At 38.7% G+C, this 57,671-nt stretch carries 49 protein-coding genes (2 of these 49 only partly in view); 21 read left to right on the top strand and 28 right to left on the bottom strand.

The window, feature by feature from the left end:
* Together AC5NT5_RS12325 and AC5NT5_RS12320 are read right to left on the bottom strand one after the other, a co-directional pair.
* Positions 1-470, bottom strand: partial view of a rhomboid family intramembrane serine protease gene (locus AC5NT5_RS12325; RefSeq protein WP_010555361.1) — the 5' portion only. The gene continues 112 nt to the left of window position 1, outside the view; the window shows 470 of its 582 coding nt (coding positions 1-470); the start codon lies at positions 468-470; its stop codon lies off the left edge, out of view.
* 116 nt (positions 471-586) lie between these two features.
* Positions 587-1,270, bottom strand: a complete 684-nt coding sequence (locus AC5NT5_RS12320) for a type 1 glutamine amidotransferase domain-containing protein (RefSeq protein ID WP_024597040.1) — start codon at positions 1,268-1,270, stop codon at positions 587-589.
* Between the two features lie 157 nt (positions 1,271-1,427).
* Here AC5NT5_RS12320 and AC5NT5_RS12315 point away from each other — a divergent pair, with 157 nt between their 5' ends.
* Positions 1,428-2,351 (top strand): LysR family transcriptional regulator, encoded by a 924-nt coding sequence (locus tag AC5NT5_RS12315; RefSeq protein ID WP_024597041.1) that lies wholly within the window; start codon positions 1,428-1,430, stop codon positions 2,349-2,351.
* Between the two features lie 19 nt (positions 2,352-2,370).
* On the opposite strand, the gene AC5NT5_RS12310 is transcribed toward AC5NT5_RS12315, so the two are convergent.
* The 5 genes from AC5NT5_RS12310 to AC5NT5_RS12290 form a co-directional block, all read right to left on the bottom strand.
* Positions 2,371-3,105, bottom strand: a complete 735-nt coding sequence (locus tag AC5NT5_RS12310) for a dienelactone hydrolase family protein (protein WP_024597042.1) — start codon at positions 3,103-3,105, stop codon at positions 2,371-2,373.
* A 245-nt stretch (positions 3,106-3,350) separates the two neighbouring features.
* Entirely contained in the window at positions 3,351-4,676 is a 1,326-nt protein-coding gene (locus tag AC5NT5_RS12305) for a glycerophosphodiester phosphodiesterase family protein (RefSeq protein WP_494514015.1), read from the bottom strand.
* Positions 4,677-4,745: 69 nt separating this feature from the next.
* On the bottom strand, positions 4,746-5,597 hold the full coding sequence (locus AC5NT5_RS12300; RefSeq protein WP_494514016.1) for a carboxylate/amino acid/amine transporter: 852 nt from the start codon (positions 5,595-5,597) through the stop codon (positions 4,746-4,748).
* Positions 5,598-5,711: 114 nt separating this feature from the next.
* Positions 5,712-7,847 (bottom strand): M3 family metallopeptidase, encoded by a 2,136-nt coding sequence (locus AC5NT5_RS12295; protein WP_494514017.1) that lies wholly within the window; start codon positions 7,845-7,847, stop codon positions 5,712-5,714.
* Positions 7,848-8,060: 213 nt separating this feature from the next.
* Positions 8,061-8,267: a hypothetical protein gene (locus AC5NT5_RS12290; RefSeq protein WP_002958182.1), complete on the bottom strand. Its 207-nt coding sequence runs from the start codon at positions 8,265-8,267 to the stop codon at positions 8,061-8,063.
* A 196-nt stretch (positions 8,268-8,463) separates the two neighbouring features.
* Between AC5NT5_RS12290 and AC5NT5_RS12285 the strand changes: the two genes are divergently transcribed.
* The 6 genes from AC5NT5_RS12285 (at position 8,464) to yegD (ending at position 15,466) form a co-directional block, all read left to right on the top strand.
* Positions 8,464-9,324: a mechanosensitive ion channel family protein gene (locus AC5NT5_RS12285; RefSeq protein ID WP_002958183.1), complete on the top strand. Its 861-nt coding sequence runs from the start codon at positions 8,464-8,466 to the stop codon at positions 9,322-9,324.
* A 415-nt stretch (positions 9,325-9,739) separates the two neighbouring features.
* The gene (locus AC5NT5_RS12280) at positions 9,740-12,025 is read left to right on the top strand and encodes a TonB-dependent receptor (RefSeq protein ID WP_182670867.1); all 2,286 of its coding nucleotides are present in this window, start codon (positions 9,740-9,742) and stop codon (positions 12,023-12,025) included.
* Positions 12,026-12,130: 105 nt separating this feature from the next.
* On the top strand, positions 12,131-12,430 hold the full coding sequence (locus tag AC5NT5_RS12275) for a hypothetical protein (RefSeq protein WP_002958185.1): 300 nt from the start codon (positions 12,131-12,133) through the stop codon (positions 12,428-12,430).
* Between the two features lie 76 nt (positions 12,431-12,506).
* Positions 12,507-13,163, top strand: a complete 657-nt coding sequence (locus AC5NT5_RS12270; RefSeq protein ID WP_494514018.1) for an HAD family hydrolase — start codon at positions 12,507-12,509, stop codon at positions 13,161-13,163.
* A gap of 33 nt (positions 13,164-13,196) precedes the next feature.
* Complete coding sequence (locus AC5NT5_RS12265; protein WP_494514019.1) at positions 13,197-14,039, top strand: DNA ligase; 843 nt, start codon at positions 13,197-13,199, stop codon at positions 14,037-14,039.
* Between the two features lie 62 nt (positions 14,040-14,101).
* On the top strand, positions 14,102-15,466 hold the full coding sequence (gene yegD, locus AC5NT5_RS12260) for a molecular chaperone (RefSeq protein ID WP_494514020.1): 1,365 nt from the start codon (positions 14,102-14,104) through the stop codon (positions 15,464-15,466).
* 19 nt (positions 15,467-15,485) lie between these two features.
* On the opposite strand, the gene AC5NT5_RS12255 is transcribed toward yegD, so the two are convergent.
* From AC5NT5_RS12255 to AC5NT5_RS12245, 3 genes are all read right to left on the bottom strand, one after another.
* Positions 15,486-15,950, bottom strand: coding sequence for a methylglyoxal synthase (locus AC5NT5_RS12255; RefSeq protein ID WP_149594245.1), 465 nt, complete (start codon positions 15,948-15,950; stop codon positions 15,486-15,488).
* Positions 15,951-16,016: 66 nt separating this feature from the next.
* A complete protein-coding gene (locus tag AC5NT5_RS12250; protein ID WP_182682240.1) occupies positions 16,017-16,661 on the bottom strand; it encodes a LysE family translocator in 645 nt (214 codons plus the stop codon).
* A complete protein-coding gene (locus tag AC5NT5_RS12245; protein ID WP_494514021.1) occupies positions 16,658-17,935 on the bottom strand; it encodes a multidrug effflux MFS transporter in 1,278 nt (425 codons plus the stop codon). The genes AC5NT5_RS12250 and AC5NT5_RS12245 overlap by 4 nt, the downstream gene beginning before the upstream one ends.
* 105 nt (positions 17,936-18,040) lie before the next feature.
* Here AC5NT5_RS12245 and AC5NT5_RS12240 point away from each other — a divergent pair, with 105 nt between their 5' ends.
* Positions 18,041-18,514, top strand: coding sequence for a hotdog fold domain-containing protein (locus tag AC5NT5_RS12240; protein WP_024595671.1), 474 nt, complete (start codon positions 18,041-18,043; stop codon positions 18,512-18,514).
* A 21-nt stretch (positions 18,515-18,535) separates the two neighbouring features.
* Here the strand turns inward: AC5NT5_RS12240 and AC5NT5_RS12235 are convergent, their stop codons facing one another.
* The 12 genes from AC5NT5_RS12235 to bcsR all read right to left on the bottom strand — a co-directional run bounded on the left by AC5NT5_RS12235 (position 18,536) and on the right by bcsR (position 38,523).
* Positions 18,536-19,018 (bottom strand): bactofilin family protein, encoded by a 483-nt coding sequence (locus AC5NT5_RS12235; protein ID WP_002958196.1) that lies wholly within the window; start codon positions 19,016-19,018, stop codon positions 18,536-18,538.
* Complete coding sequence (locus AC5NT5_RS12230; RefSeq protein ID WP_182670874.1) at positions 19,008-20,171, bottom strand: M23 family metallopeptidase; 1,164 nt, start codon at positions 20,169-20,171, stop codon at positions 19,008-19,010. The genes AC5NT5_RS12235 and AC5NT5_RS12230 overlap by 11 nt, the downstream gene beginning before the upstream one ends.
* A gap of 143 nt (positions 20,172-20,314) precedes the next feature.
* The gene (gene fahA / locus AC5NT5_RS12225; protein ID WP_494514022.1) at positions 20,315-21,628 is read right to left on the bottom strand and encodes a fumarylacetoacetase; all 1,314 of its coding nucleotides are present in this window, start codon (positions 21,626-21,628) and stop codon (positions 20,315-20,317) included.
* 135 nt (positions 21,629-21,763) lie between these two features.
* Positions 21,764-22,810, bottom strand: a complete 1,047-nt coding sequence (gene hppD / locus AC5NT5_RS12220) for a 4-hydroxyphenylpyruvate dioxygenase (RefSeq protein WP_149594251.1) — start codon at positions 22,808-22,810, stop codon at positions 21,764-21,766.
* Between the two features lie 303 nt (positions 22,811-23,113).
* Positions 23,114-25,858, bottom strand: a complete 2,745-nt coding sequence (locus tag AC5NT5_RS12215; protein WP_494514023.1) for a metallophosphoesterase — start codon at positions 25,856-25,858, stop codon at positions 23,114-23,116.
* A 147-nt stretch (positions 25,859-26,005) separates the two neighbouring features.
* The gene (locus AC5NT5_RS12210) at positions 26,006-27,499 is read right to left on the bottom strand and encodes a peptide MFS transporter (protein WP_182673726.1); all 1,494 of its coding nucleotides are present in this window, start codon (positions 27,497-27,499) and stop codon (positions 26,006-26,008) included.
* Between the two features lie 246 nt (positions 27,500-27,745).
* Complete coding sequence (locus AC5NT5_RS12205; protein ID WP_494514024.1) at positions 27,746-31,564, bottom strand: cellulose synthase subunit BcsC-related outer membrane protein; 3,819 nt, start codon at positions 31,562-31,564, stop codon at positions 27,746-27,748.
* Entirely contained in the window at positions 31,555-32,685 is a 1,131-nt protein-coding gene (bcsZ, locus tag AC5NT5_RS12200) for a cellulose synthase complex periplasmic endoglucanase BcsZ (protein WP_494514025.1), read from the bottom strand. The genes AC5NT5_RS12205 and bcsZ overlap by 10 nt, the downstream gene beginning before the upstream one ends.
* Positions 32,685-34,931, bottom strand: coding sequence for a cellulose biosynthesis cyclic di-GMP-binding regulatory protein BcsB (gene bcsB / locus AC5NT5_RS12195; RefSeq protein WP_182673724.1), 2,247 nt, complete (start codon positions 34,929-34,931; stop codon positions 32,685-32,687). The genes bcsZ and bcsB overlap by 1 nt, the downstream gene beginning before the upstream one ends.
* Positions 34,924-37,593, bottom strand: coding sequence for a UDP-forming cellulose synthase catalytic subunit (gene bcsA / locus AC5NT5_RS12190; RefSeq protein ID WP_494514026.1), 2,670 nt, complete (start codon positions 37,591-37,593; stop codon positions 34,924-34,926). Before bcsA ends, bcsB begins: the two co-directional genes overlap by 8 nt.
* Position 37,594: 1 nt before the next feature.
* The gene (gene bcsQ / locus AC5NT5_RS12185) at positions 37,595-38,311 is read right to left on the bottom strand and encodes a cellulose biosynthesis protein BcsQ (protein ID WP_182673722.1); all 717 of its coding nucleotides are present in this window, start codon (positions 38,309-38,311) and stop codon (positions 37,595-37,597) included.
* Between the two features lie 32 nt (positions 38,312-38,343).
* Entirely contained in the window at positions 38,344-38,523 is a 180-nt protein-coding gene (gene bcsR, locus AC5NT5_RS12180; RefSeq protein ID WP_182670882.1) for a BcsR/BcsP family cellulose biosynthesis protein, read from the bottom strand.
* A 114-nt stretch (positions 38,524-38,637) separates the two neighbouring features.
* Here bcsR and bcsE point away from each other — a divergent pair, with 114 nt between their 5' ends.
* The 3 genes from bcsE (at position 38,638) to tyrR (ending at position 43,755) form a co-directional block, all read left to right on the top strand.
* On the top strand, positions 38,638-40,260 hold the full coding sequence (bcsE, locus tag AC5NT5_RS12175; RefSeq protein ID WP_182670883.1) for a cellulose biosynthesis protein BcsE: 1,623 nt from the start codon (positions 38,638-38,640) through the stop codon (positions 40,258-40,260).
* A 169-nt stretch (positions 40,261-40,429) separates the two neighbouring features.
* A complete protein-coding gene (gene bcsG, locus AC5NT5_RS12170) occupies positions 40,430-42,010 on the top strand; it encodes a cellulose biosynthesis protein BcsG (protein ID WP_494514027.1) in 1,581 nt (526 codons plus the stop codon).
* Positions 42,011-42,198: 188 nt separating this feature from the next.
* Positions 42,199-43,755, top strand: coding sequence for a transcriptional regulator TyrR (gene tyrR, locus AC5NT5_RS12165; protein WP_002958215.1), 1,557 nt, complete (start codon positions 42,199-42,201; stop codon positions 43,753-43,755).
* Positions 43,756-43,783: 28 nt separating this feature from the next.
* Here the strand turns inward: tyrR and AC5NT5_RS12160 are convergent, their stop codons facing one another.
* Entirely contained in the window at positions 43,784-44,278 is a 495-nt protein-coding gene (locus AC5NT5_RS12160) for a hypothetical protein (RefSeq protein ID WP_024596632.1), read from the bottom strand.
* A gap of 106 nt (positions 44,279-44,384) precedes the next feature.
* Between AC5NT5_RS12160 and AC5NT5_RS12155 the strand changes: the two genes are divergently transcribed.
* Positions 44,385-44,918, top strand: a complete 534-nt coding sequence (locus tag AC5NT5_RS12155; protein WP_002958217.1) for a thioesterase family protein — start codon at positions 44,385-44,387, stop codon at positions 44,916-44,918.
* An 80-nt stretch (positions 44,919-44,998) separates the two neighbouring features.
* Here AC5NT5_RS12155 and AC5NT5_RS12150 read toward each other — a convergent pair whose 3' ends face one another.
* Together AC5NT5_RS12150 and olsF are read right to left on the bottom strand one after the other, a co-directional pair.
* A complete protein-coding gene (locus AC5NT5_RS12150; RefSeq protein ID WP_002958218.1) occupies positions 44,999-45,652 on the bottom strand; it encodes an OmpW/AlkL family protein in 654 nt (217 codons plus the stop codon).
* Between the two features lie 410 nt (positions 45,653-46,062).
* On the bottom strand, positions 46,063-47,769 hold the full coding sequence (olsF, locus tag AC5NT5_RS12145) for a bifunctional ornithine lipid synthase OlsF (RefSeq protein WP_494514028.1): 1,707 nt from the start codon (positions 47,767-47,769) through the stop codon (positions 46,063-46,065).
* 129 nt (positions 47,770-47,898) lie between these two features.
* Here olsF and AC5NT5_RS12140 point away from each other — a divergent pair, with 129 nt between their 5' ends.
* Positions 47,899-48,819, top strand: coding sequence for a 2-hydroxyacid dehydrogenase (locus AC5NT5_RS12140; protein ID WP_494514029.1), 921 nt, complete (start codon positions 47,899-47,901; stop codon positions 48,817-48,819).
* 96 nt (positions 48,820-48,915) lie between these two features.
* Positions 48,916-49,062, top strand: a complete 147-nt coding sequence (locus AC5NT5_RS12135; protein WP_002958221.1) for a hypothetical protein — start codon at positions 48,916-48,918, stop codon at positions 49,060-49,062.
* Positions 49,063-49,256: 194 nt separating this feature from the next.
* On the opposite strand, the gene AC5NT5_RS12130 is transcribed toward AC5NT5_RS12135, so the two are convergent.
* On the bottom strand, positions 49,257-49,502 hold the full coding sequence (locus tag AC5NT5_RS12130) for a hypothetical protein (protein ID WP_002958222.1): 246 nt from the start codon (positions 49,500-49,502) through the stop codon (positions 49,257-49,259).
* 106 nt (positions 49,503-49,608) lie between these two features.
* Complete coding sequence (locus tag AC5NT5_RS12125) at positions 49,609-50,052, bottom strand: hypothetical protein (RefSeq protein ID WP_182670888.1); 444 nt, start codon at positions 50,050-50,052, stop codon at positions 49,609-49,611.
* Between the two features lie 113 nt (positions 50,053-50,165).
* Between AC5NT5_RS12125 and AC5NT5_RS12120 the strand changes: the two genes are divergently transcribed.
* Positions 50,166-50,549, top strand: coding sequence for a response regulator (locus AC5NT5_RS12120; protein WP_002958224.1), 384 nt, complete (start codon positions 50,166-50,168; stop codon positions 50,547-50,549).
* Between the two features lie 108 nt (positions 50,550-50,657).
* Here AC5NT5_RS12120 and rpsT read toward each other — a convergent pair whose 3' ends face one another.
* Positions 50,658-50,918: a 30S ribosomal protein S20 gene (gene rpsT / locus AC5NT5_RS12115; RefSeq protein ID WP_002958225.1), complete on the bottom strand. Its 261-nt coding sequence runs from the start codon at positions 50,916-50,918 to the stop codon at positions 50,658-50,660.
* Between the two features lie 295 nt (positions 50,919-51,213).
* On the opposite strand from rpsT, the gene murJ reads away from it, so the two are divergent.
* The 6 genes from murJ to ispH all read left to right on the top strand — a co-directional run.
* Positions 51,214-52,752, top strand: coding sequence for a murein biosynthesis integral membrane protein MurJ (murJ, locus tag AC5NT5_RS12110; protein WP_494514104.1), 1,539 nt, complete (start codon positions 51,214-51,216; stop codon positions 52,750-52,752).
* Between the two features lie 84 nt (positions 52,753-52,836).
* Positions 52,837-53,787, top strand: a complete 951-nt coding sequence (gene ribF / locus AC5NT5_RS12105) for a bifunctional riboflavin kinase/FAD synthetase (RefSeq protein ID WP_494514030.1) — start codon at positions 52,837-52,839, stop codon at positions 53,785-53,787.
* 5 nt (positions 53,788-53,792) lie between these two features.
* Entirely contained in the window at positions 53,793-56,621 is a 2,829-nt protein-coding gene (ileS, locus tag AC5NT5_RS12100; RefSeq protein ID WP_494514031.1) for an isoleucine--tRNA ligase, read from the top strand.
* A gap of 12 nt (positions 56,622-56,633) precedes the next feature.
* The gene (lspA, locus tag AC5NT5_RS12095) at positions 56,634-57,134 is read left to right on the top strand and encodes a signal peptidase II (RefSeq protein WP_002958230.1); all 501 of its coding nucleotides are present in this window, start codon (positions 56,634-56,636) and stop codon (positions 57,132-57,134) included.
* The gene (gene fkpB, locus AC5NT5_RS12090) at positions 57,131-57,571 is read left to right on the top strand and encodes an FKBP-type peptidyl-prolyl cis-trans isomerase (RefSeq protein ID WP_002958231.1); all 441 of its coding nucleotides are present in this window, start codon (positions 57,131-57,133) and stop codon (positions 57,569-57,571) included. Before lspA ends, fkpB begins: the two co-directional genes overlap by 4 nt.
* Positions 57,571-57,671, top strand: partial view of a 4-hydroxy-3-methylbut-2-enyl diphosphate reductase gene (gene ispH / locus AC5NT5_RS12085; RefSeq protein ID WP_494514032.1) — the start only. The gene runs 829 nt beyond the window's last position; 101 of the gene's 930 nt are visible here — the first part of the coding sequence; it begins with the start codon at positions 57,571-57,573; the stop codon falls past the right edge of the window. Before fkpB ends, ispH begins: the two co-directional genes overlap by 1 nt.

Genomic DNA, 57,671 nt, shown 5'->3' with positions numbered 1-57,671 from the left:
CCCCATATAAAACCGCTATAAAGTATAGCCACTACAACTGCAATTATAATTGATTTTAATGAGCGTCTTACTAAGCCGTAGCATAGAATAAAGCCCCATAAACCATATATAACACCGCTTAAACCAACATGTATGTTACTGCGCCCAAATGCCCAAACTAAAAGTCCACCGACTAGAGCGGTAAAAATAAATACGTTATAAAAACGTTTTACGCTGTACTGGCAAATTAGCCAACTTAATACTACAAATGGGATCATATTACTGGCAAAGTGCCACCAGCTACCATGTAAAAAAGGTGCGCATAGTATGCCAATTAATCCTTGGATACTGCGTGGATATATGCCTAAACCATTAAGATTTATGCCAGGTAGACTATTGATCACTTGTAGTACGAAGCAAATAACAACAATACTAAATATTGCGAAACGGGTACTAGTTAGTAATGACAGTGTGGTTGGCTTGGTTGCCATATAATCGCCCTAATTGACTTTAAGAGTTGCCAGTATAGGAATTGTATTTGCTAATGAAAAGCAATTAAAAAAGCACAGCATAAAATGCTGTGCTTAATTTTAATTATTACTCACTATTAACCTAATTTAGTTAATAGTTTTTTTGCAGCTAGTTCAGAGCTTGCTGGGTTTTGGCCGGTAATTACTAAACCGTCTTCTAGTGCTAATACACCCCAGTCGTCAGTTTTTTGATAATCGCCACCTTTTTTGATTAGCTCGTCTTCAACTAAAAATGGCACGATATCGGTAAGTTGCACTGCAGCTTCTTCAGAGTTAGTAAAACCAGTTACTTTTTTACCCGCTACTAGTGCATTGCCATCGGCATCTTTAACATTTAAAAATGCAGCACTTGCATGACATACCGCAGCAACAGGTTTTTGCTCTTTTACAAAGCTTTCGATAAGAGAGATTGAATCTGTGTTGTCAACCAAGTCCCATAATGGGCCGTGGCCGCCTGGGTAAAATACAGCGTCAAAATCGCTAGATTTTACTTCACTCAACACTTTAGTGTTTGCCATTAATGTTTGCGCCGCGCTATCGGCGTCGTAACGTTTTGTTGCATCTGTTTGAAAATCGGCAAGTGTACTTGTCGGATCAATGGGTGGTTGGCCGCCAGCTGGAGACGCTAATGTTACTTCAACGCCTGCATCAACGAAGGCGTAATAAGGGGCTGCAAATTCTTCTACCCAAAAACCTGTTTTTTCGCCAGTGTTACCAAGTTCTGCGTGAGATGTAAGAACCATAAGTACTTTTTTAGACATTGAATATATTCCTTCTGATGATTTGAATTAGTTTATCTTGCTTACCAATTACTATATGCACTAACACTGCTTTAAACAACGATGATAAATTTAACTTTATTGGTTTAATAATTGATACAATAAAAAGGTTGAATTTAAAACACACTACGGAGCATTTATGAAAGTGTCGTTTGAGCAGTTAAAGAGCATGGTTGTATTTGCACAAATTGTAGAGCAGGGCAGCTTAACCGCTGCTGCCAAACAGCTAGGGCTTACGCGAGCAGTTGCAAGTTATCATTTAAAAAAATTAGAAACGCAGCTTGAAGTTACTTTACTAAATCGCTCAACCCGTACCATGGCGCTCACTGAAGCGGGCATTGCTTATTATGAGCGTTGTAGAATAATTACCGAACAAGCTAATGCGGCTAATCAGCAAATAGAAAATATAAAGAGCGAGCCACAAGGTTTACTTAAAATTAGTTGCCCAGTAAATGTGGGAATGCAGTTAATTGTGCCTGCAATAAATACGTTTAAGCGCCAATATCCTAAAATTCAAATAGACTTACAGCTTACTGACGATGTGGTTGATATTATTAAAAATGGGTTTGATTTTGCAATTAGGGGCGTGGCACTGAGTGACTCCAACTTGCAGGCAACCAAGCTGACTACAATGAGCACTTGTATTTGTGGCGCGCCGGAATACTTTGCACATTTTGGTAAACCTAAAACGCCTTTAGAGCTAGCAGAGCACCAATGGGTCGTTTATCAATTGGGCAGTAAAACATTAACACTTCAAAAAGATGGCAAAAAACACGATATTACAATGCAAGGCGCCTTAAGCACCAATAATGCCGCTGCTCGTACTGCTTTTGTTGAAGCAGGGCATGGCATTGGGCGTATTCCGCTTTACGATGCGTGGCCAAAAGTGCAAGCTGGACTGCTTGAAATAATATTAGATGATTATAAAAGCAAAGATATTGAGCTTTACGGGGTATTTCCGCCAGGGGCTGCGGGCTCTAAAAAGCTACGATTGTTTATTGATTACTTAAAAGCATACTTTGTAAAACAGCATACCGCTTTAGGTATGCTGAAAAGTACTTAATGAGTAGTTTTTACAGCATTTATAAAGTTCGGCTAAATAATGCCACCGCTTGTTGATACATATTTATCGCAAGGGCTGCATCGTATCGCTCACCTTCATCACGCATAAAGGCATGCTGTGCGTTAACTTCCTGCCACTGGTAATTGATGCCTGTGCTTACGCATTGCTGGTATATTTTAGCGCGGCCTTCTTTTGGCACATGCGGGTCTTGTTTGCCCCATATAAAGTGAATTTCGCCTTGTATATCAGCCATACGCTCGAATGAGTTATTTCCAGGTTGCGCAGGTAATGTATTGCTGTGAATATCAGTTGCGTATAAACAAAAAGCCGCATTAATTTCAGGATTTAGTGCCGCTCTGTAAGCTAAGTGACCGCCAATACATACGCCCATTGCGCCGACGGAGCCTGTGCAATAGCTTTGTAATCTAATGAAGTCGATCATAGTTTGTGTGTCACTGTCGTGGTGCTCAAGTGGCTTTGCCCACTTGTCGGCATTGCCTTTGTCTTTACCTGTATCATCATAAGCAAGCACAGTGCCTATAGGGTTTAACTCATGAAACACTTCAGGCACTAACACTACAAAGCCATGGCTTGCTAAAATAGCTGCGCTGCGTGCGATGGGGGCAGTTTGCTGAAATATTTCAGAATAAAAAATGATAGCAGGGAACTGTCCTTGCGCTTGAGGGCGATATACAGTTGTTCGCATTAAACCTGTCGGTGTTGGCAAGTCAGCATTATGTTGTTGGATTATCATAAAAAGCGCTCAGTAAAATAAAATTATATATGCTGATATGGTAACTGAGCGCGATAAAATATACGACTTTTGTCGTTGAGTATTTATACCAACCTGCATAAATCTTTGATCAATTTAACGAATTAAATTTCACTACAACGTCGTTAAAAATTTTTTATTTAGAACAACTAGATAAAAAAATTTTTGCCTAGTTCTAGCGTAATTTTCTTAACGTTAAATAGACCCCATATATAAGCAGATTGGTATTAAATACTTGCAGGCATTTTATTACAACTGGCGTAGTAACTTACCGTAGCCGGCCAATCTGAAAAAATACCCATTACCCCCACGTCCTTTGCGAGTACGTCGACTACTGTCATCATGTCGCCATCGTTATCTATAACATCAGCAATTGATTGATAGTAATAACCTCCACCTTCATTAAGCGGGCCCGAGCGCTCAAGGCTCCATGCAATAAGCTTTAAACCTGCTGCTTTTGCGTCAATAGCGTATTGCGATGGCACAATATTACTTTCGTTATCTATTGTTAGCATCATCCAAATTGGAGGAGCTAAAATTTTCACCCCATCAGCCACTAACTCATCCATACCCGGTTGCCATGTTTGTGGGTTACTTGGATCAAATCCGGCTTCACTGTCACGTCCATCTAGGTAAACGCTTTTATCTGCAAAGTCAGGGTTATTGTTAATCCAGTACTTTACGTCTTCAAGGTTAAATGATTGCGGATAAACTTTTGAGGCTGGCACACCCATTTGCGTGTACTCGTCTAGCATTTTTTGCGCATATTGTTCTTGCGTCATTCCATCAAATGGCATACTTACTTGTGGCGATTTTAGCTCTGGTGTCATTTTTACACCTAGCTCATTAAACAGTGCAATGCTTTGTTTATGGGTCATCAATGTGCCGTTGGTGGCATATAAATCAGTGCGCCAACTTGGTGTGCCATCCATGTAATCGGCAACAGTCGTTGCATTAGTGTTTGCACCATCCATTTTACCTTCAAGGGTTAAAAACTCCGCTAAGCTTATATCGCTGGTACAACATTTAGCTGATGCGGCAATACCATTAGCAGAGTCGGCTGGTGTAAATGGCACACTGCATTTAGCTGCAAGTTCAGGAATAGCTAAAATATTAGTTGTGGTATGTAAATCGCATTGAGAGTGGCGACAAACAAGCTCTTTGTCGTTTGTAAATGTAACATCGCATTCAACAATGCCAGCGCCCATTCTCGCTGCCGCAATGTAGGCTTCTTTAGTGTGTTCGGGGTATTGCATTGATGCACCGCGATGACCAATAGAAAAATCGGTGCGGTAAAAAGGACCTTCGCTGCATGACTCTAATTTTGTTTTTAGTGTGCTTTGCGCCATATCGTTAATTAAATAGTCAGGGCGAGTCCCTAGCTGAATATTTACTCCTTCAGCAACCTCTACAACAATGGGCGTAGGTACTTCAACAATTTCCACTTCGGTGTTGGTAACAACCACTTCTTTTTCTACTATTTCTACATCATCGTCGCAGCCTGCAAGTGTGGCTAACAATATACAGCTTGTAAGTAAGGTAATACGTTTCATTGTTTATCCTTAAAAAGTAAAATTTGTACTACCTTAATGATTATTAATGACAATTTTGCTACAAGCTTATTAATTTACTTTTTTATTAAGCATTTGATTGACCAATAATGCACCTAACATTATAGCAGCCCCAATACTTAACCGAACTATATCGGCATCTCTGTTCCAGATCAGCACGTTAATTATAATCCCAGCTGGAATAAGCAAGTTATTCATAACTGCCAAAGCACCTACGTTGACAAGGGTTGCGCCTTTATTCCACATAAAGTAACCAAGTCCTGATGCAACCAACCCTAAATAAATTAGTATGCCCCACTGTGTGAAAGTGGTTGGTAATTTGTTTGAGTTACCAAATAATGCATAGCAAATTGTGGCAATAATAAGTGCGCCTATAAAAAACCATCCAAATACGGCTTTGTCATCAAGCTGATTGTTATTCATTAAGCGTTTGTAGGTAACTTGGCCTACAGCAAAACTTATATTCGCCCCTTGAACGATTAATAAGCCGATTATGAAGTCGCTATTTAGGTTTTCGTAACGAATAGTAATTGCACCGATTACAGCAATAAGTGCGACTAAAAAAAAGCGTGGGTTAAAGCATCTGTTCAATCCATCATTTAGCAGGGTAATGTACAAAGGAGTCATTACAGTAAATAGCAGAACTTCGGGAACGGTTAAAAATAAAAATGAGTGGTAGTAAAAGCTATACATAACACCAAGTTGTATAGCGCCAATCAGCATAAGCTTTAAGGCTAAAGGTTTAGGCGTTTGTTTGAGCTTTAAAAAAGGTAAAAAAATCAGTGTTGCCAGTGCTATGCGTATTAATACGCTAAACCAAGCGTCAACTTGGCCTGCTAAATACACACCAATTAAACTAAACGAAAACGCCCAAAGCAAAGTGACTGCAAATAAGTACTGCATAACCATCATCTTTTAATAAATATTGAGCTAAGTTTATCTGTTATATGTGAGGGTATAAACAATAAAAGCCCGCAAGCGGGCTTTTATAAAAGTGAGCTCAATAAATTAAGTTATTTACTCAACTAAACCACGGCGCTTAAGTAATGCGTCGGTAGTTGGTTTTTGACCTCTAAACTCAATGTAACTTTGCATTAAGTCACGGCTGTTACCTTTAGATAGGATTTCTTTACGGAACTTATCACCATTTTTACGTGTTAAGCCGCCGTTGTTTTCCATGTGTGCAAAGGCATCGGCTGCAAATACTTCAGTCCAAAGGTATGCGTAGTAACCCGCAGAGTAACCACCGGCAAATGTATGGCTAAAGTAGTTTGATTTATAACGCGGTGGTACAGGGTAGTAATCAATACCGTGTGCTTTTAGCGCATCGCTTTCAAACTTTTGAACATCAGTAATTTTTTTATCTGAGCCAAACGAGTGCCATTCCATATCAAGTAAAGCAGCTGCTAAATATTCAGTGGTACCAAAACCTTGGTTGAATTTTTGCGATGCAAGTACTTTATCAAGTAAAGCTTGTGGAATTGGCTCACCTGTTTTGTAGTGTTTGGCGTAGTTAGCAAGTACCGTAGGTTCAATCATCCAATCTTCATTCGCTTGCGACGGAAACTCAACAAAGTCACGCGCTGTAGCAGTACCCGCTAAGCTTGGGTATTTAACGTCAGAGAATAAACCGTGCGCCGCATGACCAAACTCATGGAACATAGTTGACACTTCGTCAAACGTCATTAACGTTGGCTCGCCTGCAGCAGGTTTTGGAATGTTCTGCGCATTGTAAATAACTGGTTTAGTGCCTTTTAAGCCGCTTTGACTTACGTAAGCGCTCATCCATGCACCGCCACGCTTACCTTCACGTGCGTATGGGTCTAAGTAAAATAAACCGATGGCGCTGCCGTCAGCGTTAAATACTTCGTAGGCTGTAACATCTTCATGATAAACCGGTAAGTCTTTACGCTCTTTAAATGTAATACCGTATAGCTTATTCATCGCAAAGAATAAACCATCGTGAATTACAGAATCCATTTCAAAGTAAGGCTTAACAAGGGCAGGATCTAAGTCGTACTTTTCAGCACGTACTTTTTCTGCGTAAAAAGCCCAATCCCATGGTTTAAGCTCAAAGCTTTCACCTGAATCGTTAATTACTTTTTGAATAGCAGCTGCTTCAATTTTAGCTTTTTCAACTGCTTTTGGTGCTAGATCATCTAAAATGCCATACACGTTGTCAGTTGTTTGTGCCATACGCGAAGTCATTACATACGATGCCCAATCTTTAAACCCTAGTAGCTCTGCTTTTTGAGCGCGTAGGTTTGTTTCTTCAATAATAATTGGGCCGTTAGTTTTTGCTGCACGGTTAGCAGAGGCTTTAAATATTTGCTCACGTAGGTCGCGGTTTTCAAGGCTTGATAAAATTGGCTGTTGAGTCGTATTTACTAGCGTGATCATGTAGCCGTCTTTACCTGCTTTTTTAGCAGCGGACGCAAGACCTGCAATTTCACCTTCAGAAAGGCCAGCAAGTTTAGATTTATCGGTAACTACAATGACATCTTCTTTAAACGATTTTAAAATGTTTTGAGAAAACGCAGTAGAAAGCTCTGCAAGTTGTGAGTTGATTTCACGCATTTTTGCTTTTTCAGCGTCATTTAATTTAGCGCCTGCTTTTACAAATTGCTTATAGTAAAAATCCACAAGGCGTTGATCTTCAGCATTAAGCGAGTCTTTGTTGTCGTAAATAGTTTGTACGCGCTTGAATAATGCACCATTTAAGTAAATGTCGTCAGAGTGAGCTGATAATACCGGCGCCATTTTTTTACTTATACGCTGGTATTCGTCATCAGAAATCAAACCTGAAAGGTTATAAAAAGCAGCTGATACACGATTTAGTAGCTCGCCAGACATTTCCATTTCAACTAATGTATTTTTAAAAGTTGCAGGAGCTGGGTTGTTAGCAATAGCTTGTATTTGCGCAGTATGCTGAGCAATACCAGCATCAAAGCCGGCTTCGTAGTCTTTTGTACCAAACTTATCAAACTCAGGTGCCATGTATTGTAATGGACTTGGTTTGAATAAAACATTGTTTGCGTTCATGTCTTGCACTTGTGCTGCGCTCTCTTTTGCCATGTCTTGAGGTTCGTTAGAAGAACAAGCCGATAGAATTAGGGCACTAGCAATAGTAGTGGCGATCAGGGTTTTACGCATAATAACTCCATAAAAAGATTAGCCGAAATAGGCTTTGCGAGTCGAAAAACCTAGTTAACTTATCAAATTTGTGGGTTTATACAATAAAGTTTATCGGTATTAAGGGGGATTTGAACGCAAATTAGCTAATAATTAGTATTAAGGTGGGTAAAAGTAGCTCTAAAATTAAACGTTAAAGCTACTTAATTATACGATTGTGTGCTTGAGAGGGGGTTAGTTATAACCTAAAACAAATTTTTTCTCTGAGCCAAAGCTATTAGATTGCTGCCCAAACTCTTTATTAATAGTTGCTAGAGTCTGCTCTTGTTCGGCCAGCAAGCACAAAACTTTATTTCGGTAATCTAGGCTGCTTTCAAACAATTTTAAATCTACCTGCGGCTGCAAAGTAGCGAGTCTTTGATTTAGAGTAAGTTGTGTCATATGTGATCTCCAGTGCTTGTACACTATTTATATAGCACTCGGTGCAATAAAGAGTTAATAAATTGTTTATAAAATTCATATTGAACTTATTAACTTGGCGTTTTAGTTATATTATGACGTGCTAAGCTTAGCGAAAACTGAACCACACTTATTTTTAGTGAACAAATAACAATCAAAAAAGATATTGGGAACACTTATGACCCTCGAACAAATTAATCAATACTTAGCCTTTGTAATATTCACTTATAACGATGTGAATATTACAGTAGCAAAAGTAATTCAAGTGCCACTTATATTGTTTGCTATGTGGTTTGTAGTCACACGTATTGGCAAGCTTATTAAAAAAACATTACTCGCTAAAAAAATAAGCCAAGACGCAGTGCATTTGTTTACTCGAATTTACTTTATTTTAAGTATTGCAATTTTAATTTTTACATCGCTTGAAGTGCTCAGCATCCCGCTTACGGCATTTGCTTTCGTATCCGGTGCAATAGCCATTGGTGTAGGTTTTGGTGCGCAAAATATTATTAATAACTTTATCAGCGGTTGGATATTGATGTGGGAGCGCCCAATTCGCATTGGTGACTTTTTAGAGGTAGGTAACGCAAAGGGCGTAGTTGAAACTATTAATACGCGTTCTACACGTATTCGCCGAAATGACGGCGTACATATGCTTATACCTAATTCTCAATTGCTCGAAAATACAGTAACAAACTGGACGCTGATAGATGGTAATGCACGCTCATCAGTCAGTGTCGGCGTTGCGTATGGTTCAGACGTTATACTGGTTAAAAAGCTTATCCAGCAAGTGCTTGATGATCATGATGCAATATTGGTTAATCCAAAGTCATCAGTGTTATTTGATGACTTTGCAGATAGCTCGCTTGTATTTAATGCTATTTTTTGGGTATGCGCCGAGTCTGAAACCATGCTTAGGAAAGTGCGCAGTGATATTCGTTTTAGTATTTATGCTGTATTTGAAGAGCATGATGTAGTGATTGCGTTTCCACAGCGCGATATTCATATAGATGGTGAAATTGCTTTTAAAAGGTCGTAGTTCTAATAAAAAAAGTCGCTTGCGGGTGACTTTTTTTATGAGTAACCATAACGTTTCTATTTTGGGTTAATATGTAAAGCAATCCATTTTTCCTACTTTACTTCGCGATCTTCAATAAAGGACATATGTCCTCATTATTAGGTTTTTGCATCTAAATATTGATAAAAATACGTAATCTTGTAGTTAAATGTTGCAAAAAAGTTTCCATTTATGTTCATATTTATGCAGTAAAATTATTACACAATGGTATAATCTTAATCGTTCGTTCAGCCTTGTTACTCCGTTTTGTACTCTCGGTGATGAGGTCCGCGCGCCATATAGCAAGTCGCGAAAAATTGTACGAGCCCGCAATGAATACATTGCGCAACACAAAAAACCGTTGAACAAGAGTGCATACTAAAGGTTAATACCCGACATGAAATCATTAAAGAAATCTGCAATAGCGACAATTATTAACGCTGCACTACTATCTGCTGCTGGCACATCTATTTCAGCATTCGCCGCTGAAGAAGAAACGGCTAAAAAAAGCAATCAACTAGAAGTTATTCAAGTTACCGCCCGTAAACGCGTAGAAAATGCACAAGAAGTACCTGTAGCTGTATCTGCATTACAAGGTGATAACCTTGATGCATATAGCTCTGCAGGTATGGATATTCGCTTTTTAAATGCGAAAATTCCAAGTTTATCTATTGAGTCTTCATTTGGTCGTTCATTCCCACGCTTTTACGTTCGTGGTTTAGGTAATACCGATTTCGATTTGAATGCATCACAACCAGTATCACTTGTTGTTGATGAAGTAGTTCAAGAAAATGCAATTTTAAAAGGTTTCCCAGTATTTGATGTTGAACGCGTAGAAGTATTACGTGGTCCTCAAGGAACGCTATTTGGCCGTAACACGCCAGCTGGCCTTGTTAAGTTTGATACTGTTAAACCAAGCCAAGAATTTGATGGTTATGGCTCTGTTTCATACGGTAGCCGTGGTGCTGTAGATACAAGTGGTGCTGTAGGTGGTGCTTTAACTGACCGTTTATCTGCTCGTGTTTCATTATTATGGCAAGACAAAGACGATTACATTGATAACCAAGCTCCAGGCTTTGAAGCTAAAGATGAGCAAGGTGGTTACACTGAAAAAGCGGCACGCGTTCAGTTTTTATATGAAGGCGATGATTTTACTGCTTTATTAAACTATCACACACGTGACTTAGATGGCTCACCAATTGCATTTCGTGCAAATGTAATTAAAGCGGGTACTAATGAGCTAGTAGATAACTACGAAAATGATGTTGTTTATCAAGATGCGGCATCTCGCTCTACTCAACAAGTAGAATCGGAAGGTGCAAGCTTAAAGCTTGAGTGGGAACTTAAAAACCACACAATCACTTCTATTTCTGCATGGGAAAGTGCTGAAATATATTCGCGCGCTGATATTGACGGCGGTTACGGCGGCTTCTCAATAGATGACGTTCCAGTTGCTATGGGACCTGGTTTTATTCCTTTCTCTTCAGAAAGTGCTGATGGCATTCCAGATCACAACCAGTTGACACAAGAACTACGTTTATCTAGTAACTTTGATGGTGACTTAAATTATCAAGTAGGTGTATTTTACTTTGATGAAGAACTAACGATTGAAAACTTTAGTTATGACACTTCAAATAATGGTGTTTTAAATGGTTATGTTCGCCAACAACAAGACACAACTGCATGGGCTGTATTTGGTTCTGTAGATTATACTTTTTCAGATGATTTAAAAGTAACAGCGGGCCTTCGTTACTCTGATGATGATAAGGATTTTGTAGCTGATCGTACACTTAGCCCAATTGGCGGCGGTGCATTACTTGTAGAGCGTGATGTTAGTGACGACCATGTTAGCTGGGATTTATCTGCAAATTACAAAGTAAACGATGATGTTAACTGGTACGGCCGTGTAGCAAATAGCTTCCGCGCACCTAGTTTACAAGGTCGTATTTTATTTGGTGATGACGTAACAACAGCTGAATCAGAAACGGTAACATCGTACGAAACGGGTATTAAATCAGACGTGCTAGACGGCCAAGGTCGTGTAAATGCAACTGTGTTTTATTATACGATGGACGACCAACAGCTTACTGCTGTAGGCGGTGGTGCTAACTTTAACCGTTTAGTTAATGCTGATAAAACAACTGGCTATGGTTTTGAGTTAGATACGCAGTGGGTATTAAGCGATGAGTTTAATGCAACGTTTAACTTAAGCTACAATAAAACAGAAATTAAAGATAACGATTTAGCTGTGGCTGTTTGTGCACAATGTACGGTAACAGACCCGACTTTCCAAGTAGCAGGTGCGTTTGGTCCTGAAGATCGTGCAATACTTGATGGTAATAGCTTACCGCATGCTCCTGAGTGGATCTCTAACTTTACGCTTCGCTACACTAAAGAACTTGCCGATGGTAACTTCTTCGCAAGCGGTGATATTTCTTATCGCAGTAAAATCAACATGTTCCTTTACGAATCAGTAGAGTTTGAAGGTAAAGAGCTTATTGAAACAGGTCTTCGTACAGGTTACACATGGTCTGAAGGCGATTACGAATACGAAGTTGCTGCATTTGTTCGTAACTTATTTGACGAGCAACAAGTTATTGGCGCTGTAGATTTCAATAACAATACAGGTATTGTTAACGAAGAGCGTTATGTAGGTGCTGAATTTAAAGTTAACTTCTTCTAGAGATAACCTTAAATTATATTAATTTTTAAAAGCCTGCCTTGTGCAGGCTTTTATGTTTTTATAAAGCTGGTAAAGTAGCGTTAATTAATTTAAAGAGATAAAAAGATGGCTGGATTTTGGAATTACCGTGTAATTTTTTGTGAAGCAACGAAAGACGAAGCAGCGCAATATCAAATACATGAAGTAGAGTATAACCTAAATGGTAAAGTGACTAACTGGTCAGAAACTGGCGCAGCCCCTTTTGGAACAACCTTAGATGAGTTGAAAGATGACTCCGAGCGTTTAAAAACTGCATTTGATAAACCAGTACTTAAAGTTGTACGTAAAACGCGTGGCTACGAGCTTGTTGATGTTGAAACGGGTGAAGAAGCAACGGGTGAGCCGCCAGCAGGCTTAACGCAATAACTGTATTTATATAAAAGGTGCTTAAGGCGCCTTTTTTTATTGTTAAAATTTAGCTCAAGTTAAATAAGGAATGAGGATGACTTTAAAAGCAATATTATTTGATATGGATGGCACATTAGTTGATTCAGAAAGCATGCACTTTGTATGCTGGAGTAAATTACTTAAACCCTACGGTGTTAGTTATTTAGAAAATGATTTTTGCCAGCGCTTTTCGGGACGGCCCACTTTAGAAGCCGCAATCGAAATTAAGCAAGAGCATAACTTATCGGTAAGTGCACAGTTTTTAGCAGATGAAAAATATCGTTTATTTGGTGAATATGTAGTAACACATTTACCGCCACTGATGCCATTTACAGAGCAAACATTGAAAGCTGTAAAAGCGAGTGGCTTAAAAATGGCGCTAGTAACAGGCAGTGCTAAAAGTGAAGCCATGCCAATACTGAAAGGCTTAGGGTTTTATGAGCTGTTTAATACGGTGGTTACAAAAGATGATGTAACTAATCCTAAACCTGCAGGGGATCCATATTTACTGGCACTTGAGCAGATAAATATACAGGCAGGCAATGCAATTGCTGTTGAGGATACATTTACCGGCGTTACGGCGGCCAACAATGCTTTGTTACGTGTTGTAGCCATTGCCAATAGCCATACTAAAGATCACGACTTTAGCCAAGCTACCTATCAAATGAGCAACTTAGATGAGTTTTGGCAATGGGCGCAATCTCAACTATAGTTTAAGCCAACTTTTACATGCTTGGATGCGCCAATGTTTACTATTAAACACCTGCTTTTAATTGTTATTGTACTTTTTACGCAATGCATAAGTGCAGCACAACCGTCTGTTTTACTGGCTAAAGTATATGACGAAACTAAGCATTATGATGTAAGTAAATATTTAGTCAGTGAAAAATATGATGGCGTAAGAGCTATCTGGACCGGCACGGAGTTTGTCACTCGTAAGGGTAATATTATCAATGCGCCAAGTTGGTTTACAGCGCCATTGCCAAATGTATGGCTTGATGGTGAGCTGTGGACTAAACGTGAGCACTTTTCTGCGCTTAGTGGCATAGTCAGAACTAAAAAACCTAATAATCATGATTGGCAAACTATTACTTATAAAGTATTTGATATGCCAGATAAAAATCTGCCTTTTAGCACTCGCTATAAAAACTATAATGAGCTTATTACTAGCCTAAACTCGCCGCACATTAGTGCTGTAGTTCAATATAGCTTTACAAATAATGAGCAACTTACAGAGTATTTTGAGAACATAACTAAGCAGGGCGGCGAGGGCGTAATGCTTCATTTGGCCAGCGCGAAGCACAGCAATGGAAGAAGTAATGCATTACTAAAATTAAAACCTTATTTAGATGCAGAAGCGGTTGTAATTGCGCACTTACCAGGCAAAGGTAAATATCAAGGAATGTTAGGGGCATTAAGGGTAAAAACAGCGCAGGGGCAGGTATTTTCTATTGGTACTGGGTTTAATGATGCACAGCGCTCCATTCCACCGGAGATTGGTAGTACTGTAACGTACCGATTTCATGGCTTAACAAAAAATGGGTTACCGCGTTTTGCTAGTTTTTTACGGGTCAGAGATAGTTTATAACATTTATAAATTTTACAAAGTGTGCTAAATTGCGCGGCCTTTTTGGTAATGTGTGGTGAAGTATGTTTGTAGGTTTTGATTACGGTAGTTCTAATTGTGCTATGGGTGTAATGAGCGAGGGTAATGTTCAATTAGTACCGCTAGAGCAAGGAAAACATTACTTACCGTCTACACTTTACACTCATCACAGTGCGTTGGTTGTTGATTTTGTTGCTAAGCATTTACATGGCACAGCCCATGAGCATGACTTTTTAACGCAGCGCCAAGCATTATTAAATACCTTACCTCGTATTAAGTCAGACCTTGATTTACAACCTTCAGATGAAACCCTATTTATTGGTCGTGAAGCGATTAGCGAGTACGTGCAGTTTCCTGAAGAAGGCTATTTTGTTAAGTCTCCTAAATCATTTTTTGGTGCAACAGGTTTAAAGCAAGGTCAAATTAACTTTTTTGAAGATATCGCAACCGCGATGATCTTAAAAATTAAGCAACGCGCTGAGCTCTCTTTAGGTAAAACACTTATACAAACAGTGATTGGTCGCCCAGTAAACTTTCAAGCTGTGGGTGGCGAGCAATCAAATCAACAAGCGGTCGGTATTTTAGAGCGTGCTGCTAAACGTGCTGGTTTTAAAGACGTAGAGTTTTTATATGAGCCACTTGCTGCGGGTATCGACTACGAGAGTGATTTAACTCAGGATCAAAAAGTACTCGTTATTGATATTGGTGGTGGTACAAGTGACTGCTCATTTGTACAAATGGGCCCAAGCTTTAGAGGAAATAGTCAGCGCGATAGCGATTTTTTATCTCACAGTGGTAAACGTGTTGGCGGAAACGATTTAGATATTGCTTTGAGCTTTCATGGTTTAATGCCGTTATTGGGTTTAGGTAGTACGTTTAAATCGGGTTTGCCTTTGCCTAATCAAGCGTTTTGGCAAGCGTGTAAAATTAACGATGTAAACTTACAAAGCCAATTTTATAGTGAAAGTCATACCCGAGAGCTAAATGCACAATTACGTGATGTAAGTGCACCTGAACTTTATAAGCGTTTAATACATTTACAGCAAAACAAGCAAGGCCATCAGCTAGTGCAACAAGGTGAAGCGGCCAAAATAGCACTTTCATCAGCTAGTGCGTTTGATTGTGATTTAAGCTTTTTAGATAGTGGACTGAATAAAAATGTATCTGTAAGCGATTTAGCTGTTGCCGTTGAGAGTAGTATTAGCCAAATAGTTACTTTAGCAAAACAAGCAATCAGCGACGCTGCGACCACGCCAGACATTATTTACTTAACAGGTGGTAGTGCACAATCACCATTGATTAAAGCGGCTCTAAGTGAGCACTTAGGCGATATAAAAATGGTTAACGGGGATCACTTTGGTAGTGTAACCGCTGGCCTGACTAAATGGGCCAGCATGCTTTATAAGTAACCTAGATTACAGTTGAGGTTTAAAGATCTATTTGTCGGGTTGCGAGGTATTTTTCGTAATCTGGCAATGTACGTTCAAGCTCTACGTCCATAAGCGGTGAGCTTAATAACATATCTGCACTCACTTCATTACACGCCACCGGAATATTCCAAACAGCGGCTAAACGCAGCAGTGCTTTAACATCAGGGTCATGAGGCTGTGATGCTAATGGGTCCCAAAAAAATATTAAAACATGTATCTCATGTTCTGCTATTTTAGCGCCAAGTTGTTGATCGCCGCCCATAGGTCCACTTAAAAGCTGAACTACATCAAGCCCCGTGGTTTTTTGAATTAAATGCCCCGTAGTACCTGTGCCATATAAAGTGTGCTGACTTAGTATTTTTTTGTGTTTTTCACACCATAATTTTAATGCTGCTTTTTTACCATCGTGTGCCACTAAAGCAATATTTTTTTGTGCGGGAAGAGATTGTGTTTTTTGTTCCATGCTAATTCTTTTTATTGGTGAACCTAAACTCGGAAGAATAAATCTCTTAACCAAAGTGCAGGTTAGTTAAAATAATAGATTGATAGCAAGGGCAATAAATACAATGCCAGTGATCCTATCAATCCAAAGTTGGCTATTTGGGTTACGTCTAAAAAACTGTGCAATTTTGTCGCCAAAATAAATATACGTGCAGTCAATCGGAAAAGCAAAAAGAGGGTAAAGTAAGCCAAAAAACGCGAGCTGAAAAGTAGCCGATGAAAGCGTTGGATCTACAAATTGTGGAATAAATGCAATAAAGAATAATGCTACTTTAGGGTTTAATACTTCAGTCATCATGGCCTGAAACATGACATTATTTTTTTTACTGGTACTTATATGCGGTTTATCGGTTTGATTGTCATCAGATGTCGGCTCTGGCTGCTTTAGCGTGCCTTTAATCATCATAAACCCTAAATAGCATAAGTATGCTGCGCCTGTATATTGCACTGCGGCATAGGCACTAGGGGAAGCTTTCAGTACTGCGCTTAGGCCTACAACAGCAAATAGCGTATGAACAACTCCACCTAATGCAAAACCAAAAGCACTTTGCATACCAGCACTTCGACCATTAGCAAATGTTTGCGCCATCAAAAATGCATTTGATGGCCCAGGCGCTACTGCCATTAAAAAGCTGGCTAATAAAAATGAGACTAGAAAGTCAGGATTGATCATTGAGTACTTTTAGCCGGGTGTAAAGTATGTGCTTTTTTGCTCATTAAAATAAGCCAAAGCGGAACTAGCAATAATAAGTGAAAAGCAATCAACCACGGTGTGCTTAGCCCTAAATATTGGGTTAAAACAACAAGTATACTCGCGCCACTCATTTGCATAGCACCGAGTAATGCAGAGGCTGTGCCTGCTTGTTTAGGAAAGCTAGACAGAGACATTCCTGCAGCAGAGCCTAAACTTAAAGCAAACCCTAATGCAGCAATTAAGATAGGTAGCATAAGCGCAAATGCTGTTTCTATATGACTCAAGGCTAGCATTAAAATACCTGAGAAAACCAGTACACTCACACCGACACGCAAAGCACGTTGGCTATTTCGTTTAATGTAGGTTGGTAAAATAAAACTTGCGACAATACTTATTATGGCATTTAACGTAAACCAAAAAGTAAAGTCGGCTACTGTGCCGCCTAAATGCGTAATAAGCCAGCCTGGTGCGAGCGTTACATACACTAATATGGCCGACATTGAGACCATACAAATTAAGCTATTAAACAAAAATACCGGTGTTTTAATAATCGGTGTAAAGCGACGTAAATCTAAAATATGCCCCTGATAATGACTATCAGCAGGACGAGTTTCCCTAAAAAAGAATAGGGTAACAATAAGGCCCAAAATGGCAAACGCGGTTAAAAACATAAAGTTCATACGCCAGCCAAACTGTACGGTAAGCCAAGCCCCTAAAATAGGCGCCATTGCCGGAATAAAGCACACAATCCCATTAAGGTAGGTAATCATTTGTCCGCTTCGTTCACTACCATATTTATCACGTACTATCGCAAATGCGACAACAAATGTGGCACATGCCCCAAAACCCTGAAAAGCACGTGCTATCAGCAATATCTCAAAAGAAGGCGAGTAGTATGCGAGTAATGCTGAGCTTGCATACAAACTAATGCCCACTACTGCCACTGGTTTTCGACCAAATTTATCGGCCAAAGGGCCCGCAATCAATTGGCCTAGACCTACTGTTAGCATAAAAATAGCAACGGTTTGCTGTACTTGTTGTTCAGTAACTGCAAATTGTTCTGCAATAGTAGGGAAAGCAGGTAGGTAAATATCGATTGCCATAGGGCAAAATATAACGAGTAACGCTAAGATAAGTAACAAAGTCATATTAGGTTTAGCGGGCTGTGTTTGCATTGAGTCTCCTTTTGTCGAGTATTTTAGGTGGGCACTCATAAAAAAGAAAGGGCTTATGACCCCTGTATAGGTCGTCATTCTTACTTTTTGATTGGATTAAGTGAAAAAGCCAGCATAAATGCACTTTTTAAAACTGGTCTGATGTGTTAATTTTAAAAAAGTAACTGTTGATGGAAAATAATAATGAGTAATAAATCTGCACTTGTACAAACATGGCATAAATTTAAGCGCCTACCTTTTGGGAATTGGCTTTTTACTAAAGCTGTTTGCTTTAAAGCGCCATATTTTGGTTCGATGAAACCTTACGTACTCGATTTGAGAGAGGGCCATTGTAGTGCGGTGGTTAAAAACCGCCGAAGCGTTCATAATCATATTGGAACTATTCATGCTATTGCGCAGTGTAACTTAGCTGAATTGTGTGCAGGTGTAATGGTTGATGCAACAGTGCCAGTTAAAACGCATCGTTGGATCCCAAAAGGGATGACAGTTAGGTATTTGGCTAAAGTAGATACAGATGTACGAGCAGTCGCTGAAATTGATTTACCACATAAGTGGATTGATAAAGAAGACTTAGTAGTACCGGTTAAACTGTATAATACCCGCAATGAGCTTGTTTTCACTGCAGATATTACTATGTACATTACTGAGAAAAATTAATTTACGTAAAGCTAATTTGACTTAGCTTTTATCAGCGGCTTGTTTATTTACAAATGATAAGTCGCTGCCATCTTCTTTCAATAATGCTTTAACTTCTTTTGCGGGTTTTAGTTCTTTCGAAATTAGTTCCGGCTCTTCTTTTTCAAAGCGTTGCTTTAAACTGCCTTCAATTACTGCCCCTGCATCAATACTCAATGTATCGTGAAATACATCGCCATGAACATGAGCGCCACTTTGTACTTTTACTTCACTGGCATTAATTGACCCAATAACTTTACCTTTAACAATAACGCTTTTAGCTTCAACAATACCTTCAACAACTCCCGCTGAGCCAATAACTAAATGCTCCACTTTTATGTCACCATCAATACGGCCATCAAGCTGTACTTCACCTTGACTAACTAAAGTGCCTGTAAGGCGTACGTCTTCAGAAATAATAGACGGTGTGTGATTCACTCTTTTTAAATTAGAGCTAACTGTTTTTTGTTTTTTTCTACCAAACACGAGAAAGCGCCTTTGTTATTTTTAGAGGATTGACTTGTTTACCATTAAGTAATACTTCGTAGTGTAAATGCGTGCCTGTGCTTCGGCCGGTGCTGCCCATTAGGCCGATTACATCATGTTTAGTGATTGATTGACCTTTCTTTACTTTAATTTTATTTAAGTGTCCAAACCGAGTCACTAAGCCATTTTTATGTTCAAGCTCAATAAAGTTACCATAACCACCATTACGACCGGCACGAAGCACTACAGCGTCTGCTGGAGCGAATATTTCGGTTTTATGCCAACCGGCTAAATCAATTCCTTTATGAAAGGCATGATTACTATTCATGGGATCTTTTCTAAGGCCAAAATTACTCGAAATATAGTATTTAGCTTTAGCTAAAGGCAGGGTATTTGGTAGCTCAGTTAAAAAGTTTTCTAAATTATTTAATATTAATAACTTATCAACGATGGCTAAAAAGTGGCTCGGAATTTTTGTTTCGTTAAATATATCAAGTGGCCCACCTTGCGCAGTTGTCTGGGCGCTTAATATTAGGTGTTGCTCAAGCGCAGACTCAATTCCTGCGCCTTTGACCATAGCTAAAATGGCTTGGTGACGTTCACTAATTTGGTTATCTAAATAGGTAAAGCTTTGCTCATACTGATTATTTAAGTTGGCCACTCTTGTTGCGAATGTGATTGGAGCGATTAACTGTGATTGTTTACCTTTTTGATTTTCATCGACTAATGGCTCATGAAATTCATTGCCATTTTCATTAATTGGTACATCAAGTTCTGTATCAAGCTTAATAACATCTTTGCTAATTGAGGCAGGAAGGGATTCTATCATGCTTTGCAGTAGCGCCTGCTTTTGTTCAAGTATTGCAAGTTGCTCTAGCTGCGTTGCTTGAAGGGCTTGTTGCTCACTGACTTTTTGTTGCCACAGCGTTTGCTCGGTTATTTGATTTTGTTCTATGTCAGATATTTTATTTGTTTGTGTATAAACACGAAAGCTTGAAATACTCAGCCAAATAAAAGTGGCTAAAATAAGCGATGCTACAAGAAGTTGAAACCAAGAGGCTAAAACAACATGTTTAACTTCGCCATTTTGACGAATAAGTAGTTGACGAGCAGGGAAAAATTTATGATAAAAAGACTTTATAAATACTGACATGGCATATAAACACTGGCTATTAACCGAATTAAGATAGCAATTTTAGTTAAAAAAGCTAGAAAAAAATTGTAACTGTTCAAAAATTAATAAAAAAGGGCTGCTTTTAGTAAGCAGCCCTTTTAATAAATTTTTTAATATGCGTATTATTTTGCCGGCAGTACAGTACTCTCTACAGAGCCAAAACCTATACGTGCATAGCCTTCTTTTTCACACCAGCCACGCATAATAACGTTATCGCCATCTTCTAAAAAGCTACGTTGTTCGCCATTACTTAGCGTGATTTTTTCTTTACCGCCACGAGAAAGCTCAAGTAATGAACCTGCTTCTTCATGCGTTGGACCCGACTGAGTGCCCGAACCTAGCATGTCACCTGGCATAAAGTTACAGCCATTTACTGTGTGATGAGTAACCATTTGTGCCACAGTCCAGTAAGAGTGCTTAAAGCTAGATGTTGATACGCGCGTTGGGTTATGGCCTTCGCTACGCATTTTTTGCGTTTGAATTTTAACATCCATTTGAATATCAAAAGCACCTTGGTCGCGATTCGCTTTTGATTCTAAATAGTCCATAGGCTGTGGATCGTTTTCATCACGTGTCCAGCTTGTTCTATAAGGCGCTAATGCTTCGGTTGTTACAATCCAAGGCGATACCGTTGAGGCAAAGTTTTTAGCTAAAAATGGACCAAGCGGTTGATATTCCCACGCTTGCAAGTCACGTGCTGACCAATCGTTAAATACACAAAAGCCAAATACGTGGTTTTCAGCATTTTCGATAGCGATTGCATCGCCCAGTGCATTGCCTTTACCTAAGTAAATACCCAGCTCTAGTTCGTAATCAAGGCGTTTACAAGGACCGAATGATGGCACTTCTGCGTCTGGCGCTTTGGTTTGACCTTTAGGGCGATGAAATGTTTGACCCGATACGTCAATAGATGAAGAGCGACCATGATAACCAATAGGTACCCATTTATAGTTAGGTAATAATGGGTTGTCAGGGCGAAATAAACTACCCACAGCTGTAGCGTGATAAATAGAAGTGTAAAAGTCGGTGTAATCACCGATGCGACAAGGCAAAGAAAACTCTATATCGGATTGTGCAACCAATGTATCGCTAAGCGCTTGTTGGTGCTCAGAGCCTGCTCTTAGTGCTTTTGAAAGGGCTAGACGAAGGGCTGACCAATACTGCAACCCTAAACCCATAAATGTATTTAAGGTTGCTTCACTTGCTGCATCTGCGGCTGTTTTAGCGTCACCTGTTAAAACGTTTAATTTACTTAGTTTTGCTAAATCGATTACTTGGTCACCAATTGCAACACCACCACGAAAGGCCTCATCAGACCCTTTACGACGAAATTCTGCAAACGGTAAGTTTTGAATCGGGAAGTCGCAATTATCAACATTAGCTGATTCTACCCAGCTGGTTAAATTAATATCATGGGTTTCGTTAATTAGGCTCATTACATTTCCTTTGGATTTTACTGTATGGCGACAGGTATAGTTTATTTAATCATACTTGTACTTGGCGCCATACTTTTTAAATATTAAAACGACAAAAAGCAGCGAAGTTCGCTGCTTTTAATTTACTCAAATATCTTATAAAACGCCGCGACGCTCTTGGTCACGTTCGATTGATTCAAATAGTGCTTGGAAGTTACCTTCACCAAAGCCACCATCATCAACGCGTTGGATCATTTCTATAAAGATTGGACCAAATAAGTTTTTAGAGAAAATTTGTAATAAATAACAATTTTCACTTTGGCTATCTACGAGTATTTGATGCTGACGAATTTTTTCTTTGTCTTCAGCAACCCAAGGTACACGGTCAAAAATAGTATCGTAGTACTCTGGGATTATATCGAGTGTGGCAATTGTTGATTTATCCAGCTTATCAAGAGAGCTTACTAAGTCATCTGTTAAAAATGCTAAATGTTGAACGCCTGGGCCGTTATACTCACCAAGGTATTCATCAATTTGGTTGTTATCGTTACCTTTACCTTCGTTTATTGGAATAGAGAAGGTGCCACAAGGTGATTTTAGTGCATAGGAGATAAGCGCTGTTTTTTGACCTTTAATGTCAAAGTAGCGTACTTCAGTAAAACCAAATACGTCTTTATAAAAGTTAGCCCATTTTTCCATGGTGCCTTTATAAACGTTATTGGTTAAATGATCGATTCGGATAAAGCCTTTATCTTCTACAACATTTTGCGTTTCTAAGTCTTCAAAATCACTCTCGTAAATAGTGCCTTTGTCGCCAAATTGCTCAATAAAGTAAATTAGGCTGTCACCAATCCCATAAATTGCAGGGTAAGGCATATTTTTATGCGTTGAGTCTGTCGCTGGTTTTGCACCACGTTCTACAGCTGTTTCAAATGCTTTTTGCGCATTCTCAACACGCCAACCCATTGAACAAATAGCAGGACCATGGCTTTTAGCAAATTCTGCAGAAAAACCTTCACGCTCATTATTCAGTAAAAAGTGAATATCGTTTTGGTTGTAATAAACAATGTCTTTACCTTTGAATTTTTTAAGCTTAGAGAAGCCAAAATCAGTAAATACTTTATCCATATAATCAGCATCAGGTGTTGCGTACTCGGTAAATTCAATACCGACTAAACCTAAATAGTTATTTACTTCACTCATTATTATTACTCCCGCAATTAAGCACTGCGATTATGTGTTGTTGTCATATTGCAGTAGATAATCAACCAGATTTTTAATTTGGGGAAGAGGGGGGCACTATTTAGTATGTAGTGCATGTGTAAATTTTATAGGACGGTTATTATAAAGTTACGTGTTTGTAATACAGTTAAATAAGATGAAGTTATATGGCATAGGATTGAATAGTGGTTTTTATTATTAACGTGTTGTTTTTAAATAACAAAAAGGAGGGTTCACCTGCGTGAAACCTCCTTTTAGAATGAACGAGTAAAAGCTTAGTTGTATTTAATTATTTACACTTTTAGAGTTGCTACCAAAGAACTTGTTACGTTGCTCAATCCATTGGTTTGTTTTTATCGCTGGCGCAGCTTGATAGTGACGTTCAATCGTTTGATTTAACACTCGCGTCGGTTGCTCAAAAGACAGCTTTTGTTGTGCGCCGCCCATACTTTTAATTTCATTTCTGGTCATAGCACGTCCTGCATAGAGTAATGCATTTAAGTAACCAGGTCGGGTTTCGTAGTTGTTATCTGTAAATAACAGGATTGTTTTATCAAGTGCCCAACGACGGTTTATCTCGCCTTCCTCTTTGACACCTTCGAGTTCACCATCTACGTATATTTCAAATACGCCATTTGTTGGTGCGGCATAGAATACAAAGGCAATACGATGCCAATTACCTGGCTGAGTATCACCAAAGTATCCACTACTGCTGGTTGCTTCACCGTACCCACCGTCTGGGCTTGCAAATATATCTGCGTCATCTGTATCGTAGTTATCGGTATCGGCTTGGATTATTGCGCGGTAAATGTCGTTTGTTTCCAATGGCCAGTTTATATCCATAACTATTGTGTAGTCCGACACTAATCCGTCATCTTTAAAATCACCATTTGCAGCTGTGTTTAACGTAATTAATAGGCCTTCTGTTGGAGAGTGACGAGTAAAAGCCATTACACCAGAAGGGCCATCAGTTAAATCGGCAATATTAAGATCAGTGGTTGTCTCATAGCGTGTATCTTCTGGGCCCCAACCATCATTTTCTGGGTCAAAGTAGCTTAAAACCGATGGACCTGAGTCTGGAATTAGTGGGTTTGTTGGATCGTCAAAGTTCCAAGTTGTTATATTTGCAACATTTTGGCAAGCATTAAGCTGTGTGTCTGTATCAAGGTGAAGACATTGAGTTGTTCTAAAGCGTGCGTACTGATCAAGTAGCCACCATGCTTCGGCAATTGGCTTTACATCATTAAAAGTAACACTGCTAAAAAATAAATCTGGATTAAGTGCCGCACCTTTAAATAAAGCGACATTATAATTTGTCGTTACTTGAATATCTTCTGGCTTTAACACAAACCAATCGGGTTGGCTGGCAATCATCGTGTTTAAATCATTGCCTGTAACGGTTACTTGATACAGTGAATTAAAGCCTGGTGTGTTTGAAGGCTGTCTTTCAACATAAAATGCTTTGTGAAAATCTTCTTGTGTAACAGTTCCTGGCGTCCATCTTTTTTGTACAAGTTCAGGGTTAAGCAGCGCTGCGTTAATTGAGCTTGAATGTTTAGTTGCAAGTGCTGTTATTTCTGCAACTTCAAAGCTACTTGGGTAGTTTTCTGAAATGGCAATTTCTGTATCAGCATCGGGTGCATATCTGCCCATTATTTCATCGATAGCGAGCTTGGTTTCTTCGTCAGGTTCTATAGATGTTCGCGTATCCACATGTTGATAATCGTAACGACTTAGTGTTTTATCGGCTGTATCAAATACTAAATTTAAGTCGGTGACTCCGCGTGCATAAAAGTCGGGCTGAATAACTAAAGCATTATTCTCAAGCTCTATAAAATCCTCACCACCATGAGTATGCCCGCCAAGTACTAAGTCTATGCCGGGTACATTGGTTGCTATCTCAACATCAGTTCCTTTGCCTAAATGGCTTAACATAACCATGTAATCAACATCCTCGCGGTATTGGCTTACAATACTTTGTGCGATTTGTTGCCATTGCCAACTCATTTTAAATTGTTTTATAAAGTCAGGAATAGGGTCATTTTCAATCGGCTCGTCAAGTTCATTCCATGGTACTGAAGTCATCCCAAACACACCCAATGTTATGCAGCCAACCTGTACTTTAGCAAAGTCGACACCGCCAAAGCTTTTATTTTGCTCTCCCTCAAAGCGGGTATTACTTGCAAGTACGATGGCATTATCGTCTTGTGAAAACTCAATTAGCCTTTCAGGGCCCCACGCATAGTCATGGTTCCCTAAAACACGTAAATCAAAAGCCATTAGCTTTACGGTTTCATCAGAGGCTAAGCCTTGTGATATTTGCTCTGCAACGGTCCCTTTTTCGTAATCATCGCCACCATCGGTGAATAATGTATGCGGTGATTCGCTTAGCGCTTTTTTATAATAGGCCTTAATGCGGCTAAAATATTGTTCTTGATACCCAAAGCGAGAATGCATGTCGGCAACGTGAACAAACCGCACAGATTGCTCTGTTGCATTAGCATCACAGGTTGGGCCAATATCAGAAAATGCAACAGTACGTTGCACTTCTATTGCATAGCTACCTAGTTGGTTTACTTGTGCGCTGACAAAGCCTTGAGATACCGTTGAATTAGTAATACTTGACCAAGAGTCTCCGCTTAAACGAGCAAGAGTTAATTGGCCGCCTAATACATAGTCGTCAGGTATTTTTATAGTGACAGTCATTGGGCTAGAAAGTTGAACTGTACTTGGGGTAAGCGTATGTATATCTGAAATGATATTTTTTGCTTGATTACTCTCATCAAGGACTAATTTTTCGTAGGTTATGTCAGTATCGTTGGTCACGGCTTGCCCAGGGGCATTGATAGTAAAGTTACCTTCATCTAATGACGTTTGTAAGCCATTAGCGTTGGTAATAATTAAACCACTAGGCTCAGGCTCTACAGGATCATTTGGATTTACTGTTACTTCATCACCGCCACCACAGGCAGATAAAAAAATGAGGAGAAATGCTAGTCGAGCGGCACGTGATAACGTTAATAAATGCATATACTGCTATCCCTGAGTCTATTCAATAATCAATCAGGACATATTATCAGTTAACGAGAGTGGGGCAAAGTTGAATAAAAAAAATTCCCCCATAGGCGCTATGGAGGAATATATCGGTTATGTTGTTATATTTAAAATAAACAACAATTAAGAGACTCTCTCTTCTAACCCTTGCTTTTCCCATACTTTAGCTTTAAAGGTCATTAGTACTAAAACAACACCAACACCAATGCTAAATAATGCAATTTGTAAGTATAAGTTAGGGATTTCTTCAACATTATTCGGATCGAAATTACCAGCAAGTAAACCTGCGATAATGTTACCGATTGAGTAAGTTAATACAAACACACCCATCATTTGACCTGTATAACGTTTAGGCGATAACTTACTTACCGCACTTAATGCTACAGGGCTTAAACAAAGCTCACCCACAGTATGTAAAAAGTAGGTAGTAACAAGCCAGTAAGGCGCTACTTTTAAGCCTTCAGCTGCGTAATGAGCCGCCATAAACATAACTAAAAAGCCTGATGCCATGATAATTAAGCCAATTGCACACTTAACGCTATAGCTAGGTGATACTAAGCTTTTAGATAAGTTAATCCAAAGCGCTGCAAAAAATGGCGATAAAGCAATAATAAACAGTGAGTTTAATGATTGAAACCACGTTGTGGGGATTTCAAAAGTGCCAATAAGACGGTCAGTATAGTCGCGAGCAAACAAGTTTAATGATGAACCAGCTTGTTCAAAGCCAGACCAAAAACATGCTGATGCAATACAGACTAAAAATAGTGCCCACATTCTTTGTTTTTCGGCATCGGTTAAATTACCTGTAAAGTAAATAACACCAAAATAAACAAAAAAGATAATAGTAAATACAATAGCTACGTACCCTGCAACCACTGTTGGATTAATAACAATAGCGCCGGTCATTGCAGCCGTAGTAACTGCTGCTGCTGCAATTATAAATACAGCAATACCACCCCAAGCGCGAGAAGTGCCTTTAGGGCCTAATGGATTAGCTGGTAATGCGCCGTGCTCTGGTAAGTTATTAAGTGTAAGTTTGTACTGCACTAAACCAATGGCCATACCTACAGCTGCTGCACCAAACGCCCAGTGCCAGCCTACGTTCTCCATAAAGTAACCACAAACGTAGTAACCTATTAAAGAACCCATGTTAATACCCATGTAGTAAATAGCGTAACCGCCATCACGACGCTCATCAGCATCACTGTATAATTGGCCAACCATTGCGCTGATATTTGGTTTTAGTAAACCAGTACCTGTTGCTACAAATATTAAGCCAATAAAGAAAGAATAATCATGTGGAATAGCCAAAATAATATGGCCAATCATAATAATTATGCCGCCATACCACACTGCTTTTTGACCGCCAAACAATCTATCTGCTAGCCAGCCACCTGGTAAACCTAAAAAGTATACCGCACCTGTGTATAAACCATATATTGCAGCAGCTGAGGCAACAGTAAAGGCAAGGCCTTCTTCTTGTAAGCTTGCTGTCATGAATAATACGAGCATAGCTCGCATACCGTAATAACTCATTCGTTCCCACATTTCAGTGAAGAACAATGTTGAAAGTCCTTTAGGGTGGCCAAACCAGCCACTATCTGGAGCTGAACTCATATTTACTTCCTAACTTTAAGTATTGTTATGATGGCCTTATAATTTTTTGCTTTAGCTATTTTAGAATTTGTAACCACTAAAATGCTCGACCATCAGTATAGTATTTGTAGCTAAGATAATGATTTGCTATATGGCAGTAACACCACAAGGTAAGAGACACACCCTTATCCTAGTTACAATTGCGCTCAAGTATACATATACCTTAGTGCTAGGGGAAGTATTCGCGGTGTATCACCTTATGCCAAGTTAAAACTCAGCATAAGGAACAATAGGAGTGCCTGGAAACTCAAGTGTTCCGTACACAGGATTAAAGTAATAACGTATATAAAGCTGACCAAAGTTTGGTTCGTAAAAGTCAGAACGATCGATGGCTAAGTAGCCACCAAAAAACCAATTCGGCGTTATTCTATACTCAAAACTACCTTCAAGATTATATGAAACACCAGAACTTGTTTCACCTTCAAAAACAGGATCAACACCTGTTATTGACTCTCTATCATATGCAGCTATTTGCAAATCGCTATCGTTAGGGAAGAAATCAATAGATTGAGTTTTTGTTTGCGAGTAAGAAATACCTGTTTTTAATCGATAGACAAAATCATCGCCCCAACGCGCGTCATAAGTGAGTGGCACAGATAAGCCTACATAGTTTTGTGGACTGTAATAACCACCATGGCCCCATGTTTCTTCACTTAAATTATACTTGTATGCCCAATGTAATAAGCTAGCGCCTACGGTAAATTCACGCTCTTGATTGCTAATTACACGGTAATAAGTACCGCCCATCATACGGTAGCGTTGGTTGTCTTTTACATTTTGGCCTTTATAAAGGGTAAAGTCGGCGCTTGACCAAAAACCCCATTTTCCACCTAAGTCATGCGATACATTAGCAGTTAGACCTGTAGAGCGTACACCACCCCAAACTTCACCTGTATTTACATCTTTTAAGCCTGCATAAGAAAGTACTGAGCTCGTAACTGGGCGTTTTTCAAGTTCTAGGCTATATCCAAAGTCGCCAAAACTGTCTGCGTAATTTACGCCCCACACAAAGTCTTCAATTAAAAAGCCAAGTGGGGTAGTGCCTACATCTACACGCCAGTTTTCGTTTTGCCAACCAATACCTATATCTACACCATTTTCCTCTGGTGTCACTTCATCGACTGAACAAGTGAAAATACATAAAGCACCTTGTCCGTAGCGACTACCAGCGAACTGCTCATCAAAGCGAGTTGTTTGTGCGCTAATAGTAGTCGGGTCTACTTTAATAAACCCTTGGCCTTGCCAAAGTGGAAAGTAAGCTTCAATCGGGACTAAGCCTGCCCCAAGTGTTGCTTCACTTTCGGTACTTGTTTGCCCACTAAAGTTAACACCAATAGCAATGTAGGCTTGGTTTTTATTTTGCTCGTTTATTAGCTCACGTTTAGCACCGTTTACATACCATTCATCGCTTTCATTTATTTTTAAAAGCGCTCCGTAAAGCTCTTTTTCATTCAATGTACGATTAGGTGACAGGGTTTGTGCATACCAAAATTGTGCTTGTTCGGTTTCATTAAACTTACTGGCTACTTGAGCGCCTAAATAACGTAACTCTTGATCGTTTGGTGACTTTTCAATAAGTTGTTTAGCTAAATAAAGTGCATCCCCTGAGTAATTAAACTCATTAAGAGATGACATGATTTGGCGTTGTAAGTAACCATCTTGCGGCGTGGTTTGCGTAATCGCTTTTTGCGTAACTTCTTTTGCTTGAAAGTCGTCTCCAAGTTCTATGTATGCATTAGCAATAGCGAGAAGCGCTTGAGGCTCTATGGTTTGTTTGTTTTGAACTTTTTGTTGATACAAAATAACCGCTGCTTCGCGCTGTTCAAGTGCTAAGTTTGCATTAATAAGGGCAGTTGTTGTTGCTGGAGTATTTTTATATTTTTGATCCAGCTGGTTAAGCTTAGCGATTAAATCACTGCCATTATAATACTCGGTAATATAGCTATTTTGTAGCTGTACATATTGAGTTTTTTCGTTTTCAGTAGCGCTCTCTGGTAACGTGTAATTTTCAAACCATTGCTTCGTTTTATTTTCATCTCCTTGATCTAAAAGCCATTCACCATAAAGTGTATGCCAATAAGGAGAAAGCGAAGGCTCAGCTTTCAGTGCTTTGTTTATAAGTCTTATAGCGTGTTTTTTTTCGTCGATTCGATACCAGCTTCGCGATAACTCAGCCTGCATGGCAGGTGTTAAGCTTTGTGCTTCTAAGTTACTTAAATGATAGATTGCAGTGGCTTTATCTTTAGCGTCAAGGTGGCGCTCACTTTGTGTTAAAGACTCATTAAGTTGCAGCTGTTGTTCAAGCGCAATAATATCTTTATCTCTGGATTTAAATGGAATGTACTGCAATGTTTTAATAGCACCTTGATAATCATCAAGGGATCGTAAAAAAAGCGCGTGGCTATAACGAATTTGAGGATTTAGCGGAAACTGCCACAGCACATTATTAAATAAAGTACGAGCCTCTTCTGTGAGTCCTTTTTGTTGATATATAAAGGCTAAATCGTAATATAACCAAGGCTGCTCAGGCGCTATTTCAATTGCATCTTTTAATACTTTTTCGGCTAGCTCTAAGTCGCCTGACTGCGTTAATGCATCAGCTTTTGCGCGGTACTGACTGCTTAAAGAGACAGAATATGAATCTTTAACTAATTTTTTTTGATTAAACGATAAGCTGTTATAAAAAGAAGTTAAGGCTTGTTCATTTTGTTCTAATTCAGCTATTTCAAGCAGACCAATTAAAGCGCTCCTATTAAGTGGATCACTTTTTAAAACAATTTGATATGTAAGAGCAGCTTGTGAATATTGCCCTTGAGCAAATTGTAATAAACCTTTGTTATATATTACTGTATTAGTTTCTTGCCCTAAGGTAGCGGCTAAATCTAGCTTAAGTTTAGCAGTTTTAAACTCTTTATTATTAATAGCATTTTTAGCTTCGCGAATATAAAGCCAAAGCTTAGCTGTTTTTGCCAATTCTTGCAGTGTTTCACGCTCGGCGAACTCAGCTGTAAATTTTTGCGCACGAGTAAAATATTGATACGACTTTTGGTTTTCACCAAGACGTAAATAGAGTGTGCCAAGGCTTCGCATTATAGCGCCGTCTTGCGGACGACCTCTTAAGGCTTTTAAAAGCAGAGGTTCTGCGGCGGCAAGTTTATTTTTCTCAAGTAATCTATCGCCCCTAACCCAAAGCTGATAGGCAGGATCGGCAAGCAGTGTTTGGCGTTTTTTATAATCTTTTAGAAAATCTTGATATTGTAATTCGCCCTTACTACTAAAAGGGTAAAGCGTGAAATAGCGATGATACTGCTTAACTGTATCATCTGTTAAGGGCATTTCTAGCAAAGCACTAAGCCAAATATATTCTACTTCATTAATAAAAGTAGGGCCTGCGCCATATTTACTTAAAATATCAATCGCTTTTTTATCTGTCAGATTACGCCTAAGTAAGTGGCGTGCATAAGCGACTTCTATTTGCGCGATACTTGGGTAGTATTGAGCTAATTTTTCATAGCCTTTTTTAACGCTTTCCCATTGGCCGCTGTCTTGCCCATACCAACTTAAATGCTCAAGCTCGTAATCTAATGTAGGGTAAACGTTTTTAAAAATATTATTATAGATTTCGCGAGCTTGTTTATAACGACCCGCACGAGCCAGTAATTTAGCTTCTTGAATTGAAGATTTATCTTTACCTTCAGTACGAGAAAGTACTTTTAGTTTTTCAACGCACGGGGTTTGTTTGGTAAGCCCATTATCTATTTTATTTAATAACTGGTTGGCTTTCGCAGATTCGCCATTGGCAAAATCATAACGCGCTACTGCGCACTGTGTTTCTATCCGGGCAGGGGCAATGGCGACTAGCTTTCGTAAGCTATCTTCAACTAGTTTTTTATTTTGCTGTGCTTCACCAATACTTATTTGGCTTAATAACCACTCAACAGATTGCGTATCAATATCGTTGGCTGTGTTAGCGCTCAATCCAGAGCTAAGCGCTAATGTGCAAGCGAGGGCAAACCTTAACGGCATTCAGTGCTCCATACCGGTTGTAGCGTCCCATCTGCAGTAATTGAAAAACGCTTATTTAAAGCACTTGTACCAAACAAGTTAAGCACGCTGTCGTAATAACGAGTCTGGGTAAATGATTTATCAATCATTAGTTTTTGCTGAATCGCCATTACCGTAGAGTTATCGTTATTAGTCGCCAGTAAAGGTAACAAAGCTGAATTAAAGCCTAAAGGGCCTCTTTTTTCAGATTTTCCAGATTTAGCAAAGGTATTTAAAGGCACGTAACCACGTTTATTAATTGTTTCTATAAAAGGGTTGAATTGCGCTAATAGCTCTTTTTTATAAGGTGCGTTGTCTGCCATCATACTTGCCCATAAATACACTCTAATAGCGTTATAACTGCCCAAGTCGCTCGTTTTTTTATCGTAGTAAAAGCCATTATTCGCATCAAACATTACCCAGTCAGGGCTAACACCTTGCTTTGCTGTATCTAAAATTAGCTTTGCTGAGCCTTCGTGTAATTGATGCCAAGGCGAGTGTGGGTAGAGCTTTTTAAACTGCTGGTAAATAAATAATGGTGAGTAGCTCGGGTTTAACTTAAAACGTTTATTATCAAATTCAAAACCTGTAGGAGCGGGTAGTAATGATAAACCTAGGCCCGAGATATAAGCGGTTTCTTCACGCATTATTCGCTGTGCAAGTACAGCTGCTAATATGCTGTAGCGGCGCTCATCCCAAAGAATAGCAGCTTGCGATAAGCTGTATGCTATCCATAAGTCTGAATCAGACGCAGGGTTTGAATCTAAAATTCCGCCAACATTTTGATTATTAACACCCCATTGCCATGCCGGTAAACGAGTGCTTAAATCACCTTCTGATAAATGTTCTTGCGTCCAATCAAGCACTAAGTCAAACATTGCTTTGTCATTTGCTACAACAGCAAAAAATAAGGCATAAGATTGGCCTTCAGAGGTTGTGACTTTTTGCTCACTCCCCAAATCAATAACGCGACCATCTTGGCTTATAAAGTTACTTTTAAACGTTTGCCATGCATCCCATGGTTGGCATTGCTCTATTTGTGCATTGGCATCAAAGGTAAATAATGCAATCACGGTAAAAAATACATTAATGAGTGACTTCATTACTTATCTCCTTCAGCTAATCGCTTGTATGTTAATGCTTGCAGTAATCGCCATATTATAAATGAGATCAACAGTAGTGTTAAAATAGACAATAGTGCCAGTACAAATGGGTGATCCGATAAATGGAACCAAATTAGGGTATGCACAGGAATGTGACCAACAAAATATTGCTCATCAGTTTTAATTGTTTTAATGCCTTGAGAATTTATGACCGCAGCACTGCCTTTAATTTGCGCAAGAGCTTCTGAACTCATTAACGCATCATCAAGTAGAGTAAAGGCTTTTTGTGATGTTGCACTAAGCGATACAATTGAACGCTCTGAATCAAACGGTGATTGAAAGCCAGTAATAACGGCCATATCACCACTACTTTTTATACTTACTTGGACTTTATCTGTTGTCTGCTCATCGTAAGCACCATTGTATATGGCTTGTTTTATAGCGCGCTGATTATTGTCAAGCAGGATATTGGTTTGCGCATCTTCATCTAAGTTATTAGCAATGCTATTAGGTTTTGCGATTACTAAGATGTCTTTATCATCTAAGTTGGCATCTTCGTTTAAATGAGCAACACTTATTCTATGAGCGGGGTAGCCTGTAATAGCACCAAAGTGGCCTGTTAAATTAAACAATACAGATAGTGCTTTAGGTGATGGAACTTCATCTATCAATACTAAAGTTTGTTGTAAGTCTGCGTATTTTGTAAATGGGAATCCGCTGTTTGCAAATACATTTAAATCAGGTAAAGCCATGTAATGATCAAACCCACTTACATCAATGTTAGAGTTTCCATCAATTACCCCGTACTCGCCACCAGGTGGAGCAACGGCACATTCGCCTTTTTTAAGTACTGCAAATCTAAAGTCAAAATTTAACTCATTTCGGCTGGCAAGATTAATACCGTCTAATGAAAAGTCTTCAGCGCTTTGCGTTGTGTCTGTATTAGCAATTAAAGGCAGCAACGTTTTAGCGGTAGTTAACGATGTGTCTTTTTTATCAAGTAAAAAACCACTTATAAATTCTTGGTTTATTAGCATGTTCAAACGTGAATTTAATGTTTCGCTCTCTGGGGTATTACGGTATTGCAAAGTAATAGGAATCCCTTTTTCACGCCAAGTAAATAAATCCGGTGCAAAACGAACATTTAATTTTATAGGGCCGTTGTTAAGACCCTCAGCTTGTAACTGAGTCGGGTAGTCAATAAGCTCGTCAAAGTGCACGGGACGATCGTTTCTGAGCCATCTCGGCGCATCATAAGCTTTACGCAGTGGGAGTTTGTTAATTGCTTCGATGCTTGCACTTCGGCCAGTCATAATTTTATGACCAAATACAAGACCAGTAACCGCTGTTTTTAAGTCTTTTTCGTCACGCCCCAAAATTAGCAGCATTTTATTGTATCTGTGAATCGGACTTGAAATTAGCTCGACGGTTGGCTTTTCAACATCTGGATAATCTTTTAAAAAATCAGGTTTTGAGTCATTAGTAATAAACACCACACTGTGCTGCTCTGGTGCTTTATTTAAAACTACGGGAAAGTTAGCGCCACGCCAGTCTGCTTGCGCGCCAAACCAACTAGATAAAGTGGCAGCAGCTTCTATTGCTTGTGTATTTGGTGTGCTTGCAAATACAAAAGGTAAGTTTAATTTGTTGTAATCTTTAGCATCAAAAAATGGCTCTGGTAAATATTCAAGGCGACTATCAATTGCTAACTGTTTTTGATCAAGCGTTATGTGGCTTGATTTGTTTATTTCAGTCCAAATTGAGCGGCTAAAGTAATCTTGGCATCGTAAATCGTAGTAACCAACTAGTTCAAAGCGGATTTGGTTGTAGTCTTGAATGTATTTAGCATTTAGGTCTAGGCTATGACTTACCGTATTTTTTACAACACTTAGTTGTTCGTTAATAGGTAATACTGTTACTAAGTTATCGTTAAAATAAACTTTTAAGTGCGATACATTAGCCAGCAATGAAGGGGAATTAGTATACGAAAAGTTAAGCTTTAAATTAGTGCTTAATTTATCAATTCTATTTGTGAAATCGACACGAGAGTTATTATTCACGCCGTCGAGTTTATAGTCGTTGAATCCTAACTTTTCAAAGCTAAGGCGTAAACTAGAAACCTGAGCACTCTCAGGGTAGCCATTTATAAACAGGGTTTTGTCGTGCATAGGCTCGATAGCGAGCACTTTATATGCGCTACTAATAAGTAACAATGTTAGAAATGTATTAAGTAACTTTTTAATCATAATTATTATGCACTATCGGTTTTTTTGGAGTAAATGAATTTATGTAAATGACAATATTAGTCATTAACTTAATAACAGGTTGTAACGCTCTTGGAGCATGAAATAATAAATTACTAAAGCCCCGTAAACTGGTTTTTTGTACTTCTTTGAAGCTATACGATGGACGGTCATGTCTAAAGTTATTTTGCCAATCTAGCCAAGCATCTGCTCTTGAGAAGGTACATTGTATAAAAGCCCTCTGTTTTTCGAGAGATAAATCTTTAAGTGTAAGGCCAATTTGTTTTTTGCGGGTATTACATACATACGTTGTAAACGAAAACTGCTTATTACCGCGACTCATTAATAATTCAATTTTATCGTTAACACGACATAAATGCGCGTGATCTGTCTCTATGCCTACACCGTTATCTGAATAATCCGTTATTTTTACTTTCAAAGTATGGCCATTTGCTAAACGAACGCCGGCAGGAAAGTTTGCCTTTATACGATGCGAGTGCCTCACTTGACGAGCTTCAGCTGCAACAGCAACCGCAGCACCTAAAATTATAATATTATAAAAAGCCCAACCCATACTTATTATAAGTACGCCAATCTGGCTTGGGTCACCTAAAAATAGACGTAATACGCCCACTAATATACCAAGTAAATTAATAAGTAAGAGAATTAGATACGGTTTAGAAATACCCCAATCGTAATGCTCTTCATCATTTAAACCACCTTTTTCGGTTACGTTAAACTTACCCTTATTAGGATTAAATAAAGCAACGGTGGTTGGTTTTAATATGTACCAAGCAAGTACTGACTCATACACTTCACCCCAAAAGGAGTAACGGTATTTACCTTGAATACGTGAGTTAGTCGCTTTTATTTGAATTAATGTCGGCACTACATAAATAAAAATAGCTAAAAATGGGGCATAAATTATGTATGCATTAAAATATATTAGCGCTAAAGGGGCTGTTAAAAATACAATACGAGGAATACCCGATAAAAAGTGCAGCATTGCGTTTATGTAGCATAATCGTTGAGGAATGCTTAAACCCTTACCCATTAATGGATTATCAAGTCTAAATATCTGCGCCATACCACGCGCCCAGCGAATGCGTTGACCTATATGCGCTGACAGGCTATCGGTTGCAAGACCTGCTGCCTGTGGAATATTTATATAAGCAGTTTTATAACCAGCGCGCTGCATACGAAGTGCCGTGTGAGCATCCTCCGTTACTGTTTCAAATGCAAAACCGCCAATATCATCAAGCGCAGCTCGTTTTAATACGGCGCAAGAGCCACAAAAGAAGGTCGCATCCCACATGTCGTTTCCGTCTTGAATAAGCCCATAAAACAACATGTTTTCGTTAGGAATTTGACTATGGTTGTTAAGGTTGCGCTCAAACGGATCTGCAGAGAAAAAGTGATGCGGTGTTTGCACTAAACACACTTTACTATCTTTTAAAAACTGTCCCATCGTCATTTGCAAAAATGAGCGAGCAGGGACATGGTCACAATCAAAAATTGCGATATATTCGCCATCGGTATAACGCATAGCGCTATTCATATTGCCGGCTTTAGCATGATTGTTATCCGAACGAGCTAAATAGCCTACTCCAATTTCCTCTGCAAATTCCTTAAACTCTGGGCGCTTACCATCATCTAATATATAAACATTTAGTTTATCTGCAGGCCAATCGATACTTAAAGCAGCCAGAGTAGTGGGCCTTACAACGCTTAATGGCTCATTATAAGTTGGAATATATACATCTACTGTTGGCCATAAGTCAGTGTTTTTTGGTAAAGGCACTGGTTTTCGCTCAAGCGGGTTAATTGTTTGGAAAAAACCTAAAATCAGTACAAGCCAGGCATACGTTTCAGCAAGTAATAAGCCACCACCTAGTGCAAGTGCAAGTGGATCATCCCAATTTAAAGTCTCAGTGTAACGCCACCACAAGTAACGAGAAGACGTAGTTACTGACAGAGTAATCATGACAATGGTTGCCATTTGGCCTTTTACTCGTTTAAGCGCATACGCAACTAGTAAAATAAAGCTTATAAAAACGGCTTGAGCTTCCAAGCTAAAAGGAATTGTAATAAATATTGCTAATAAAAATAGAATAAACGCGATAATAACGTATTTGACTAGTTTATTTTGCCATACACGCGCATCCGCCATGGTTTTAAACGCACTTTTTTTAGGGCCTTTTTTGTTTTTTGATAGTAAGCGCTTTAACAATCTACCTAGCTTTAAATCAAACCAACGTAGTTGCCTTAAAAGGTAGCTAATACCATCATAAAAATAATTAACAGCATCATCTTTTACAGAACTAGATTTAAGCTGGTTTTTAAAAAACACTAAAAAAACACTTTGTATAATAAAGCGTAATATATTTGAGTAAATGTAGGTTCGGTAAGGCAACCTTAAATGAGGGTAGTAGTCATAAAGGGTATATTCAAAGCTGATTTTGTGCTTTTTAATATTTATAAACAGTGAGCTTAAAAGCGTAATAAAAGGCATTAAAAAAGCTTCAATAACATTTACTTTATGTTGATTAAAGTAGCTATGAAACTTAAATAAAATGTACCGGACTAACTTATCAGTAAATAAAATGCTCAGCAGCAAGTATAAAGTGCTGTGAATAGGGCGCTGATAAAATAATGTAATGCTCATTTTATAAGGTCGCTTTACTAACTAGCCAACCAGCTAGTGTTTCAAAGTCATCGTTTGCGACACTATATGGCGCACAATTAAGCGCTACATTTCTGTATGCGGTTGACTCTTTAATAACTTCGTCACTGTTGATAAAAAACGGAGCCATAAGGGGGAGCGTAGATTGCCAAAGAGAAAACAAGTCAAATTCTAGCGTAGATGCAGAATTATAGCGGTTAACTAAAAAGTAATGCTTCCAATCAGTATCTGAATTTTTGAGTGTTTGTAGGCGTCTATAAATTAAGCTGTGACAAATAGCGTCGCAATTAACCAGTTCAATTACAATATCGTTTTTCTCTAACGGATAGTGGGGAAGGTTAATATGTGCAGGGCAGTCAAAAATTACCCACGCTTCTTGGCTATAATTTAGGTTTTTGCATCTATTTACCATTTTAGTGATGTTATCGATGCTAGTATCAGTGCTGTCACCATATGGTAAAAATATAATGCCATCGTCATCTTGATGAAAATGCACAAGTGCATCTTCAAAGCTCGCTTCATTACTCCAGCCTTTGGTATACTTCCATGGCAAGCCAAAATGTAAACCTAGGTCACTTTTTGCATCTAGATCGATTGCAATAACGTCAACATCAGACTTTTTTAGCACGCACGCTAAATTTGCAACCACAGAGGTAGTGCCTAAACCGCCTTTGATACCTTTAACGAAAACTCTTTGCAACGGATGTTTTACCTATCTTTAATTGAACTAACTTATATGTTTAGTTCGTTGTTTATTTCTTTAAGTAATGCGTACTTATTAATTGTATTATTATTTTGCTGCTTGTTTACAATTTCTATGTAGTCATCACTCTTTCCACCAAAACGTAGTGCAAGGTTTTCTATGTCACTTGATGTTAACGTTTGTGAGTTTTTAGGCGTCAAGTTATTCATTCTTCCCTTTACAGTTACTTTAATTATTTTGATTAAAAGTGGACAATATTTGGCTATTATATATAGAATAACGGTTAAAACTAGTAAAAAAGTATTTTTTATAGGGCGTTTTAAGTGCATAACTTTAACATAACGGGATTAGAGCCTGCTGCAAAAGAGTTAAAATCGGCTTCAAGTTATGCTGTTTTAGCCCCTTTAGACAATTTTGTAATCGAATTGGCGTTACATTCAATTAACCAAAGCTTGGTTAATGATATATATATAGTTTCCCAAGAGGTTGAATCATTTTTTGATTCTTCTTTTTCTGCATCGTTAAATTATGCTTATAAGCATAATAGAGTACACCCTTTTTCGTTGGCCTCAGAAACACAGAATCATTCTATAGAGAAAATTAATTCAGGTATTATAAAAGAAATAAGTGCTTATAAACGCCTAAACAAAGCGCTTATTTTTGTTCATTTTAATACAGCACAGTTAAGCAGTACTGACGAGAAAAGCTTAGAGCTGATGATGAGGCAGTACAACGATTTTGTTCGTAGTACGGGAGCTACATTATTATTTTTAATTTCGGGACCTGATATTGCAAATTATCGCTTTTTATTTAGACGATTAAACAATGTATTTGATGGGCTGGTATTTGTTGATAACGACTCTGCGGTTCGAGTACTTGAATATGATTATTGGCGTCACAGTAGGGGGGTTATTGCTGGTGAACATTACCAATTATTATTAAGTGGTAATCAGTTTGTTCTTCAAACTGGAACGCCAAGCGAAAGTAAAACACTTAAACACTCAGACTTTTCCGATGAAGACGATGTTTGGCTCGTGCAAAGTGCTGTGCCCGAAGGTACTAAGTTACCGATGCATTATAAAAGCGTAAAAGATAATAATGATTTATTTAATAAAGGCCCAAAAGTAGAAGCAGCCACCTTAATTTTTGCAGTTACGCGTTACACCGATTTGGCGCTATTGGGTAAGCAGTGTTTTGAACTTAGAAAAAACTGCGGACGATGGTTAAAGCTTGTTATTCAAAATGTTGATGGTGTTATTCGCCATCAAGATGAGTGCTTATTTTTAACCTTGGGTGTAAATCTGATTTTGTATAGCTTTTCAGAGCCTTCGCGTTTGCTTTCACAAGTGCAATCTATTCAAGGTTTTAAGTTTTCAAGGCCTTTACCTTCCTCAGTTGAGGATGTTTTAAAATACACTGAAAATACCTTTTCGAAAGGATATTTACCTTTCATCGAGTTTACGAAACAAGTAGAAATTCATAGTGACTCAGCCGTTAATTTAGGTGTTAGTGGTGTGCTAGTGAAACTTGAGCTACTACCAAGAATTGACCCTATTCATCCTTTGCATTTATTTCATATTAAGCGCGAAGGTGATGTATTTAGCATTGCAGATAATACAGTTTATTTATATTTGCATGCTTGTAGAGAAAATGACGTTGATAATGCAATTAAGCATTTGTTTAAATTAAAAACGAGTGATTTTTTTGTACAGCAAAATATAATTTCTGACCACTTTTACATTCAACAAGAATGTAAACAGTTAAGGCGATTTTATAAAAGTAAGAGTGTTGTAGATTTCTCGCAAAAACTTGCTGAGAATGATAGCTATAAATTTGCACCTGATATAGCAAATAGTGTTACTGAAAATATTAACACCCCAGAATTTTCTAGTAAAAGCCGCCCAGATGCTAAGCCTTTTATAATGAAACTAAGAGATAACTTATGAGTATGAATCAGCTTTTAATTACCGTGTTTCTTGCAATGGTGCTTGGCGCGGTGCTTTGTATGCTAGGCAAATACATTTTATCTCAAATAACAAAATATTATTATAAGCTTACTTTTAAACATGAAGTACTAGAGCCTTATACACCAAATACAGTAAAAAAGGATAAGCAGTGAAATTATCAGGTTTAGGGGTTTGGAACCTTTATTTTTTAGTTAAGTTTGCTCTGTTTTATTACGGTGCAATTGATTTTAACGTACTAACTAATGCCGCTTTTGCTGCATTGCTTGCGATTAAATTTAAACAGCCATTAATAGAGAAGGCAAAACATATACTAGGTGCTGTGTTTGCTGTGGTATTACTTTATCAAGACTCATGGTTGCCACCAATAAACAGGTTGACTAAACAAGCAGGTAACGTTCAAGATTTTAGTTTTGGTTACTTTATCGAGCTATTAACCCGAGTTATTAGCGTTGATATGTTGTTGGCTTTGTTCGTAATTAGTGTGTGTTTTTGGTATACATCGCAATGGATACGCTTTACAACCGTGACTATTGTTGGGCTGTTAGTTGTAGGGTGGCAAGGAGATAACTCACAATCACAATTCGTTAATAATGTGGCTAACCCTGAACCGGTTACTCAAAATCAAAGTAATCCTCAAACGCAAGTGATCACTCAGGCAGCGCAATCTCCCGATCAAAAGCTCGCTGATTTTTATCAACAACAAAGCTTACTAATGAGCCACTTTCCAAACCAAGTGAATGGTGAGCTGTTTGATGTAATTATTTTGAACATATGCTCAATGGCTGTTGCTGATTTAAATGCTATTGGTGTCAGTGTTACTGATATGTATAAAGACTTTGATGTGGTGTTTTCAGACTTTAACTCGGCTACGTCATACAGTGGACCCGCTGCGGTAAGACTGCTGCGCGCTAGTTGTGGGCAAACGAGTCAAACAGCATTATTTAAAGAGGCACCTGAACAATGCCACTTGTTTAAAAACCTAGAGAAACTAGGTTATCAAAATAATGTTGTGATGAATCACGACGGACATTTTGATGAGTTTAAAGGTTTAATAAATAAGTACGGTGGCCTAGATAGCACGCCATTTAATATCGATTCAATGCCAGTGGCGCTTCGAGGTTTTGATAATAGCCCTATTTACTCAGATGAAGCTGTGCTGGATGGTTGGTTAGAGCAAGCTGATGATTGTAAGCCGTGTGCGATGTACTACAACACCACAAGTTTACATGATGGTAATCAGCTAGAGAATCAACCAAGGGTTAATAGTAAAGAGACATACCCAATCAGACATAAAAACTTGTTTGCTGATATTAACCAATTTGTAAAAAAATTAGAAAAGCGTGGCCGCAACGTTATGTTAATGATAGTGCCTGAACACGGCGCTAATTTAAAAGGTGACAAAGTACAGTTTGCAGGTTTACGTGAAATCCCAAGCCCAGCAATTGTGTCGGTACCTGTAGCAATTAAATTTATAGGCTCAGACGTACAAAACTACTCGCAGATTGTAGTTGATGATTCAACAAGTTACTTTGCGCTTTCAGAGCTGGTAAGTAAGGCGCTGCAAACTGATGTATTTGGTGGGAATAATAGTGTTGCTAATTTGCTTGAAAACCTACCTACAGCACCTAAGGTTGCTGAAAACGAAGGCACAATAATGATGTATGTTAACCAAAGACCATTTATACAATTAGATGGTGGTGATTGGTCTGCTTACCCACAAGGTAAGTAGTCACATAATAAGACTTAACAAATAGCACTGGTATAGTTAAATATCAGTGCTACTTTTCTTCATTTAATTACACTTCAACTTATCGCTTTCGCAGTCTGTTTCGTCCAAAAATGTTTACAATAAGCTACCTTCTCAAAGCGACTTAGCGTATTATTCAGCTAATATAGTTTTTCCTTCTTTGAGGATGTATGCGTCTAGATATTCACTGTGCTGATCGAATTGGTATTGCTCAAGAAATCCTTAATATATTAGTTAACTACAGCGTTGATCTAAAAGGAATTGAAGTTGATTCTGTAAATTGTCGTATGTACGTTAGTTTTCCCGAAATAGAATTTGAACAATTTCAAAAAATTATGCCATCGATACGTTTAATCGACGGCGTACATGACGTGCGTACCACTGCGTTTTTACCATCAGAGCGTGAACACAACGAATTAAATACTTTGCTACGTGCATTGCCTGATGGCGTTATCTCTATTGATGCTAAAGGTTGGGTACGCTTATGCAACGATGCAGCATGTAAGGACTTACAGTTAATTGAAAAAGAAGTTATTGGTGCAAATATTAATAACTTACTTAAAGGCTTTAACTTTACACGTTGGCTAGAAGGTAAAGAAGTGCTCGGGCAAACCACACGCGTTGAAGTGGCGGGTGAGGATTTTATTGCAGACATTTTACCAATTGCAGTCCCTCAAGGTAGTGAGGGTGATGTGCTTGCGGGTGCGGTTATTAACATTAAATCGCAAAGCCGCTTAGGGCAGCAGGTCAGTGCATTTAGACGCTACGGGCAAGAAAGCTTTGCTACTATTCATAACTTTAGTACGGCAATGCGCCGAGTTGTGCGCGAAGCACGCAAAATGGCGCAATTAGAGGCCCCTATTTTGATTACTGGTGAAACTGGTACAGGTAAAGAGTTATTAGCTAGGGCGTGCCATTACGCATCTAATCGCTCTGTTAAGCCTTTTATTGCGCTATCGTGTGCTTCACTTCCTGATGATGTTGCTGAGTCTGAATTATTTGGTTATGCCGGGTACGAAGAAAACGCAGCGCCAAAGCGTGGTGTATTAGAGCAAGCTGATGGTGGAACTGTATTTTTAGATGAAGTTGGCGAAATGTCGACTCAACTACAAACTAAGTTACTGCGTTTTTTACAAGATGGTACGTTTAGAAAAGTAGGCGATGAGAACGAAGTTAAAGTAAATGTACGTATTGTTGCCGCTACTCAAAAAGACTTACCTGCAATGGTACAAGAAGGGGTTTTTAGAGAAGACTTATATTACCGTATAAACGTGCTTACTTTAGAAATAGCGCCACTAAGAGATAGAAAAGCAGATGTAGGACCACTTGCAGAGCATTTTATTCAAAAATATGCGCAACAAAATGGTCATGCAATTCCTGTTTTATCACAAGAATGTTTAAGCTTTTTACAAGAGTACCCGTGGCCTGGAAATGTACGTCAGCTGGAAAATGCAATTTACCGTGCAGTGTCGTTACTAGATGATAGCGAGCTTCGCGTAGAGCATTTGCAGTTACCAACTTTTACTCATGATTTAGGGTATTTAGAGTCTGATTTTGAAGGCTCACTAGATCAAGCTGTTAAACGTTTTGAGGCGACTTTACTTCGCAAACTCTACCCCGCTTACCCAAGCTCACGTCAGTTAGCTAAGCGATTGGGCCTAAGTCACACCGCTGTAGCTAATAAGTTACGTGATTACGGGATTAATCGAAAAACAGTAAAAGTGTAATTGACTTAAAGAAATTAAAATATGGGGACTAATTTTTAGTGCCCATATTTTTTGTTACCCCATCAATTGCAATCGTCTCAATACCTTCTTCGTTAAAGTTCATTACGATACTGGCGTTATTACGAGTGAAAAAATAGCTACGGCCATTTAGCTCAATAACATAGTCACCTTTCACCGGATCGCTAAACTGCTGCTTTTTTAGAGTGACTGTATGTTCGCCAATTTGCCATTCAAACTCCTCAATAAACCCATTATTAAATTCTTGAACCCATACTTGGCTGTCATCTTTTGAAAGCGTGATGGCGACAGAATAAGAGCTAGGAATTTGCTCCATATTGTAACTTTTAGATCCAATAGTGAATTTCTCAGCTTTTTGCTGCCATTCAAAACCAAATTTAAATTCTTTAACTACACCGGTAGGGTAAGTTACTGAGCCTTTACCTGGTAACGAGAAATCGGCAAAAGCATTGTAGCTAGGGACTAATAGGGCCAGTGCAGCGATAATTTTTAGTTTTGATTTCATTAGCTATCTTTTTTATTGTAATAATGATTTAAGATTAAAGTAGAATATTCGTCTTCGCAAGGGGCTATGCTACACTCGAATAAATTTAACTGGTAAGACCTTTTTTGTGAACTTATATATTCGACTTTTATTATTATTTTTCAAAATTAAACGCAATAAGCAATATCAAAATCTACTTGATACAGTAGATATTGATTACAAAGCTTTGCCGACTGATTGTGATATTAATCTACATTTAACGAACTCACGCTATCTTGCGATGATGGATTTATCTCGCACGTGGATGACGGAGCGTGTTGGCTTACTAAAACAAATAATGAAGCGTCGTTGGTTTCCGATTGTTAACGCAACTGCTATTACTTATATCCGCGATATTAAACCTATGCAGCGATATACAATAAGTACTAAGTTAGTTGGCTGGGATCATAAATACTTTTATATTGAGCAAAAGTTTCACTCAGAGCGAGGCTTACATGCTATTGCTTATGTCCGCGGTGTATTTAAAAGTAAAAAGGGTATTATAAGTATTGAAGAAATGCTTGAAGTTGCTGGTTTTGATGGGCAAACACCTATATTGCCAAGTGAAGTAATGCACTGGAAAGAAATGTTAGAGCAGAAAAAGTTAAGTAACCTGCCCTAATCTCTACAAATGAAAAAAAGGCCTTTCGGCCTTTTAACACACATTGTAATTGGGTAACTAGGTACTACTTTATATTTGCTTTAAAAGCTGTACCTAACACCAAACATAGCCACAACAGGGTCAAGCTCAACAGTTGATGTAAGCGCTTTTGCACCATTAGCATAAACAGTGGCATCGGTATCAATATCCATAATTGATACCATGGCGTGTAGACCCCAGTTTGCATCAATTTTATAGTTAGCACCTACCTGAGCCATAAAGCCAAACGAATCATCTAACTTTACTTCTACATCGTCTGTTCCTAGTGTTGCTTTAAGTGCTTGAGAGGGTTGCTCATCAAAAAATGCAGTGTAGTTTATGCCTACGCCTATAAAAGGTCTTAGCGCATAGCTTGTATCTAAAAAGTGGTATTGTGCAACCAATGACGGTGGAAGTTGTTTTATATCTGCAATTTTGTTGCCTGCTAAGCCGCCTGCGCCATTTACATCGTGTGAAAACGGTGTTGCTGCTATCAGCTCTAACACCCATTGATCGTTAAATGCATAATCTACGGTGATACCTAGTTGAGTATCTGAATCACCTTTAAGGCCTAGCGTAGGTGCTTCATTAATCGCTGAGCTACTGTTATCAGGGTTTACGTTAATAGCGCCAACATTTACGCTAAAGTTAGCGTGTGCAGCTGGAGAGAGTGCTAATAAAGAGGTTAATAATGCGATGCTAATTTGAGTTTTCATGTTGTTCTCCAAGAACTACTATTTAATTAGCGCTATTATTACCGAGCAATAAATATGAAAACCTGTTCTAGATCAAAGTTTAAAAAGCATTTGAAGCTTATAAAATGTTTTATTGATTTAGATTAATTTTAGTGTCGTTATGCTTTTGTAAAGATTGACATATTTATTTAATTAACAGTCACATGAATATATTAAGGCAGGCACTGCCTTGCCATAATCTCGTGTTTAATCAGGGCCTTAATAAACAAGAAAATATCTTTTTAGCAGGGCTCAAAAATAATTAAAACACCCGACACTTAAAAAAGTATTGGAAGACTTAAATGCGATTGAGTCGGTATTTATAATTAAATATAAACCGAGTACTTTATAAGGCATAAAATACTCGGTTCACTGACTTTACTTATCAATAGTTATTCTAAATAACGTTTAGCTTTGTTTTCTTTAACACTTTTAAGATCGACTAATACCAATCCATCAATACAATTATTAAAATCGGGATCAATGCTAAAGCTTAAAAATTGTACGCCGCCAGGGTTGCAAAGCTCAGTGTATTGTTTAAATAAAGTAGGGACTTGAGCGCCCATATTAGCTAACACATGTTTTAACTCTACAAAATCTTCTTTAACATCGTTTCCATTAAAAAGAATATTGCATTGCGTTAGCTGTTGCTCAGTTAATTTGAGCTCATTATTGGGCGTAGCTAGTTCTATGCTGCTTTTATAATAATGTTGATAGTAATAAACGAGCATGGCTTTGGCTTGCTCAGGTAGGGCGTTGGACACGCTTACAGCCCCAAATAAATATCTATACTGTGGATAGCTTTTTATAAAAGCACCAATACCGTACCATAAATAGTCAAGACTCTTACGCCCCCAATATTTAGGCTGTACAAAGCTTCTACCAAGCTCAATTCCTTGGTGTAGATAGGGCGTCATAGCGTCGGTGTAAGAAAATAAACTATCGGTATATAAACCTTCACGTCCATGTTTTTGTATTATCTGTTGTGCGCAGGCTAATCGATAAGCACCTACTAGCTCTAGTTGCATAGGGTCCCACAGTACAAGGTGTTGGTAATCCATATCGTATTTATCTATATCACGACGCTTACCGCTTCCTTCACCTACTGCTCTAAATGCTATTTCTCTGAGGCGTCCTAGCTCTCTAAAAATAGGTGAACTACCTACATATTGATATAGATGAATGTGCATGCCATCGTGTGTTTTACCCAGAAGCTGACATTGCTCAATTGCTCTTTTTAGTTCTTTTCTACACTCAGGCACAGCAATAGGTGTTTGTGTTTTTAGCGGCAGTGTTTTTTTAGTTGTAAGCCTATAAAGCTGTTTACGTATGAGGTTTACAATTTCTTTATCTTTAAGGTTTTCTATTAAGTAGGACTCAGGAGGAATAGAAGCACCAATCTCAAACTCTAAAGATTTTTTGCGCTGCTTAAACATTTCTGTCACTAATAATAAACTTGCCAGAGGCTTGTAAATCATTGATGTGCCGTAAAAAAACGGACTATTTTTGGCTTTAATAAAAATAGGTAAAATGGGGCAGTTGGCTTTTTTTGCCATACGTAAAAAACCGCTATTCCATTTGCAATCCTTAATACCGGTTGGCCCTAATCGTGATACTTCTCCTGCCGGAAATATAAGTAAGGCACCTCCACCTTTTAAATGGTTTTGTATATTACTAAGCTCTTGCTTTTTACTCATACCAGATAAGTTATCAACAGGGAGTAAAAGAGAATGCATTGCGCTGACCGACATTAACATGCGGTTTGCGACTACTTTTAAATCTTGCCTTACTGTAGAGAGTACTTTGATAAGTGCTAAAGCATCTAATGAACCAATAGGGTGGTTAGCAACAATAACAAGTTTACCCTCGTTGGGAATATGTTCTATCTGCTTAGGTTTATAGCGCGTATCAAAATTGAGTTCATCAAGTACTTGCTCAACAAATTCTAACCCTTGTAGGTGAGGGTACGTATTACCAAAGGTGATAAACTCTTGTTCATGCAATAAGTAACCTAAGCCCTTTTTTACTAAACCTTTTACTTTTGGAGAGTTCTCTAGTTGTGGTAAGTTTGCTGCAATTACTTTATCAACACTTATCATATTAACCTCATATTCCGTTTGGTCTATTCGCTATACATGTAAGATTAAAAAAAGGGTGTGACAGTTACTTTGCAGTAGTGTGACTTTTTAAAGTACTAAATTATAAACTGTGAATTGCTAGGAGAATTTATGTCGGTATTGGTGGCTATAACGGGGCGCAACAACGAAAAGCTAATAACGAAGTTACAAGAGCGATTACCAAATACATTGATAGAGCAATGGCCTGATTGCAAAAACGCAAATAATGTGGATTTTGTACTTGCGTGGAATGCTCCTGAGTCTCTGTGGCCGCAGCTGCCTAACTTAAAAGCTGTGTCGTCATTTGGTGCAGGCGTAGACAGTATCGATTTAACATTATTACCTGAACATGTCGAAGTAGTACGTATTGTGGACATGCAACTAGCTGAAGATATGGCGGAATATGTACTTACACATGTCTTAGCTCAAAAATTACGCTTAAAAGAGTATTACACTAAACAAACACAGCAAACATGGAAGCCAAAACGAGCTTTTAGTAATAAACATGTTGGTATACTTGGATTTGGCGAATTAGGTAAAGCATGTGCGCAAAAACTTGTAACTAATGGTTTTAAAGTAAGTGCCTGGGCGCAAAGTAATAAAAACACGACTAATGTCGAGGTTTATTATGGCGATGAAGGACTTAGCGATATGCTTTCTGACGTTGACTACCTTGTATGTCTATTACCCCTTACGCAAGCAACTACAGGCATTATTAATCACTCAATGCTCGCTAAGCTACCTTCACATGCTGTTGTTATTAATGTGGCACGTGGCGCTCATGTGGTTGAGCAAGATTTATTAAATGCATTAAATAGCGATAGCTTACGCGCTGCTACCTTGGATGTTTTTGACCAAGAACCTTTAACGCAGAACCATCCTTACTGGGGAAACCCCAAAATAACACTTACACCACATTGTGCAGCGCTATCTGATTTAAGTAGTGTTATAGACCAAATAGCCGATAATATTGAACGTTCGAATATGGGCTTAGCACTCAATAATTCAGTGGATAGAACTAAAGGTTATTAGCTGATAGCTAATTAGTTTAAAAAACAGCTTGTTAACATTTGTAATTTTCATTAGTGTAAAAGTTATTCTCACTAATAAAAATATAAAGAGGGTGTTATGAAATCCAGTCAAAGTGGGGCTAAATTAAGCCTCGTTGTTATTTCAATTATTGTGCTAGGTGTTTCAGCTTGGTTTAATCAGGCTAACGCTGAAGATAGTCCATCTAAAACACAAACCCAAAGTGAATTAACAATAGCAGATTAACCTAGCTTATTAGGTATTTTCGGTTTTCGTCTTTCTTCTCGTTTCTCTCAACAGTACATGCTCAGCACCATTATTGTAGTGGTGCTTTAGTGGCGTTTAATATTGTCCTGATCCAACGTGTTTCTAATATTTTAAAAATTCGCAATAAAAAAGCCCAGCAATGCTGGGCTATTAAATATTCTAAGGAAAAGTTGTTAACTTTGGGTTACATTAAATTGCCCGAATGTATAAACTTTAAACAAGTAAAAAGTGTTGATCAACACTAAACTCATATTTGAAATAACGCTCGACGACATAAGATCTAGGCTAAATGATAAGAACAATAAACCACATGCACTAATGGCGGCAACGCGCAGCAGTGTTATCTGGTTAATAAAGAATGCACCTAAACCTAGTGCAAGTAGTGTAGTATTTAAAAGCCAATCTAGCTCGTTTAGCATGGTCGTTTCAATAGTTCAGTTGTTGAAAAAAGGAGCGCCATTATGTTGATCTTTTGCACACCTTTCAACCAAGTAATTTTAAATTTTCAGATTAGTTTTTTTAATGCTAAAAGTAACTGCCAATTGCCGAAAACAAACCATTGTCAGCAATTACTTGATACTTTTGACAGCTCTGTGGTTTTTGTAAATCACTGCATAAATAAAGGGATTCACGGCTAGAATCATAGTTGGGGTGCAAGTTGGAATCAATTAAAGTAGCTCCGTAACCCAAAAGTCCAGGCCAGTATACACTCTCACTTACCATCCCTAATTTTTTATAGGTGAGCAAGGTTGGTTTTGGAAAAGCTAAAATTATTACAATAACAATGGCCAGAGATATAAATAGCCCCTTTTTTGACTTTGTTTTTTGGCTAGTGCCATTGTTTGTGTTTGTTTTTTCCTCTGCGGGTATAGAGCGCTGAGTAGGGCGTTGCGGCTTTCTTTTTTGCGCTGTTTTTTTTCTTGTTGGTGTTTTACCTAGCAACGACTGTTTATTTGGGGTTTTAGACATAAAGCAAATCTGGCCTTTTTTCCGTAGGTCTCTATAATTAAATGAGCAAATTTATATACTAAGCTAATTATTATGATAACTTAAAGTTAGCTTATAGCCTACGAGGAATAAAGATGAATACGCAGCTATCAATTTTAATTGTAGATGACGTTAGCACAGTGCGTAGTTTTTTGAGCCAAACGCTCATGCACTTAGGGATAGATAACGTAAAGGAAGCATCTACTGCCTCACAATGTATTAGTGAGTGCCAGGCTGCAAATTATAATATCATTTTTTTAGACATAGAACTGCCGGACGGCGATGGCAAAGATTTGATTGCACAAATCAATGAATTAAGCCCTGAGACAAATGTTGTAATGGTATCTGCGCATTCAGGTATTGAAAATGTTAAGGATGCAATTGATAAAGGCGCTAAAGGATTTGTAGTGAAGCCGTTTACACCTAAAAAAATAGCGGCAATGCTTAAGAAGTTTTATCCAGACTTGGAAAATGTATGACACTAATCTGTTTAAATATTTATGTCGACTGTTATTAAAGTACGAGATTAAATCTTAGATAAAAAAAAACCGGCAAAAGCCGGTTTTTTATATTCTGTCAAAAACAAATTATAGAGCTTTAATCTTAGCTGCTATACGGCTCTTATGACGAGCTGCTTTGTTTTTGTGAATTAGACCCTTAGTTGCGTAACGGTCTAGGATAGGTGTAGCAACAGAAAAAGCTTGCTGTGCAGCTTCTTTATCGCCCGCTTCAATAGCAACAATTACTTTTTTGAAGTAAGTGCGCATCATTGAACGACGGCTTGCGTTGTGCTGACGGTTTTTTTCGCTTGTGATAGCGCGTTTTTTTGCAGACTTGATGTTAGCCAAGGTTTGCTCCTAACAATCTTAAAATAAAGCTTAAATTAAAGGCCGTGGAATATGCCTGTTTCTATCATGGATGTCAATTTAAATTTAACAATCCAAGAAAAACTGCACCATATAACGAGCATCAATTTGCCGCTTTAGCAGTTAATATAGACATTGTAACAAAGCACAGACCCCCAGCCTAGTGCTTTAAAGCGATTTATAAAAAAGACTGTGGCATAATCGCCTATCTTGAGGATTTTTGAGTAGGTTTAAGGTGTCAAAAGGTTTATTTCGCTCTGGTATGATTGTTAGTTGTATGACTATGATATCGCGTATTTTAGGGCTCGTTCGAGATGCTGTCGTTGCCAATTTATTAGGCGCAAGTGCAGCGGCTGATGTTTTTTTATTTGCTAACCGTATTCCTAATTTTTTACGCCGTTTATTTGCAGAAGGTGCCTTCGCACAAGCATTCGTACCTGTGCTAAGTGAAATTAAAGAACAGCAAGGCGACGACAAGGTCAGACTTTTTGTTGCACAAGCAGCAGGCACATTAGGAACCATTTTACTAATTGTCACTATTATAGGTGTTGTTGCTTCCCCTGTTATTGCAGCACTATTTGGTACCGGTTGGTTTATAGATTGGTGGCAAGGCGGACCTAATACCGAAAAATTTGAACTTGCAAGTTCACTACTTAAACTTACATTCCCTTATTTATTTTTTGTAAGCTTAGTTGCACTCAGTGGTGCGGTTATGAATGTGTATAACCGTTTCGCTGTTGCTGCATTTACACCAGTTTTGCTTAATGTTTCTATTATTACGTGTGCAATTTTTTTACATGATAAATTTTCAGTAGGTGCTTATGCACTTGCCATAGGTGTATTTGTCGGTGGTGTAGTGCAGCTACTATTTCAACTACCGTTCTTGTATCGCGCTAAAATGTTGGCGCGTCCGCGCTGGGCATGGCAAGACGAAAACGTAAAAAAAGTACGAAAACTTATGCTACCGGCTTTGTTTGGTGTCTCTATTAGTCAAATTAATCTGTTGCTAGATACCATGATTGCGTCATTACTGATGACGGGTTCAATTGCGTGGCTTTATTATTCTGACCGCTTAATTGAATTTCCGTTGGGATTATTTGGTATTGGTATTGCGACAGTTATTTTACCGGCGCTTTCTAAACTACATAGCAGTAAAAAAAGTAGCGATTTTCAGCATACTCTCGATTGGGGAGTTCGTTTTGTTATATTTTTAGGCCTACCAGCAATGATAGGTTTAATGATCATCAGTCCACTTATTATTACCGTATTGTTCGACCACGGTGCATTTAAAGAAGACAGTATTGATCATGTCAAAGCTGTAAGCTTAGGCGTAGTCGCATATTCGGTCGGACTTGTAAGCTTTATGCTAATAAAAGTACTCGCTCCTGGTTTTTATGCTCGTCAAGATACAAAAACACCGGTGCGTATTGGTATTATTACCTTAGTACTTAATATGGTGTTTAACATTATGCTGGCTCCTTTCATTGGTTATTTAGGGTTGGCACTTGCTACTTCGTTATCGGCTAGCTGCAATGCATTTTTATTATACAGACAGCTTAAAAAAGAAAATGTATACCAGTTCTCATCAATGAGTATGCGTTTTACACTTAAATGTGTTGTTGCAAGTATTGTTATGGGAGCTGTCACATGGTTTGTGAGCAGTTACTATTATTGGGCTACATGGGCCTTTACGCAGCAAGTAATATTATTAGTAGCGCTAGTGGCTTTGGCTGGTATTAGCTACTTTGCAATGCTATTTGTGATGGGCGTTAGACTAAATACGATAAAAAGTGTAGCAATTACTGAATCAAACTAAAAAAAAGATTATAATCGGCAACTCTGCGGCTTTAATCATTTTTTAGCCGTAATTAATAGCTCGCTAAACAAGGCATTAGGTGGCATGGAGTTAATTAGAGGTATACACAATATTCGCCCACACCATTTTGGTTGTGTGTTAACTATTGGTAATTTTGACGGCGTTCATTTAGGCCACGCAGAAGTATTAAAAGGTTTACTTAGCGATGCTAAAGCGCATAGTTTGCCTAGCACTGTAATGCTGTTTGAACCCCAGCCACAAGAGTTTTTTGCTAAAAACAATGCCCCTGCACGGTTAACGCGCTTACGAGATAAGTTACGTTTATTGAGTGATTTAGGTATTGAGCGAGTTATTTGCATTAGCTTTAATCAGCAATTTGCAAACATGCATGCTGAGCAATTCGTTAATGAGATTTTGATTAAAAAGTTAGGTGTTAAAGCACTTACTGTTGGTGATGATTTTAAGTTTGGAAAGCAACGCCAAGGTAACTTTCACTTACTTACTAGCATGGGTGAGCAAGCGGGCATGGATGTAAAAAGCACCGCGAGCTTTCGTCAATTAAATGCTAGAGTAAGCAGCACTTTAATACGAGATGCTTTAGCATCCGGTGACTTAGCGAGTGCTAAAATAATGCTTGGTCACGATTATGCTATTTCTGGGCGTGTTATACATGGCTGGAAAAGAGGACGTGAACTCGGTTTTAGAACGGCAAATATAGCCCTAAAACGCCAAGTGTGTCCTGTCAACGGAGTGTTTGCAGTGCAAGCAACGATTGCAGGAAAACAGATTTTTGGAGTTGCAAATGTAGGTAATAAGCCGACATTTAATGGAACTCGTGCATTATTAGAAGTTCACCTTTTTGATTTTGCACAGGATATTTACGGACAATTTATGCATGTGGAGTTAATAGAAAAACTTCGCGATGAGAAAAAATTCGAGACATTAACACAATTAACGGCGCAAATAGCAACTGATGTTGCTGCCGCTAAGCAGTGTTTTGGTTTAAATCAGGTAGCCGATAGAGACGGAATGTAGGATAAATGAGCGACTATAAACATACTTTGAACTTACCGGAAACACCGTTTCCAATGCGTGGCAATTTGGCACAACGTGAACCAAAAATGCTTAAAGCATGGTATGAGGACGACCTTTATGGTCAAATTCGCAGCGCTAAGAAAGGTAAAAAAACCTTTATTTTGCATGACGGCCCTCCGTATGCAAATGGCGATATCCATTTAGGCCACTCAGTTAATAAGATATTAAAAGATATTATTGTTAAGTCTAAAACATTATCTGACTTTGATTCACCATTAGTTCCAGGTTGGGATTGTCATGGTTTACCAATCGAGTTAATGGTTGAGAAAAAAGTAGGCAAGCCGGGTGTAAAAGTTACTGCGAGTGAGTTTCGTGAAAAATGCCGTGCATACGCTAAAAAACAAGTTGAAGGTCAAAAAGTTGATTTTAAACGTTTAGGCGTATTTGCAGATTGGGATAAGCCATATTTAACAATGAACTTTGACTTTGAAGCGAATGCAATTCGTGTGCTTGGTCGAATTATTGAAAAAGGTCATTTGCATAAAGGCGCCAAGCCTGTGCATTGGTGTACAGACTGTGGCTCTGCATTAGCAGAAGCAGAAGTTGAATACCAAGATAAGCAGTCACCAGCAATTGATGTGCGTTTTACATTTGTTGATCAAGATGCTGTTGTTAGTGCCTTTGATCTGGCTGATGGTCATAAAGGTGAAGGCAGTGTTGGTACTGTTATTTGGACAACAACACCGTGGACGCTTCCTGCAAACCGCGCTGTGGCTGTGCATGCCGATTTAGAGTATGCGTTAGTACAGGTTGAAGATGAAGGCGTACAACAACGCCTAATTTTAGGTTCTGAGCTTGTTAAAGATGCTATGGACCGTTTTGGTTTTAATCACTTTCACGTACTAGGGTATGTAAAAGGTGCAGCGCTTGAAAACTTGCAAGTAGCCCATCCTTTTTATGATTTTAATGTACCAGTGATTGTTGCAGAACACGTAACTACTGATTCAGGTACTGGTGTTGTACATACCGCCCCAGGCCATGGTCAAGAAGATTTCGTGGCAGGCTTAAATTACAACCTTGAAGTGGCTAACCCTGTTGGTGCAAATGGTGTTTATTTACCAGATACCGAACTTTTTGCAGGTCAGCACGTATTTAAGGCGAATGCGAGCGTAATTGAAGTGTTAAAAGAGCGTGGTGCGCTTATGCATCACCATGCGCTTACGCATAGTTACCCACATTGTTGGCGCCACAAAACACCAATCATTTTCCGTGCTACACCGCAGTGGTTTGTAAGTATGGATCAGGCTAACTTACGTCAAGATTCTCTTGCTGAGATTAAAAACACGCAGTGGTTACCAGAGTGGGGCGAAAGCCGTATTTCTAACATGGTTGAAAGCCGCCCAGATTGGTGTATTTCTCGTCAGCGTACTTGGGGCGTTCCTATTGCATTGTTCGTTGATAAAGACACCGGTGCACTTCACCCAAATACACAAGAGTTAATTGCTCAAGCAGCAGAGCTTGTTGAAAAGTCTGGTATACAAGCATGGTACGATTTAGAACCAGCTACTTTACTTGGTGAAGAAGACGCCAAGCAATACATGAAAGTGCAAGATACGCTAGATGTATGGTTTGACTCAGGTGTGTCACACGCTTGTGTAGTAGATGCACGTGAAGACCTGGTTGGTCCAGCTGACTTATACCTTGAAGGTTCTGATCAGCACCGTGGTTGGTTTATGTCATCAATGATGACATCTGTGGCTATTAATGGTCATGCGCCATACCGCCAAGTATTGACTCATGGTTTTACTGTTGATGAAAACGGCCGCAAAATGTCTAAGTCACTAGGTAATGTTATTTCACCACAAAATGTGATGAATAAACTAGGTGCTGACATTCTACGTTTGTGGGTGGCTTCTACCGATTACACGGCAGAAATGACTGTGTCGGATGAAATATTTAAACGCTCAGCCGATCGTTACCGCCGTATTCGTAACACCAGCCGTTACTTGCTTGCTAACCTAAATGGTTTTAACCCAGAAACAGATCAAGTAGCTGTTGATGATATGGTTGAGCTTGATAAGTGGATTGTTGGCCGCGCAGCTCAGTTGCAAGACGAGATTTTAGCCGCATACGACAGCTACCAAATGCTATTAGTAACTCAAAAGCTAATGAACTTCTGTACGGGTGAGCTTGGCTCGTTCTATTTAGATGTTATTAAAGATCGTCAATATACAGCTAAGAGTGATAGCCATGCACGTCGTTCATGTCAAACTGCGCTTTATCATATCGCAGAAGCAATGACGCGTTGGATGGCACCTATTATGAGCTTTACCGCACAAGAAATTTGGGAAGCGTTACCGGGTGAGCGTAGTGACTACGTATTTACATCAGTTTGGTACGATGACTTACAAGCGCCAACAAATAGCCAATTTAGTAACGATGATTGGTTAGAGATTTTAACTGTACGTGACGAAGTAAACCGCTTATTAGAAGCTGCACGTAAAGAAGAAGTAATTGGTGCAACACTTCAAGCAACGGTGAATTTATTTACGGGTAAAGAGCTTGCCGCTAAATTAAACGCGCTTGGTGATGAACTGCGTTTTGTATTGTTAACATCAGCGGTGAATGTTACTGAAGTTGATAGCCAGCCTGCAGATACACAAGCTACCGAGATTGAAGGTTTGTTCATTAGCGTTGCTGCAACAGATGCTGCTAAATGTGAGCGTTGTTGGCATTACAGCGAAGATGTAGGTGTTGAGCCTGCTCATCCTGAAATTTGTGGTCGTTGTGTAAGTAATGTTGACGGCGAAGGTGAAAAGCGTCAATTCGCTTAGGAGTTATTCTTAGTGAGCAAACTAGCCCAAAAAAGTGGTTTAGTGTGGCTTTGGTTGAGTCTATTACTTTTAGTAATAGACTTTGCCAGTAAAACACTTGTTGTAGGGACTATGGCTTATCAAGAGTCTATAAACTTACTCCCTGTTTTTAGTATTACTTATGTACATAACTATGGTGCTGCTTATAGCTTTTTAAGTGAAGCGGGTGGTTGGCAGCGTTGGTTTTTAAGTGCAATTGCCGTTGCTATTAGTGCTTTGCTTGTATGGTGGCTAAAACGCTTACCTGCTACAAACAAAGTACTATGCGGTGCTTATGCACTGGTACTTGCAGGCGCTATTGGTAATTTATACGATCGTATTGCGTATGGTTATGTAATCGACTTTATTCACGTTTTTTATAAAGACTCACATTTTCCTGTATTCAATATTGCCGATTGCGCTATTTGTATTGGCGCAGCATTATTGTTATTTGACGCCTTTACCGGCGAGAGTCCGAAGGAGCATAAAGCATGAGCCAAGCTGTAATTGGTGAAAACTCGCAAGTTATTTTCCATTTTTCTATTAAATTAGAAGACGGCTCTGCCGCTGATTCTACCAAGGTGCACAACAAACCTGCTAAATTAACAATGGGTGATGGCAGCTTAACGGCAAACTTCGAAAAGTGTTTATTAGGTTTAACTGCAGGCGAAAGTAAAACGTTTGAATTAGAACCTGAAGATGCTTTTGGTCAACCAAACCCAGATAATATTTACTACGTTGACCGTAGTAAGTTTGGTCCAGAAACACCAGCTAAGGTAGGTGCAATTATTGCGTTTACTCAACCTGATGGCACTGAGCTTCCTGGTTTAGTTCGCGAAGTGCAAGGTGAGTCGGTAACGATTGATTTTAATCACCCTTTATCTGGCCAGCGTTTAACCTTTGAAGTTGATATTATTGAGGTGGAAGGTTAATGGAAATATTACTAGCTAATCCTCGCGGCTTTTGCGCTGGTGTTGACCGTGCTATTAGTATTGTTGAGCGCGCTTTAGATATTTTTGAAAAGCCAATTTA

It is taken from the genome of Pseudoalteromonas sp. J2K-J599, assembly GCF_059295115.2.
The sequence above is the reverse complement of the archived record's forward strand: the minus strand, read 5'-3'. Positions and strand labels throughout refer to the sequence as shown.

What these genes read in the sequence shown, in the direction of transcription:
- AC5NT5_RS12150 (WP_002958218.1), bottom strand. Translation starts at nt 45,652, where the DNA reads ATGAAAACTCAAATTAGCATCGCATTATTAACCTCTTTATTAGCACTC.
- AC5NT5_RS12295 (WP_494514017.1), bottom strand. Translation starts at nt 7,847, where the DNA reads ATGCGTAAAACCCTGATCGCCACTACTATTGCTAGTGCCCTAATTCTA.
- bcsR (WP_182670882.1), bottom strand. Translation starts at nt 38,523, where the DNA reads ATGAATAACTTGACGCCTAAAAACTCACAAACGTTAACATCAAGTGAC.
- AC5NT5_RS12320 (WP_024597040.1), bottom strand. Translation starts at nt 1,270, where the DNA reads ATGTCTAAAAAAGTACTTATGGTTCTTACATCTCACGCAGAACTTGGT.
- fahA (WP_494514022.1), bottom strand. Translation starts at nt 21,628, where the DNA reads ATGAGCCTAATTAACGAAACCCATGATATTAATTTAACCAGCTGGGTA.
- AC5NT5_RS12275 (WP_002958185.1), top strand. Translation starts at nt 12,131, where the DNA reads ATGGCTGGATTTTGGAATTACCGTGTAATTTTTTGTGAAGCAACGAAA.
- AC5NT5_RS12130 (WP_002958222.1), bottom strand. Translation starts at nt 49,502, where the DNA reads ATGCTAAACGAGCTAGATTGGCTTTTAAATACTACACTACTTGCACTA.
- AC5NT5_RS12230 (WP_182670874.1), bottom strand. Translation starts at nt 20,171, where the DNA reads ATGTCAGTATTTATAAAGTCTTTTTATCATAAATTTTTCCCTGCTCGT.
- AC5NT5_RS12255 (WP_149594245.1), bottom strand. Translation starts at nt 15,950, where the DNA reads ATGGAACAAAAAACACAATCTCTTCCCGCACAAAAAAATATTGCTTTA.
- bcsZ (WP_494514025.1), bottom strand. Translation starts at nt 32,685, where the DNA reads ATGAAGTCACTCATTAATGTATTTTTTACCGTGATTGCATTATTTACC.
- olsF (WP_494514028.1), bottom strand. Translation starts at nt 47,769, where the DNA reads ATGATAAGTGTTGATAAAGTAATTGCAGCAAACTTACCACAACTAGAG.
- tyrR (WP_002958215.1), top strand. Translation starts at nt 42,199, where the DNA reads ATGCGTCTAGATATTCACTGTGCTGATCGAATTGGTATTGCTCAAGAA.
- AC5NT5_RS12305 (WP_494514015.1), bottom strand. Translation starts at nt 4,676, where the DNA reads ATGAAACGTATTACCTTACTTACAAGCTGTATATTGTTAGCCACACTT.
- ribF (WP_494514030.1), top strand. Translation starts at nt 52,837, where the DNA reads ATGGAGTTAATTAGAGGTATACACAATATTCGCCCACACCATTTTGGT.
- AC5NT5_RS12310 (WP_024597042.1), bottom strand. Translation starts at nt 3,105, where the DNA reads ATGATAATCCAACAACATAATGCTGACTTGCCAACACCGACAGGTTTA.
- AC5NT5_RS12125 (WP_182670888.1), bottom strand. Translation starts at nt 50,052, where the DNA reads ATGTCTAAAACCCCAAATAAACAGTCGTTGCTAGGTAAAACACCAACA.
- AC5NT5_RS12140 (WP_494514029.1), top strand. Translation starts at nt 47,899, where the DNA reads ATGTCGGTATTGGTGGCTATAACGGGGCGCAACAACGAAAAGCTAATA.
- AC5NT5_RS12300 (WP_494514016.1), bottom strand. Translation starts at nt 5,597, where the DNA reads ATGCAGTACTTATTTGCAGTCACTTTGCTTTGGGCGTTTTCGTTTAGT.
- AC5NT5_RS12250 (WP_182682240.1), bottom strand. Translation starts at nt 16,661, where the DNA reads ATGATCAATCCTGACTTTCTAGTCTCATTTTTATTAGCCAGCTTTTTA.
- yegD (WP_494514020.1), top strand. Translation starts at nt 14,102, where the DNA reads ATGTTTGTAGGTTTTGATTACGGTAGTTCTAATTGTGCTATGGGTGTA.
- bcsB (WP_182673724.1), bottom strand. Translation starts at nt 34,931, where the DNA reads ATGATTAAAAAGTTACTTAATACATTTCTAACATTGTTACTTATTAGT.
- AC5NT5_RS12205 (WP_494514024.1), bottom strand. Translation starts at nt 31,564, where the DNA reads ATGCCGTTAAGGTTTGCCCTCGCTTGCACATTAGCGCTTAGCTCTGGA.
- AC5NT5_RS12285 (WP_002958183.1), top strand. Translation starts at nt 8,464, where the DNA reads ATGACCCTCGAACAAATTAATCAATACTTAGCCTTTGTAATATTCACT.
- AC5NT5_RS12210 (WP_182673726.1), bottom strand. Translation starts at nt 27,499, where the DNA reads ATGAGTTCAGCTCCAGATAGTGGCTGGTTTGGCCACCCTAAAGGACTT.
- bcsA (WP_494514026.1), bottom strand. Translation starts at nt 37,593, where the DNA reads ATGAGCATTACATTATTTTATCAGCGCCCTATTCACAGCACTTTATAC.
- AC5NT5_RS12160 (WP_024596632.1), bottom strand. Translation starts at nt 44,278, where the DNA reads ATGAAATCAAAACTAAAAATTATCGCTGCACTGGCCCTATTAGTCCCT.
- hppD (WP_149594251.1), bottom strand. Translation starts at nt 22,810, where the DNA reads ATGAGTGAAGTAAATAACTATTTAGGTTTAGTCGGTATTGAATTTACC.
- AC5NT5_RS12135 (WP_002958221.1), top strand. Translation starts at nt 48,916, where the DNA reads ATGAAATCCAGTCAAAGTGGGGCTAAATTAAGCCTCGTTGTTATTTCA.
- AC5NT5_RS12265 (WP_494514019.1), top strand. Translation starts at nt 13,197, where the DNA reads ATGTTTACTATTAAACACCTGCTTTTAATTGTTATTGTACTTTTTACG.
- AC5NT5_RS12215 (WP_494514023.1), bottom strand. Translation starts at nt 25,858, where the DNA reads ATGCATTTATTAACGTTATCACGTGCCGCTCGACTAGCATTTCTCCTC.
- AC5NT5_RS12270 (WP_494514018.1), top strand. Translation starts at nt 12,507, where the DNA reads ATGACTTTAAAAGCAATATTATTTGATATGGATGGCACATTAGTTGAT.
- fkpB (WP_002958231.1), top strand. Translation starts at nt 57,131, where the DNA reads ATGAGCCAAGCTGTAATTGGTGAAAACTCGCAAGTTATTTTCCATTTT.
- AC5NT5_RS12315 (WP_024597041.1), top strand. Translation starts at nt 1,428, where the DNA reads ATGAAAGTGTCGTTTGAGCAGTTAAAGAGCATGGTTGTATTTGCACAA.
- AC5NT5_RS12120 (WP_002958224.1), top strand. Translation starts at nt 50,166, where the DNA reads ATGAATACGCAGCTATCAATTTTAATTGTAGATGACGTTAGCACAGTG.
- ileS (WP_494514031.1), top strand. Translation starts at nt 53,793, where the DNA reads ATGAGCGACTATAAACATACTTTGAACTTACCGGAAACACCGTTTCCA.
- murJ (WP_494514104.1), top strand. Translation starts at nt 51,214, where the DNA reads ATGACTATGATATCGCGTATTTTAGGGCTCGTTCGAGATGCTGTCGTT.
- AC5NT5_RS12290 (WP_002958182.1), bottom strand. Translation starts at nt 8,267, where the DNA reads ATGACACAACTTACTCTAAATCAAAGACTCGCTACTTTGCAGCCGCAG.
- AC5NT5_RS12240 (WP_024595671.1), top strand. Translation starts at nt 18,041, where the DNA reads ATGAGTAATAAATCTGCACTTGTACAAACATGGCATAAATTTAAGCGC.
- AC5NT5_RS12280 (WP_182670867.1), top strand. Translation starts at nt 9,740, where the DNA reads ATGAAATCATTAAAGAAATCTGCAATAGCGACAATTATTAACGCTGCA.
- AC5NT5_RS12245 (WP_494514021.1), bottom strand. Translation starts at nt 17,935, where the DNA reads ATGACGACCTATACAGGGGTCATAAGCCCTTTCTTTTTTATGAGTGCC.